This window comes from Aquirufa sp. ROCK-SH2 (genome assembly GCF_054558315.1).
The window spans coordinates 185147-242817 of the sequence record NZ_JBPXKB010000002.1; the positions used below are offsets into that span (position 1 = coordinate 185147).

The following is a 57671-nucleotide window of genomic DNA, read 5'->3' on the forward strand; positions in this document are numbered from 1 at the left end:
GATTCAGATAACGACGGTATCCCAGATGCAGTAGAAAAAGGAACGGGTACAACACCATTAGATACGGATGGAGACGGAATTCCAGATTATAGAGATACGGATTCTGATAACGATGGTATCCTAGATTCAGTAGAAAAAGGAACGGGAACTACACCATTAGATACGGATGGAGATGGTACGCCAGACTTCCAAGATACAGATTCAGATAACGACGGTATTCCAGATTCAGTAGAAAAAGGAACAGGAACTACTCCGTTGGATACGGATGGAGATGGTACGCCAGACTTCCAAGATACAGATTCAGATAACGACGGTATCCCAGATGCAGTAGAAAAAGGAACGGGTACAACACCATTAGATACGGATGGAGACGGAATTCCAGATTATAGAGATACGGATTCTGATAACGATGGTATCCTAGATTCGGTTGAAAAAGGAACGGGAACTACACCATTAGATACGGATGGAGATGGTACGCCAGACTTCCAAGATACGGATTCGGATGGAGATGGCGTATTAGATAACGTAGACCAATGCGTGACAATAGCAGGTCCAGCTAGCAACAATGGTTGTCCAGCAGACTTCGATGGAGACGGAATTGACGACGTGATTGATTTAGACGATGACAATGATGGAATTTTGGATACCGTAGAAGCGGCTGCTTGTACTCCAACTGATCCAAACTGTGATACGGATGGAGATGGTATTCCAAATCGTTTAGATAGTGATTCAGATGGAGATGGAATTTCAGACGTAACAGAGGCAGGTGGCACTGATACAAATGGTGATGGTAAGGTAGATGGAGGAGTAGACGCCAATGGAGTACCTCTATCAACCAACGGTGGATTAACACCTCCAAACACAGATGGAACAGGTGCGGCTAATCCGTATGATGTAGATTCAGACGGAGACGGCATTCCAGATTCAATCGAAAAAGGAACTGGAACAACGCCAGTAGATACGGATGGAGATGGTACACCCGATTATTTGGATACGGATTCAGATGGCGATGGTATTCCAGATTCAGTAGAAAAAGGTACTGGAACAACCCCAGTAGACACAGATGGAGACGGTACGCCAGATTATTTGGATACAGATTCAGACAACGATGGTATCCTAGATTCAGTAGAAAAAGGAACGGGAACTACACCATTAGATACGGATGGTGATGGTATTCCAGATTACAGAGATACAGATTCAGATAACGATGGTATTCCAGATTCAGTAGAAAAAGGAACGGGAACTACACCATTAGATACGGATGGTGATGGTATTCCAGATTACAGAGATACGGATTCAGATGGAGATGGTATTCCAGATTCGGTTGAAAAAGGAACAGGAACAACTCCATTAGATACAGATGGTGATGGTATTCCAGATTACCGAGATACGGATTCAGATAACGATGGTATCCCAGATGCAGTAGAAAAAGGAACGGGTACTACGCCATTGGATACAGATGGTGATGGTATTCCAGATTACCGAGATACGGATTCAGATGGTGACGGTATTTTAGATAGCGTTGAAAAAGGAACAGGTACAACTCCTGCCGATACAGACGGAGACGGAATTCCAGATTACCGTGATTTAGATTCAGACGGCGACGGTGTAACAGATGCACAAGAAGTGATAGATGGAACAAGTTCAGTAGATCCATGTGCCTTTGTAAGTACGCATCAAACCCTTACGCCAAGTGCGGCATGGTCTTCTGCAGATTGCGACGGTGACGGACAAAGCAATGCAACGGAAATCACAAATGGAACAGATCCATTAGTGAAATGTTCAAATACGATTTCGTTCCCTACGCCAACCATTACAAGTTCAGGATCTAGTGTTTGTGCAGGATCAGCTGTAACTTTAACGGCAAGTACAGCTAGTTCTTATACTTGGTACAAAGGAGGCGTTTTGATTCCTGGTGCTACCGCACAGACGTTAGTAACGTATGATGCAGGATCTTACAGCTTAAAAGTGAAAAATGCTTTGGGTTGTGAAAGTACCTTAAGTGCTTCAGAAGTGGTAGCAGTATCTTCTCCTCCAACAGCATCAATTGCACAAGGAGCGTTATTAGCCATGGGAAGCTCTTGTAATGGAACACCAATTAAGTTGGAAGTTTCTAGCAATGCAGTTTCAGGAGCTACGTACCAATGGTACAAAGATGGTGTTATTCTTACAGGTGAAACCAATGCCATTTATAATGCAACGTCGGCAGGTTCTTACACGGTAAAAGTGAATAATGGAGTTTGTACGACAGAGTCGGCAGTAACTAAAATTTTACCTCCGGCTAGTGCGTCAACCACATTGGCACCAACGGTATGTGCTGGAGAGATTATAACGATTTCAGCAGATCCAACAGGATATACAAATCCTACTTATCAGTGGGAAATGAATACAGGTTCAGGATGGGTAAATGTTCCTTCTAACGGAACCAGCGTAAATTATGATGCAGCGGTATCGGGTCAATATAGAGTGAACATTACCTCAAGTAGTGTAACTTCTACTTCTTGTCCTATCGATATTACCATTAACGCGTTGCCAACCGTAACATTGGCAGTTGCACCTTCGGCATCCGTTTGTGCAGGAACACCAAGTACAATTACGGCAACGCCAGTAGGAGCTTCACCATTTACATATAAGTGGAGAACAGGTGGAGTTGAAATGAGCACGCAAACAGCAAGTAGCTTCTCAACAAGTACATCAGGAACGTTTGATGTAAAAGTGACAGATACTAATGGTTGTTCAGCAATCAGTTCACAATCGACCATTACGGTAAATGTAATACCTGCTCAAGTGGCGGCATCTATTACGCAACCAACTTGTACTACGAATACAGGAACAATAACGGTGACTAGTCCTCAGGAAACAGGTATGACTTACAGCATTGATGGTGTAAACTATACAAATACAAGTGGAATTTTCACGGGTGTGGCGCCTGGTACCTACAGTGTAACGGCGAAAAATGCGTCAGGTTGTATTAGTACGGCTACCAGTGTAACGGTATCTCCAGTACCAACCGCTCCTGCAATGCCTGGAACAATTACTGGAAATACTCATCCAAACATAGCATCTACTAGCAATTACGCTATAAGTGCGGTATCTGGTGCGGTGTCTTATATTTGGACATTGCCAAGTACTTGGACGGGATCATCAGTAACAACAAGCATAAATGCAGTTGTGGGAACGGTTTCAGGCAATGTAAGTGTTCAGTCAGTAGGTGCTAATGGTTGTGTTTCTTCACCAAAAACTTTAGCAATCATTGTGGAAATGCCACAAATTGACCCTGACTTTAACAATGGATTAATTAATAAACCAATTGCAGGAAGCTTAGCTACCAATGATGAGATTGTAGGTGGTGCTACTTATGGATCACCAGTAGCTACAGGAACTAATCCTACAGGAGCTACTTTCACAGTGAATTCTGATGGAACGTATAGCTTCACAGCTACTCAATCAGGAGTTTACACTTATAATGTACCAGTTTGCCCAGCGGGCCAAACGACGGGTTGCCCATTGAGTCCAGTAAGCTTCACTGTGGTAGATCCATTAGCTTCTAATGTGGCACCTGCGGTAAATCCAGACATTTCAACAGTGAAAGATGGTAGCAGTGTAACTACGAATGTAATGGCGAATGACATTTGTGAGAATCCAAACTGCAGCTTGTCGAATCCAACCATTGCGACACAGCCAGCACATGGAACAGTAACAGTGAATTCGGATGGAACATTGACGTATACACCAACACCAGGTTACGTAGGAACAGATGTCTTAACATATCAAGTTTGTGATAACTCAGTGAATCCAGCAGTTTGTAAAACAGCATCAGTCACTTATACTGTGGAGCCAACGAATGCATCTCCGACAACGACAGCTGCAGATGATGCAGTAAGAACGGCAGGAAATTTCCCTGCAACAGGAAATGTATTGAGTAACGATGGAACAACGAATCCATCAGCGGTATTAACTGTAACTTCACAAACTACAACGATTCCAAACAAAGGAACGATTGTGATGAATGCAGATGGTACATATACATTCACACCATTGGCAGGATTTACAGGAACATTGGATATTCCATATACAGTTTGCGACAATGCAACACCTGCAAACTGCTCATCTGCAAGCTTGCACGTGGTGGTAGAGCCAGCAGCGCCGGTGATTCAACCAGACTTTAATGCAGGATTAATCAACTCGCCAATTGCGGGAAGGCTTGCATCAAATGATGTGATTGTAGGTGATGGAACATATGGAAGTCCGGTTGCATTAGGAAGTAATCCAACAGGTGCAACAATGACTGTGAACGCTAATGGAACGTACAACTTCCAAGCTACACAACCAGGTGTTTATACCTACAATGTACCAGTTTGTCCATCGGGTCAAACAACAAATTGTCCATTGAGTCCAATTACGATTACAGTAACCGATCCTTATGAGACAAACGTAGCACCTACGGTTAATCCAGATGCTGCTATAGTGAAATCAGGATCAAGTGTAACTACGAATGTATTGGCCAATGATATTTGTCAAAATGATAATTGCAACTTAAATCCTTCTTCGGTAGCAGTAACGGTTAATCCAGCACATGGAACGGTTACAGTGAATTCGGATGGAACCTTGACATACACACCAACACCAGGTTACGTAGGAACGGATGTATTAACTTATAAAGTATGTGATGATGCAACCCCAACGCCTAATTGCAAAACAGCTACGGTCACTTATACAGTAGACCCAGCCAATGCACCAGCGCGTACGGTGGCAGCAGACGACTTTATTACGACGAGTAATATGTATCCTGCTTATGGTAATGTATTAACCAACGATGTGAATTCAGGAGGCTTGCCATTAACAGTGACTAGCGCAGCTTCAGTACCTGCTAATATTGGTACTTTGGTAATGAATGCTGATGGAAGTTATACTTTCACTCCTGCGGTAGGATTTACGGGTTCTTATGATGCAGTTTATACCGTTTGTGACAATGCTACACCTGCACATTGTGTTAATGCAACGCTTCACTTAGTGGTAGAGCCAGCACCAAACTTTGTGTCAGATATCAATGCAACGAACATCAGTGTTCCGGTTTCTGGTGACGTGTCTACCAATGATAATTCGACAGGAACTATATATGGAACTCCAGTGGCAGCGAGTACGAATCCTTCAGGAGGAACCATTACAATGAACTCAGATGGTACGTATGATTTTGAGGCAGCTACTCCAGGTAAATACGTATTTGATGTGCCAAATTGCTTACCGGGTCAAACATCAGGATGTGCAACGACGCAATTAGTCATTACAGTGAAAGATCCTAATTCATTGACGATACCTCCTGTTGTGAATCCAGATGTAGCAACAGTTAAATTAGGAGCGGATGTAACAACCAATATTTTGGCTAATGATAAGTGTTCAAACCAAGGATGTAGTTTGGATCCTACAAGTGTGTCGATTGTGGTAGAACCATCTCACGGTACGATAGTAGTGAATTCAGATGGAACCTTGACCTATACCCCAGAACCAGGATTTGTAGGAACAGATGAGGTTACATATCGAGTTTGTGATAATTCTAATCCAGCACTTTGTTCATCTGCCACAGTTACTTATACTGTACTTGCATCAGACGCATTAACTACTACAGCACCAGCTGATGATTATGCTTCAACCAAAGGAAATGCGCAGGTAACGGGTAATGTATTAGACAATGATGGAAGTACAAATCCAAATGCAGTCTCTAGGGTAACAGCAAATGGAAGCATTCCTTCTACTACTGGAACTTTAGTAATTAATCCAGATGGAACTTATACTTTCACTCCAGCGAATGGTTTTGTAGGTTCAGTAGATGTACCTTATACGGTTTGTGATAATGAAACTCCTGCGAATTGTGCGGATGCAACTTTACATATCGTTGTAGATCCAGCCCCAACCGCTACCAATGATGTCATCAGCGAAGCGACTAACGGGGTATTTACGGCAAATATTTTAGCCAACGATCAAATTCAACCGGGAACAGGAATCAGCATCACTCGCCAATCAGGCGCGGGAGCTGGAACAGCCCAAGGAACGGTGACGTTTGATGCATTGACAGGAGCAATTAATTATGTTCCTTCAGTATTGGATGGTAATTCAGTAACGATCGGCTACACGGTTTGTGATAATAATTACACACCATCACAATGTGCAATAGCTACTGTAACAATCACAGTTTGTGACCCAGCGAATCCAGCAATGGATTGTGATGGAGACGGAGTTACCAATGGCCAAGAAGTATTGGACAATACTGATCCAGCGGATTCTTGCTCAATGAAGGCTACTAGTCAAACCCTGACGCCAAACAGTCTTTGGATGGCTGCAGATTGCGACGGAGATGGCGTAACAAATGGCAAAGAAAAATTGGATGGAACAGATCCAGTTGATCCTTGCTCATTGGTAGTCGCTAGTCAAACATTGACTCCAAGCATTGCATGGTTAGCAGCTGATTGCGATGGTGACGGAACCCCTAATAATACAGACTCAGATCCATTGAATTTCTGCGTAGGAGGTTCAGGTACTATACCTACTCCAGGCACCGCTGCTTATGAGGCTTATGCGGCAGCAGATTGTGATAACGATGGTATTCCAAACATGATGGAATGTTTCGGAGCGATTGGAAATTGCCAAGACTTTGATGGAGACGGTGTTCCAAACTACATGGATACGGATTCAGATGGTGATGGTATTACAGATGCTGTTGAGAAGAACATCGATACAGATAAGGATGGTGATGCGAATTATTTAGACTTAGATTCTGACAATGATGGTATATCGGATAAGTGCGAGGGCATCACAGATACAGACAGCGATGGTATTCCAAATTACTTGGATTTAGATTCAGATAATGATGGCATCTTAGATGCTTGGGAGGCGGTACCAGTTTATGCTTGGCATAATGATGCGAATTTTGATGGAACCTTGACTGAATTGGCAGATGCCAATAATAATGGATGGGCTGACATGGCTGAAGCTCGCACAACAGATGTTTGCGGAGCTGATACAGACGGAGATGGTATCCCAGATCGTTTAGATACGGATTCAGATAATGACTGTATTCCAGACTCTATTGAGTTTACTTCAGACCCTGATAAGGATAATCGCCCAAGTTACCGTGATACGGACGCAGACGGAGATGGTATCCCAGATAACATTGAAGCAGGATCGAACTGTGCTAAACCAGTAGATACGGACGGAGATGGTATCCCAGATTACTTGGATTTAGATTCAGATAATGATGGCATCCCTGACAGCGTAGAGAAAGGACCTAATGGGGCAAGCCCATTAGATACGGACGGAGACGGCACGCCAGACTTTAGAGATTTGGATTCTGACAATGATGGTATCCTAGATTCAGTAGAAAAAGGACCTAATGGGGCAAGCCCATTAGATACAGATGGCGACGGAATCCCAGATTACAGAGATTTAGATTCAGACGGAGATGGTATCTCTGACAAAGTTGAAGCAGGCGCAAACCCAGCGGTTCCAGTAGACACTGACAAAGACGGTATCCCAGATTACTTGGATGTAGATTCAGATAATGACGGTATCCCAGATTCAGTGGAGAAAGGACCAAATGGTGCAACACCTGTAGATACGGATAATGATGGTATTCCGGATTATTTGGATGTAGATTCAGACAATGATGGTATTCCAGATTCGGTAGAGGCGGGAGCCAATGGAGCAAGCCCATTGGATACGGATGGTGATGGTATTCCAGATTATAGAGATTTAGATTCTGATAATGACGGTATTCCAGACAGCGTAGAAAAAGGACCAAATGGGGCAAGTCCATTGGATACAGACGGCGATGGTATTCCAGATTACAGGGATACAGATTCAGATAATGATGGTATCCTAGATAAGCTAGAATCAGGAGCTAATCCAGCTAATCCAGTAGATACGGATGGAGATGGTATTCCAGATTACTTGGATTTAGATTCAGATAATGACGGTATTCCGGATTCAGTAGAAGTAGGAGCTAACCCAGCAAGTCCGGTAGACACGGATGGAGACGGTATTCCAGACTTTAGAGATTTGGATTCTGATAATGATGGTATTCCAGATGCAATAGAGGCAGGTAAGAATCCATTGACTCCATTGGATACAGATGGTGATGGTATTCCAGACTTTAGAGATTTGGATTCAGATGGAGACGGAATGTTGGATGCTAAAGAAGCAGGTCCAGATCCACTTCATCCAATCGACTCGGATAAAGATGGTATTCCTAACTTCCAGGATGCAGATTCAGACAATGATGGTATTCCAGATATCATAGAAATTGGTGGAGATCCAAATAAACCAAAAGATACAGATGGAGATGGAATCCCAGATTACTTGGATTTAGATGCTGACAATGACGGTATTCCAGATTCAGTAGAGAAAGGACCTAATGGGGCAAGCCCATTAGATACGGACGGAGATGGTATCCCAGATTACTTGGATTTAGATTCAGATAATGACGGTATCCCAGATGCAGTGGAAGTTGGTAAGAATCCAGCAGTTCCTGTAGACACAGACGGCGACGGTATCCCTGATTACAGAGATTTGGATTCGGACAACGATGGCGTCCCAGATGCGGTGGAAGCGGGTAAAAACCCAGCCAAGCCAGTAGATTCAGATGGAGATGGTATTCCAGATTACCAAGACATTGACTCGGATAACGACGGTATCCCTGACAAAGTGGAGGCAGGTAAGAGCCCAGCGGTTCCAGTAGATACGGATAAAGATGGTACACCAGATTACTTGGATTTAGATTCAGATAATGACGGTATCCCAGACAGCGTAGAGAAAGGACCTAATGGGGCAACACCAATCGACACAGACGGAGATGGTATTCCAGATTACTTGGATTTAGATTCGGATAACGATGGCATCCCAGATGCGGTGGAAGCAGGTAAAAACCCAGCTAAGCCAGTAGATACGGATGGAGACGGTATTCCAGATTACAGAGATTTAGATTCGGATAACGACGGTATTCCAGACAAGGTTGAAGCAGGCGCTAATCCAGCGGTTCCAGTTGATACGGATAAGGATGGCATTCCAGATTACCAAGACTTGGATTCGGATAACGACGGTATCTCAGATAAGGTTGAGAAAGGTGCGGATGGCAACAATCCAGTGGATACGGATAAGGATGGCATTCCTGATTACAGAGATCTAGATTCAGACAACGATGGATTCAGTGATGCTATGGAGAAGGGTGCTGATGGTAATAATCCGATTGATACAGACAAGGACGGTATTCCAGATTATAGAGATGTTGATTCGGATAACGACGGCTTAGCCGATAAGTTAGAGGATGACTTGAACTTTGGTGCCATAGAAGACTGTGATAAGGATGGTATTCCGAACAGATTGGATACAGATACTTGTGAGACCTTTATTGCTCAGGGTATTTCACCAAACGGTGATGGTATCAATGATGTGTTGATCATACCAGGAATCATGGGCACGAAGAATCGAATTACGATTTACAACAGATGGGGTAACATTGTATTTGAGACGGAGAACTACCAAAATAACTGGGGTGGAGAAACCAACAAGGCCTACGAGTTACTGGCTGAAGATGGTAAGTTACCAGATGGAACGTACTACTACATCGTTGACTTCTACGGAGCAAAACCAACAGTTGGAACATATGTATTCGTTAATCGCACAGTGAAATAAACATAGCCTTTAGGACAAAGTAAGTGGCCTTAAAACGCCACTTATTTAAATCCTACAGAATTAGAAAGAAGTTTTAAATCATATCATTATGGATCAGTTAATAAAAACATTGAGAGTAGAAAAGGCGAGTACCAGGAATTGGGGTCATTTGACCCCAATCTCCCTTGTTGCTTTGTTCATGCTATTTTTAATGAGTACACAAGTAAAGGCTCAGATCGAGACGATGTACAGTTTGTATCGATTTAATCCACAGGTATTAACTCCTGTTCAAGCAGGAAGTACACCGAACTCGGAAATGATCTTGATGTATCGTAACCAATGGGTAGGTATTGAGGGAGCGCCAAGAAACTTAGGTTTATCGGGTAATTTCAAGTGGGGCCAAAAGAAGGGAATCGGTATTGGTGCTTTGGTAGATGAAGCAGGGCCAGTCCGTTCTACTATTTTATCGGCGGACTTTGCTTACCATGCAAAGTTAAATGAAAATTGGAATTTGGATGGAGGAATTCGCATGGGGATGGCTAATATTGCCTTGAATCTTTCTAATATTAGATTGGTGAATGCCAATGATAATTTATTTGCAGGAGATCGTAGTACGGGCATTCAACCGAATCTTGGCTGGGGTTTACGTTTGGCGAAACATGATGATGGATTTTTTGTGAGTGTTTCTCAACCAAGGGTTTTAAAGTATGACTTTGGAACTTATTCAGGTGCATTTAGAGACGTGGCTTATTACTATGCAATGGCAGGAACCAAGATTGGATTAGGCGGAAAGGTAGAAACCCCCAACGGCTTACGTTCAAGAGTAACTTTATACCCAAGTTTATTGGTTCGATTAGCGGCAGACGTACCTTTGTCTTATGATTTGAACTTGACAGCGAATTTAAAAGGTAAATTAGATGTTGGTTTAAGCTACCGAAGAGAAGATTCTTATGGACTACGTTTAGGCGTTCAGGCGACCAAGAAGATCTATTTAGGCTATGTATTTGAACTTCCTATTTCAGAGATCAGAAAGGCTAGTTCACAAACCCATGAAATGGCGATTCGCTTCTTTATTTTTGATAAGAAGAAAGAGGAGAAGAAAGACGAATTAAAGATTGAGGAGAGCGAAATGAAGCAGAAGGATTTTGGTCCTTATGAAAAGAAAGAGCAGGCGGAGCCACTTAAGCAAGAAATTAAGCAAGAAGTGAATCAACCTACTCAACAGATCAAACAAGAAGTAAAACAACTTCCTGAAACCACTCAAAAGAGTGATTTGGTAGAAAAGCAAATCGTTGAGCAAACCAAACCGAAAACGGTAGCTGAAGATGTAAAGAAGCCGGTGGCTGAGACTCTTGAAGCCAAACCAGCTGAAGCTGAAGAGGAATACGAATACGTAACAGTAACCAAGACTAGGGTTGTCAGAACACGTCCTAAAGTAACGAACAAGACGATAACTTCTACGGTAAAAACGCAAGGAGCAAGCAAGCAAGTGGCTACAAGCGCTGTTAAAACAAACACACAAACAAAAACAAGCACTGCAACAGTAGTGAATAAATCAGCGGCGAATGCAGCTAAACCAGCGGTGAAGAAAAAACCAGTGGTTAAAGCAAAACCTAAACCAGCTTCCCCGTCAACTGAGTCAGTATCGAAGCCGGTGGCTGAGGCTCTCGAAGCCAAGCCTGTTGACCCTAATGCACCAAAAGTTACTAAAAAGCGTATTTCCAACAACGTAACAGAAACAATCGTTGAGAAGAAAGGCGGTTCAGAAACACAAGTAGGTATAGACGGAAGTGCGAAAGTCACTAAGCGCAAGCGCAAAGACGGCACAGAAGAAACGGTTTACACCACGACCGAGGTGGTGAGGAAGAAGAAGGAGAAATAGAGGTAAAAGGTAAGAGGTAAGAGGTAAGAGGTAAGAGGGTTTTTCTCTTCTCTTTCCTCTCTTCTCTTTCCTCTCTTCTCATTTATTTCTTCAAAAACGTCAATAAATCATAAATTTCAATGCCATGGTAGCTATTTCCGGTATATGGATCTAGGGTGATGACGGTTTTTCGGTAATTGTCTGAAATTTTAAGAAGGTTATTGAATTCTCGGTGGATGGTGTTGGGATCATGGATTCTTAGGGCAACTTGGAGATACCATTTTTCCCCATTTTTGGTAGCTACAAAATCTATTTCGTGTTGATTCATTACCCCGACTTGCACCTCATATTGTAGGAAAATCAATTGATTATAAACGGCATTCTCCACAATTTTGCCAAGATCTTCTATTCGGTAGCCCCAAATGGCATTTCTAATACCCAAATTTTCAAAATAATATTTGTCACCTACTTCAAATATTCGCTTTCCAACTAGGTCATATCTTCTCACTTGATGGATCAAAAAGGCATTGCACAAATGATGGATATATATTTGTACTTGATTGGGTGGGATATTCGTTTTTTGTGATTTAAGGAAATCGCTAATTTTTTTAATGGAAAAAATACTGCCTATGTTATTGGCCATAAAATGCACCAATTGTTCCAAAAATGGCACATTTCGGATGGCAAAACGGTTGATGATATCTCGGTAAACGATGCTATTATAGATGTTTTTTAAATATTCAAACACGATGGCATCATCTTTGGGTAAATGCTTCAAATAGGGCAATCCTCCGTATTTTAAATACATGTCTAGGGCAGTCGCGTCGGCTTTTAGCGAATGAAATTCCAAGAATTCGATAAAGGATAAGCTATGAACAGTTATTTCTATATATCTTCCACTTAGGTGTCCCGCAATATCTGAGGCAAGCATATTGGCATTACTTCCTGTACAATAGATATCCAAGGATTCGTCTAACAACAGGGAGCGTAATGCTAAATGGAAATCGGTAATTTCTTGGATTTCATCAATGAAAACATACGTTTTAGCCTCCTTGGCTTTGCTTTTTTGAACATACAGATTCAATTCCTCTGCATTGGAAATCGCTTGAAAGGCAAGATCCTCTTTGTTGATGTAAATGATGCAAGCAGCTGGATTTTTATCTAAAATCTTCGCTATGATTTGAAACAATAAATAACTTTTTCCAACTCTTCGTTGACCCGTTAAGACCTTGATAATGGACTTATCCATAAACGGCACTATCCGATTTATATATTCTGGCCTGGCTGTTATTTGTGTTGGGAAAGCGCTCATTGTTGTAGATATGTCTATAATTTATTGCAAATATAGTGAAAGTTGTCGATATAAATTAAGAATGAAGAATTAAGAATGTAGAATTCTACATTCTTAATTCTTCATTCTACATTCCTCTTTTCATATAAAAACTCGGATTTACCCCCACGTATTTTTTAAAAGCAGCGTAGAAAGTAGAGCGATTTTTGAAGCCACTTTGGTAGATGTAGGTTTCTAAGGTATATTGATCTAATTGTTTGTAATGCGTCAAGAAATAGTGAATCTTGAGTCGATTGATGTATTCTGTAAAGGAAATTCCGTAGAATTTTTTGATTTGAACCGATAATTTTTGTGGAGGAATGTCTACCATTTTGGAAAGTGAAATCAGGTCGCAATTTTCACTGATATAGCATTTAGATTCTACTATACTATCTGTCAGGTGTTTGGCAAGGTCATTCTTTTCAAATTCTGGTAGCAAATTCGGAAAAATTTCTTCTAAATTTGGAAGGCTTTCCACATCATCTTTTTCAGGTGGAAAAATACAACCATCCATGTTTTCTTTCACATTGGGAGTGGTAATGAAATACGAAAACAAAAGTATCGCCACCACACATTTCGCAATTTGCGAAGGTGGGTTAAAGGTATGATTCATGAATAAATTCAAGTATTGATACAATTGTAATCCGAAATAAAGAAAAATCACTAAACTGATTAATTTCAGCCAAAGCAGCGTTTGTTGATTAAAATACACAAAGCTTTTTCCATAGATTTTTTGAGCAAAATAGACCAAGCCTAAGGAAATGGTGCTGTAGCTTAAACCTACTGCAATAGAAACGGGTTGCAGAATGGCAGGTGGTATCATACCCGCTTTTCGCATCAAAAGAAATTCGTTGTGTCGGTAATAATTATCAAGAATCAAGGTCTTTTCTGCATCGCTCAATAGTAAATCTGGCATAATGCCGATGATTACCGCAATCGGGAAAACAAAGTGCAAAGCATCTCTCCAGCGGATTTCCTTTTGAGGAAAAAGCATTCCACGGACATAGAAAAACAAGAATATAGGTAAGAAAGCCCGTATGATATTGGAAGAACGGAACAAAAATAGCATTTGATAAATATGCTTGGAAGTAAGTCCGTAAATGTAAAATTCCATGTACACCACACCGAACACCACACCAATCAGCCAATAATTTTTCGGATATCGATTAAATTGAATCAGTAAGTATAAGATAAATAAAAAGCCAATGCCACTGGTTAGAAACGACAAATAAGGCACGTAATCGTACATATGAATAATTTAGAGACACATTGTTAATAAACAAAAATAACAAAAATGGACAAAAGCTATAATTTTTTAGACAAAAATAATTTTAACTATTTTCTCCTCCGTGCCCCTTTAGAAAATAGAAGAGAGGAAAGAGAAGAGAGAAAAAATGTTGAATCATTCTAACTGACTTAAATCTAACCCCAGAAAAAAGTCTCTTATAAATTCTACATTCTCAATTCTACATTCTACATTTTCTCTCTTCTCTCTTCACTTTTCTCTCTTCTCTCTTCTCTCTTCTATTTTCTATTTCAGTGACTTGTTTATTAAAAATCTTCTTCGTAACTTCGCATCCCCATTTAAAAGGCTTATTAAAGATGATCGTATCTGGCCTCGTGGGATTGTTTCACTTAAATACATAAAAAATGTACGCAATCGTAGAAATTGCCGGGCAGCAATTTAAAGTAGAAAAAGACCGTACCGTTTATACCCACCGTTTGGCGGGAGCGGAAGGCGCTGCACTGGTATTCGACAAGGTTTTACTTGTTGACAAAGACGGAGATGTGACCGTAGGAGCCCCAACAGTTGAGGGAGCTAAAATCACAGGTAAAATTGTTGCTCACGTTCGTGGAGAAAAAGTTTTAGTTTTCAAAAAGAAGCGTAGAAAGACTTACCAAAAAATGAATGGTCACCGTCAAGACTTAACAAAAGTGTTGATCGAATCAATTTCTTTAAAATAATTGTCAAATACTCGCACATAGCGTATAAATTAACATAACATGGCACACAAAAAAGGAGCCGGATCATCGAAAAACGGTCGTGAGTCGCATAGTAAGCGATTAGGCGTTAAGTTATTTGGAGGACAGGCTGTTATCGCAGGAAATATCATTGTACGTCAACGTGGAACTGCTCATAATCCAGGAGAAAACGTTGGTTTAGGAAAAGATCACACATTATTCGCTTTAGCTGATGGTGTAGTGGCTTTCAAAAAAGGATTCAAAGGACGTTCATTCGTTCACGTTTTACCAGCTGTTGCTGCTGCTCCGGTAGCTGCTGCACCTGTGGAGAAAAAAGCACCAGCTAAGAAAGCTGCTGCTCCAGCTGTTGAAGCTGCACCAGCTGTAGAGGCTGCTGCTGAGGCTCCAGCTCCAAAAGCAAAGAAAGCTCCAGCGAAAAAAGCTGCTGCTGACTCAGCTGAGTAATTACGAAGCATATTTTAACACAAAGGCACGGAGGATTTTTTCTTCGTGCCTTTCTGTTTTTTGGAAGAGAGAAAAGAGGAGAGAGAAAAGAGGAGAGAGAAGAGAGAAAAGAGAGAAAAGAGAAGAGAGAAAAGAGGAGAGAGAAAATAAGAAAAATGACTAATGAACTAAAAGTTCATTTCATAGTACACACTCGGCACAGCCGAGCGCGTTCTACATTTCCTCTTTTCTCTCTCCTCTTTTCACTCTTGCCTCTTACCTCTTACCTCTTACCTCTCCCTAGTCCTTCGCAAAAATTGCCTCCAAGGCAGATGCGCCAGAGATAACTACTTTGCCTTCTGGGACGGTTTTAATCGCTCTCACACCCACAATCTCCGAATTGGAAGCCAATACCTCTACTGGAACTTGTTCCATCTCTCCATTCGATTTCTCCACATAAATGAATCCGCCTTTACCTACACGCGCAAAACCCGCCTGCGGAATCGTTAACATCTTTAAATTATTGACCAAAATCTTCGCGTTCACAAATTGTCCTATCGTGAATTTCGCCTCCTCACTCTCTGAATTAAAATGTCCATGCACCGACGTCGTTCTACTTTCTAAATCCACTTGCTTTCCAATTAAAAATACCTTCCCCACAGAACTATTTCCCTCCGCCTCTATCTTTATCGGTTGTCCCATTTTTAAATTCATCAAATCTTTCTCAAATACTTTTAACTCCACATGTTTGTGGTTCACCCCAACCATCGTTGCGATCACATCCGTTGGATTGATATATTTCCCAATTGATATATTAACCACCTGAATAAAACCTTCAATGGGCGATTTCACCTTAATGATAGAACTAATAGCTCCTCCCGCTAAGGCTTTCATATCGCAACCCAATAGCTCTAATTTCAAAGCCAAGCCTTTTTGCTGTGCTTGTAAATTACCCAAATCTGCTTCCGCTTGTTGTAATTTCTTTTTAGAACCCACTTCTTCATTGCTTAAAACTTGTTGCCTCGATTTTTCACCACTCAACAGGGCCAACTGACTACTTGCTTGTAAATAATCTTGCTGCATTTGAATGTAGTCCAAACTGGCTACTGTAGCTAAAATTTCTCCTTTTGCAACTTTTTTACCGGGTAATAATTCTGTTGTCGATTTGATATATCCACTAATGGGTAAAGAAATGGATGCCAATGAAATAGGAGGGACATCCACCAATCCATTGCAGGAAACCTCCTGGGGTAATTCCTTTTCTTCTAATTTTCCAAAGGTAATTCCCGCGTTTTGCTTTTGCTCTGCAGTTAATTTAATCACAGTGGCCACTTCTGCCTGTGTTTCTTCTGCTTTCTTTTCACAAGAAAAGCCTATTCCTACGAATAATAAAGAAAAAATGATGTTGATATATTGCTTATTCATTGCCTAAAATAGTTTCGATTTGTATAATGCTTTGGTTGTATGCCAAAACTTCTTGTAAATATTGTTCTCTAATCTGCCAAGCCTGCTGCGTATTTTGCAACATCTCCACATATTCGATTTCCCCTTGTTGGTAACTTTTTAAAGCCGTTTTTTCCAACCAATTGGCCTGCTCCAAAGCACTGCTTTGATAGTATTCCAAAGATTTTTTCAATTTGTCAAATTGCTCTAATTGCGTTTGTAGATCGGTGTTAAATTGCAATTTTTGTTGTTCTAACTGACTTTGAGCCACCATTTCTTGTTTTTCAGCACTAGCAATTTTTGCCTTTTGTGCCTGCCTAAAAATAGGAATACTTAAGCCCGCCTGCACAAAATTTTGCCCACTAAAATTCTCAATACTTTGTGTCGTTAATCCCACACGAATATCGGGTTTCAACTTCTCGCGCTCCACTTGTGTCAATAATTTCCCATGATCTATTTGCTCCATTAAGAGGGCTAAATAAGGGTTTTTCGACAAATCTTGATTGCTTAAAGAAAGATCCATCTGAATTTTCGATTGAGTTTGAATACGAAATTCCCCCTCTCGGTTAATCCAATAAGCCAAATTTCGATAATTGCTTTTGATGTCCGATTCCAGCGATTTTCTTTTTTGCTGAAATTCTTTCAACCTGGCCTCCGCTGCTACATATTCCAATTTATTGGTTTCTCCCTGACTAAATTTTAATTTCGCCGCGCGAGTCATTTGGGAGTAAATACTATCCTGCTTTTTCAAATAATCCAAATGCTGGTGTTGTACCAATAGCCCATAATAATAGAATTTCACACTTGAAATCACTAAATTTTGAACAATCTTTAATCGCTTTTCTGTCAAATTTTTCTGCGATCGCAAGGCATTGACTTGTGCTTTTAATTGACTAGGCCATGGAATACTTTGTGCCGCAATGACCGTATAATCTCGACTAAAATACGTTTGTGTTTTTCCGTATTGAAAATCGAAAGAGGCCTTCGGAAGTTCTTTTCCTGAGGCAATCAAGGCCTCCGAAGCATCAATTTCTAAATTGCCTGTTTTAATCAAGGCATTTTTTGCCATCGCCTCTTTGATGCAATCTTGTAAATTCAAGGTTGGATTTCCAGTTTGACCAATACTCATAAACGAAGCAAAAAGGCCCAAAATCAATACGCCAACAAATGGTTTCATTTTTAATTTATTTTCTCGTCTTGTCATCACCAAAGAGTAAACAACAGGGATCACAATCAAGGTTAAAAATGTGGCTGTAATTAAACCTCCGATAACGACAGTTGCCAATGGCCTTTGTACCTCTGCTCCCGGAGAATGACTCAAGGCCATTGGAAGGAATCCCAAAGATGCCACCGATGCGGTCATAATCACAGGTCTAAAACGGAATTCCAATCCTTTCTTTAATCGCTCTGCAACATTTAATCCTTCTTCTGCCAATTGTTTGAAAAAGGACAATAATACAATTCCATTCAGCACAGCCACACCAAACAAAGCAATAAATCCAATACCCGCCGAAACGGAGAAAGGCATATCTCTTAACCAAAGAGCCCAAATTCCGCCAATGGCTGAAAGTGGAATGGCCAAATAAATAATGGCGGCTTCAATGATGGAATTGAATGTGAAAAATAACAAAGCAAAAATGAGCAATAAAGCGATTGGAACGACTAATGCCAAACGGTCTTTAGCAGCAATTAGATTTTCAAAAGTCCCACCATAAGTGACATAATAACCAGCAGGTAAAGTCACCTTATTTTTCATTACTTTTTGAATATCAGCCACCACACTCTCCACGTCTCTATTTCGCACATTGATACCAATCGTAATTCTTCGATGGGTATTGTCCCTCGCAATTTCTACAGGAGCATTTTGGAAGTCAACACTAGCCACTTCCTGCAAAGGAATTTGTCCGCCATTGGGCAAACTAACATACAATTCACGAATATTTTGAATGTCTTTTCTGAAAGTAGAATCTAGTCGAATCACCAAGTCGAATCGTTTTTCTCCTTCCATCACAATTCCTGCCGTTTCGCCTGCAAAAGTCATTTTGACCAATTGATTAATGTCCTGAATATTTAAACCATATTGAGCCATTTTTGCCCGATTATAATTCACGACCAGTTGTGGAATACCATCAATTTGTTGCACTTTGATATCTCCTACACCTTCAATATTTCGGATGTGTCGAGCAGCCTCTGTTGCGTGTTCAAATAATTCTTCCAAATCTTCTCCAAAAATCTTGATGGCAATATCTGATTTTACCCCAGCAATCAATTCATTGAACCTCATTTGAATGGGTTGCGTAAATTCAAAATTGACTTCTGGAAAAACATTCAAAGCAAGGTCCATTTTTTCCTCCAATTCATCCATCGTTTCCGCTTGGGTCCATTCGCTTGGCTCATTCAATTGAATAATTAAATCGCAAGAATTTATACCCATGGGATCGGTGGGGATTTCAGAAGCACCAATTCTAGAAACAATTTGTTTGATTTCTTTGGGGAATTTTTTCATCAATAATTTTTGTGCCTCTGTATTCACTTTGATACTTTGAGAAAGTGAAGCATTGGTTGGCAAAATTGTTTCTACGGCAAAATCTCCTTCGTTTAGCTCTGGAATAAATTCACCTCCCAAAGTAGTAAATAGCCAAATGCTAACGGTTAAAAGTGCAGCAGAAGCCGCAACTACGATGGACCGGTGATCCAATGCCCAATCAGCCATTTTCTTGTAACCCCCGTATAAGAAGTTCATGATTCGGTCTGCCCAAGTAATTGAATGATCTATTTTTTTGCTCAAAAACAAAGCCGACATCATCGGTACGTATGTCAAGGATAAAATCAAGGCACCAAAAATGGCAAAGCTGACCGTTTCAGCCATAGGTCTAAACATTTTACCTTCAATGCCACCCAATGCCATGATTGGCAAGTAAACAATCAAGATAATGATTACCCCAAAAGCGGCCGATTTAAAAATCGCTTTGGCAGAAATCGACACCTCTTCGTCCATGGCATGTTGAGAAAGGACTTCTCCTTTTCGATGACTATGGAGTCGATGAATGATGGATTCCACAATGATGACGGCACCATCTACGATCAAACCAAAATCGATGGCTCCTAAACTCATCAAGTTGGCAGAAACGCCAAACACATGCATCATTGCAAAGGCAAAGAGCAAGCAAAGTGGAATCATGGATGCTACAATAAGTCCAGCGCGGAAATTTCCCAATAAAAGCACCAAGATAAACACCACAATTAGAGCTCCTTCAATTAGGTTTTTTTGAACAGTAGAAATGGACTTTCCAATCAACACGCTTCTGTCTAAATAAGGCTCAATGGTGATACCTTGCGGCAAAGTTTTTTGGATGATTTCCATTTGCACCTTAACGTCTTTCACTACTTGATTGGCATTGGCGCCTTTCAAAAGGAGCATCACGGCTCCTACGGCTTCACCCTCGCCATTTCTGGCCATGGCACCATAACGAATGGCTTTGCCAAATTGGACTTTCGCCACATTTTTTACCAAAACAGGAATGTTATTTTGTCCTTTTTGAGAAACAACAATGTTTTCAATATCCTCTATAGAGCCAATCATACCTTCCGAACGGATAAAATAGGCATCGGATCCCTTTTCAATGTAACTACCACCTGAATTGGAATTATTGGCTTCCAAGGCTTTGAAAACCTCGCTAAGGGTTACATTCATGGAACGAAGGTGCTCTGGGTTTATAGCAACTTCATATTGTTTTAAATCGCCACCAAAGGAACTTACCTCCACAACCCCAGGAATACCCAATAATTGACGCTTGATGATCCAATCTTGGTAGGTTCTTAAATCTGCCAAAGAATATTGATTTTTGAAATCAGGATCAACGGTTAGAGTATATTGAAAAAATTCCCCTAAACCGGTTGTAATAGGTGCCATTTCTGGAATTCCCGCACCTTTTAATAAATAAGGTTCCGCAGCTTTGAGCTTCTCTGCTACTTGTTGTCGGGTTATTTCGGTGGCGATGCCATCTTCAAAAACCACGGTAATAATGGATAATCCCATTCTTGAGATGGAACGAATTCCTTTGACATTGGGAATGGTTCGAAGGGAAATTTCCAAAGGATAAGTGACAAATTTCTCTACCTCTGACGCCGCTAAAGCGGGCGATTGTGTAATTACTTGAACTTGATTGGAAGTAATATCCGGTAGGGCATCAATGGGTAATTTACTAAGCGAGTAGCCTCCCCAAACGATTAAACCTATAACCATTAAACCCACAATTAATTTATTGCGGATACTGAAATTTATAATTGAATTGATCATATTTTTTTAATTAGCATGTAACAAAACGGAGTTTTGTATACGCTCGCGGAGGCGCGATGATGATGCTAACTAAAGAGAAATGGTATAAATTTTTCCAGGAATGCTGGTATTTTCTTGAAATAAATAAAAGTGCAGGAACCACAAAAAACAAATAAAAGGCTGGCAATACATAGCCAATGGCGCCACTTAGGTCTAAACTTGGCAAATTAGGATGTTGTGTGGTTTTGGGATGCTTCGAGTCGGCCGCATAATGTAACCACAGAAAATCAATGAAATTGAAGTTTTTAGGCGATTGTTTTTTATGTACCAAATAGTGTTTTAGAAGTTCATTTGCTTTAAAAGACTGCTCCATCCCAACTTTGGGAATTAGACTTCCGAAGAAGAATAAGAGGAACAATATGATAGCTAAATAAGTTTTCACGCTGTAAATGTAAGAAAAATTGGAAATTTTAATAGATATTTATGCTCTGATTTTAAAATCATATTGAAACAAGAGCCTAATAATCAGTCAATCGCTTAAGTGATTCTATTAAATATGGATGAAATTAACCTTTTATGGCATCAATTAACCGATTCTGAAACAATCATTCGTTCCGGGCTTTTGGTCATTACTTTAATTGTCTTTGCCGAAAACGGTTTGTTCTTCGCTTTTTTTCTTCCTGGCGATTATTTATTGTTCCTTACAGGGGTTTTTGGAGGAACGGGCGTTTTGAAAGAACCATTGTCCACCTTACTGATGAGCATTTTTATGGCAGCCGTTTTAGGCTCCTTACTCGGGTATTTAATCGGTAGGTATTTTGGAAAATCGGTGGAAAAAAGGCCCGATAGCTTGCTGTTTAAACGCAAGCACCTAGATTCAACAAGAGAATTTTTTGAGAAGTTTGGTTTCATGGCTTTGGTGATTAGTCGCTTTTTGCCCGTAGTCAGAACTTTTGCACCTATTTTAGCAGGTATTAGCCGAATGTCATGGTTAAGCTATATTTTCTTGAACTTGGTAGGGGCATTTCTCTGGGTAGGAATTTTGGTAACAAGTGGTTATTATTTAGGGCATCAATTTCCTTGGATCATTAATTACGTACAATATATTATCATTTTCTTTTTAGCGATAACAACGTTTACCGTGATAAAAGGCTATTTAAAATTCAAAAAATGATTGAGCAATTTGGCTATATAGGTGCTTTTTTATTGGCTGGAGTTTTCTTCATGGCTTTTGTTTTGTTTCTCGCAAAATGGATTCGCCCGAATCGCCCCAATGTAGAAAAATTAAGTACGTATGAATCAGGAGAAGCGCCTGTTGGTAATGCCAATGTTCGATTTAATCCCCGATTTTATGTGATTGCCTTATTGTTTGTTCTTTTTGAAATCGAATTAATCTTTCTTTTTCCTTGGGCAGTGGTTTTTAAGGACAAAGAATTACTTCAAGCAAGCCCCTCTTGGACTTCCTATGCTCTCGTAGAAATGTTAATTTTTGTTGGAATTTTATCCCTTGGTCTTGCTTTCGCTTGGGTCAAAGGCTATTTAAACTGGGAAAAACCTGAAATCAAATCAGAAGAATTCAATTCGCCGATACCTGGGAAGGCGTATGAGGAAATAGGTAAGAGGTAAGAGGTAAGAGGTAAAAGGTAAGAGGTAAGAGGTAAAGGTAGGGGATAATAGTTAGATTTTGAGCTTCAATTTATTGATTATTGTTACTAGTATCTTCCTTATTTCAATCCCAATATTTTTTAGATTCTGAAATTCCTGCTCTTCAATGATTTTTTCTAATTGTAGTAAATCTAACCAAAATATAGTTTCATTCAATTCTTTTAAAGAGATACTTAATTAGTGTATATAATCTTTATTAGACTCAGCAAAGTAACCTTCTTGTAGGTTAGCACCAATACTTGTACCACTTCTTAAAATTTGATTTGAAATGATAAACTCTTTTTTATTATCAAGCTTTTTAGATAATCGATAAATATCTCTTGCAAACTGAAGAGCCTTGTTTTGTACATTTTGATTTTTCATAAAACAAATTTCATTAATAGAAATTTATTCACAAAACATAAATAATTGATTATCAGTTAATTGATTGTAATTATCAGTATGCAATATACCTCCTACCTCTTACCTCTTACCTCTTACCTCTTACCTCACCAATTTATTATTAAAACTTATCCCAAACACAATTTCATGTGATCCGTAATTACCAGCAAAGGAACTATTGGGATGGAAATCGTAGGAATAAGATAATTGGGTGGTTTGACTAAATTGTACGCCGAATAAAGCAGAAATGGCCTCTTTGTGGCGGTAAGATGCGCCGATCCAAAATTGATCATCAAAACTAGCCTTTACGTTGGCCTCCAGCATAACATTGGAAAAATTGGTTGATTTGATTAATACAGATGGACTTATTTTTAAACTTTCATTGATTCGTTTGGTGATTCCTGCTTGTAATTGATAGCTAGGACTTGTATCGCCAAACCATGAAACCGTATCTGCTTTGGCTTGTTTGACCAAACGCTCATAATTCACGCTTTGCATGATTAATTGATTGGCAGATAATCCGATGTAGGCAGTTCTATTGTAGTATAAAAAACCGATGTTGATTAAAGGATGACCTCCAGTTAGCTTTCCCTCTGAGATAAGTCGATTATCTCCAGGATCATGCGCATCAAAATTTCCTACATTGAAATCCAAAATACGCTGATGAACTCCAACAGAAGTTCCTACGGCTAATTTTCTTTCTCCGCCAAGCGGTAAATGATAGGCATAAGTAAGTGCGAAAGAATAATCGAAAAGGGGACCAAATTGATCCGACATTATCTGGACTCCTAGTCCTTGATGAAAAGGAGGTTTTTCTTCTTTTTTACGAATAGCCGTTGGAGTAAAATTTCGTCGTATGGTTTTAGAGATATAGGGAGTTGGCCCTTCTGAAGTTCTGTCTGATTTATCAATCGATAAATTACCAGTGATGTAAAATGTTTTGGAAGGAACACCTAAGCCAAGCCATTGTTGTCTGAAACCTGATTTGATGTCAATATAATCTTCATAACCTGCGAAAGCTGGGTTATAAAGATACTTGTTCATCATAAATTGCGTAAACTGCGGAGATTGTTGACCAAAAAACGTAAAAGGTACTATTAGTAGTAAAACTATCCTGAAATATTTCATTTGCTGATGAACGAACCTAATTATTCCTTAAATATATTTAAATTCGTTTGAACTTTAAGAAAAATTATCAGGTTTTTAATGATTAAAGCATTGGTAATCCAAAAATATGCAACACAAAAGCTATCCTTTAGAACAACTAAATTCATTTTCTGGTTTATTATTAGACTATTTATCGGGTAAAGAGGAGTTGAAAAATCTATATGGTTATTCTCCTCATTTGCAGTCTTTTGAACATCAAATACAATCCAAATCTGATTTTTCTTTATCCAAAAGAGAAACCTTGGTCAAGGTTTTGAAGAAACAATATGCAGAGCAGGCTGATTCAAAGAATATTGATCAATTACTCGATGCTAAAACCTTTACTGTAACCACAGGGCACCAATTGAATTTATTCACGGGGCCTTTATACGTTATTTATAAAATTGTGTCAACCATCAATTTGGCTAAAAAATTAAAGCAACAATTTCCCGATTATCATTTTGTGCCCGTCTATTGGATGGCAACAGAAGACCACGATTGGGATGAAATCAACCATTTTTACTGCTTTGGCAAAAAATACACCTTTGAAACCCATCAAAAAGGACCAGTAGGCCAATTTACCTTGGAAGAAATGCCCGCTTTTTTGGCTTCTTTTCCAGAGAAAGTGGAATTGTTTCAAAATGCTTATTTAAACGGTAAAACCTTAACAGATGCCGTACGAACGTACATGCACGCACTTTTTCCAAATGAACATTTGATTTGCATCGATGGAGATGACGCTGATTTAAAACGGGCATTTATACCTGTCATGGAAGCGGATTTATTCCAATTCAAACATTTGGATTTGGTCAATGAAAAAAATCAGGATTTAGAAAAATTAGGATATAAACCTCAAATTCATGCGAGGGAAATTAATTTTTTCTATTTAGAAAAAGGATTTAGGGAGCGAATTGAATGCCATGAAGGGAAATATCAAGTGGTTCATTCTTCCATTGAATGGACAAAGGAGGAGTTGCAAAAAGAGATAAACGCACATCCTGAAAAATTTAGTCCCAATGTAGTTTTACGCCCTTTGTACCAAGAGACCATTTTGCCCAATTTAGCCTATTTGGGAGGTGGAGCAGAAGTGGCGTATTGGTTGCAATTAAAAGGCATTTTTGATGCGCATCAGGTTCCTTATCCTATTTTATTGCCTCGAAATTTTGCCTTGGTTTTAAGCCCTCAACAACAACAAAGAATTCAAAAGTTAGATTTCCCGATACAAGATTTATTCTTGGATGATATCACTTTGAAAAAGAAATTTGTCGAAGACCATTCCGATAAAATTTTAGATTTTAATGAGGAGCAAAGTTTAATTGATCCAATCATTCAACAAATTTTATTGAAAATAGGGGCGGTTGACAAAACCTTGGAAGCCTCTGTTTTGGCAGAAAAACATAAGTGGGTGACGGGATTGGAAAATTTGGAAAAGCGCATGAAAAAAGCGGAAGAACGAAACCAGGAAATTCATGTTCAACAGCTTTTAACACTTAAATCCAAGCTTTTCCCAGAAGGCCATTGGCAAGAAAGACATGATAATTTCTTGAATTTCTACCTAAATTATCCTCATTTCATCCAAGATTTATTGGATATTTTTGATCCTTTGAATTTTGAACTTTACGTGCTAGAACTAGCTTAAACACCATGCCACAAAAATTAAGTCCTAAAGAATTTCTCGAAGCCGCAAAGACCTTCCCGATTTTAGATGTCAGGTCTCCAGGCGAATTTGAAAGGGCGCACATTCCTGGGGCAATTTCCTTTCCCATTTTTTCCAACGACGAACGCGCGGCCGTAGGAACTTGCTATAAAAATGAGGGAAAAGATAAAGCTGTTGAGTTAGGCTTGAGTTTCGTGGGACCTAACTTAGCCAAATGGGTAAAACAGGCAAAAAAATTAGCCGTAGATGGCACCGTACTGGTTCATTGTTGGAGAGGAGGCATGCGAAGTGGAAGCATGGCATGGTTGTTTGAAACCGCGGGCTTGAAAGTCCACATTTTAGTAGGTGGTTACAAGGCCTATCGTCAAACAGTCTTAGAAAAATTCGAAGAGAAATTACCTTTAATGGTCTTAGGTGGCAAAACAGGAAGTGGTAAGACGGAAATGTTGCTGGCCATGAAGGAAAGAGGTTTTCAAGTCATAGATTTGGAAGGAATCGCACACCATAGAGGTTCCGCTTTTGGTCATTTGGGCCTAGAGGAACAACCTAGTAGCGAACATTTCGAAAATTTAGTGCATCATGAATTACTCCAATATGATCTTTCAAAAGCCATTTGGGTGGAAGACGAAAGTAGGCACATTGGTAAAGTATTTATGAATTTTCATTTTTATGAACAATTGAGAAATGCGCCTTTATTGTTTGTGGATATAGACGCCCAATATAGATTACCTTATTTGGTGGAAGTTTATGCGCAATATCCCAAAGAACAATTAGAGAAGGCTTTGGGAAAAATTAAAAAACGACTAGGTGGCCAACATTTTCAGAATGCCTTGGAAAAATTGGAGCAAGGAGATTTTCATGAAGTGGCGGCAATCACCTTAAACTATTACGATAAAGCTTATTTGCATGGTTTAGTTCAAAGAGATGAAAAAATGATTCATCAAATAGTCGTAGAAACATTAGACACAAATTCGCAAATTGAAGCCATTTTAACACATCCTTTGTTTAAATTTACCTTTTAAATCACATCCAATGGAGTCGAATCTTTTTCTACAACAGATTTTTGCGAAGCATCAAAGCACGAAATCTTTTCCTGCAACTTCAGATATAAAGAAGCTTTTTACTAAAATTCTTTTGACACTTTTTCCAGAGCAAACCCAAAGGCATTTTACGCAATTGGATGAATTGACCTTGGTTTGGGAAAGCATAGAAAATGGATTGGAGAGCCTTTTGCATTCCATGAAATCTGAGTTGACAGATACGCCCAACCAGATTGCCAAAAGATATATGTCGAGGATTCCAGGCATCTACGAGTTATTATTAACAGATGTAGAAGCGATGGTCAATGGAGATCCTGCAGCAACAACAGATTACGAAGTAATTCGAACATATCCAGGATTTTATGCCATGGTTTTTTATCGATTGGCGCATGGATTACAAGAAGAAAATGTACCATTGATTCCCAGAATTTTAACGGAATATGCGCATTCAAAAACGGGTATCGACATTCATCCTGGAGCTAAAATTGGGAAATATTTTTTCATGGACCATGGAACAGGAATTGTGATTGGTGAAACATGTGTGATTGGTGAAAGAGTGAAAATTTACCAAGGTGTAACTTTGGGGGCACTGTCGGTAGATAAAAGCATGGCTTCTACCAAAAGACACCCTACCATTGAAAATGGGGTGGTGATTTATTCAGGAGCCACTATTTTAGGAGGAGAAACGGTAGTGGGAGAAAATTCCATTATTGGAGGAAACGTGTGGTTGACCAAAAGCGTTAAAGCAAATACGAAATTGTACTTTCAAGCAAATACCAAAGAAATTATCGACTAAGATGAATCAATTATTAGACCTTGTTGGGAATACCCCATTGGTGGAAATAAAGAAAATGAATGCCAATCCCAAGGTAAGGATTTTTGGCAAATTGGAAGGGAATAATCCAGGTGGGTCTGTGAAAGATCGTGCTGCTAAAAGCATGATTGAAGGGGCTATTTCACGTGGAGAAATTAAGGCAGGGACTAAATTGGTGGAGGCTACTTCTGGAAATACGGGAATTGCTTTGGCCATGATTGCACGCTTGTATAATTTGGAAATAGAATTGGCCATGCCAGCTAATTCCACTCGCGAGCGAGTATTGACGATGGAGGCATTTGGAGCAAAGGTTATTTTAACCGAAACCATCGAGTCGGCTAGGGATTATGCCGTGGACAAAGCATCAAAAGGCGATTATATCTTGTTGAATCAGTTTGAGAATCCAGATAATTATTTGGCACATTATAAAACTACAGGTCCAGAAATTTTTCGTGATACGGACGGACAAGTAACGCATTTTGTGAGTTCCATGGGTACAACGGGAACCATTATGGGGACGTCCATGTATTTAAAAGAGCAGAATCCATCCATTCAAATTGTGGGTTGCCAACCAACAGAAGGTTCAAAAATTCCAGGAATTAGAAGATGGCCAGAAGAATATCGCCCTAAAATTTACCAACCTGAACGGGTAGATCGAATCATGGATATTTCGGAAGAGGAGGCTACGGAAACCACCAGGCAATTAGCAAAAATTGAAGGAATATTTGGAGGAATGAGCAGCGGAGGCGCCGTAGCAGCAAGTTTGCGCTTAGCCCAAGAGCTTGAAAGTGGATTAATTGTTTGTATTATTTGCGATCGAGGTGATAGGTATTTGTCTAGTGGGCTTTTTGGATAGGGAAGAGAGAAGAGAGAAGAGAGGAAACGGGAAAAGAGAAGAGAGGAAAGAGAAAAGAGGAAAGAGAAAATAGAAAAATCTTAATGGATTCTTAATGACTTAATGTTTAAAAGAAAAGAAGTAAGTTGATACAAACCAAATTTTCATACAAGTCCAATGTAAATTATAAGTTTTCTGTTAGTGATTGTTATTTTCTTTTTTTAAGGGGTAATGCGTCCCCTTACCCCCTGCAATTTACGAGTTATAAAGTTCAGTTAATTGATAAAATTGGAAACTACAAATTCTTAGTGTCTCTGTGATTTTTTTTAACATTAAGGGATTAAGAAAAGAGAAGAGAGAAAACGTGTTGAACTAAAAGTTCAATTCATAGTACACACTCGGCACAGCCGAGCGCGTTTCCTCTTTTCCCGTTTCCTCTCTTCTCTTTCCTCTCTTCTAAATCACAAAAGCACCCCCATTAACTTATACGTAGTAGCTGGAAGAAAGCGGATTTTTTGGTAACCATCGATGGAATAAGTTTCTACTCGGCCATCAATGATGTTCATATTGAGCTTTTTGGAAGTCTCAAACAAAAAATTCGATTGAGACATGATTATTTCGACTTGTAAAGGTTTGCCGACGGCATCTAAATGCATTTTGAAGGTTTTGACAGGGACTTTTTCCCCAATTTTGGCAGAATACCAAATTAGACCATCTTCCGAAAGATTATCGTAACTCAGTAGATAAGCAGGTTTGTTCAAATCGGCTTCCATGAACACGGCCCATTCTTTCTGCCAATCCATGGTTTTAAATACCTTTTCTTCTTTTTTATCTTGTAAAAAAATGGTTTTTTGTACCATTTTTGGATGTGCTTCTAATTCTTTAATGGCACTATTTAGAAATTTCTCCCAGTGATAATAGGTATTATTATTCCCATTGGATTCAGGTGCGCTACAGGAAATTTGACCCAATGTACACACGAAAACAAGAAATGCTAGGCAATTTAATTTCATCTGTGCAAAGGTAGGTATTTTTCTAATTTTCATGTTTTAAATAAATACTTTATATTTGTTAACACTGTTTATTAAATTGTCATTGTTAATATATTGCCATGGGAATTCAGGAAAGAAAGGAAAAACAAAAACAAGAAATTCGGAAAGCTATTTTAGACGCTTCTATTAAGTTGTTTAAAGAAGAAGGCTTCGATAATGTTTCCATCCGGAAAATTGCTGAAATTATTCAATATAGCCCAACAACTATTTATCTGTATTTTAAAGACAAAAAAGAAATTTTGTACGAGCTCTGTGAGCAAGGTTTTGACATGATTAACACCTTTGCCGATACTCTGAGTGATATTTCTGATCCTTTGGAACGATTAAAAAAAATGGGCGAGTTTTATCTCTTATTTGGATCAAATTTCCCTGAATATTATGATTTGATGCTGATTCAGCAAGCTCCCATGATTCATCATGCGGATCTAAAATTACAAGATTGGCCTGGAGCGAATAAAATATTTACGCACCTGACTAATTTGGTGCAAGAGTGCATTGACCAACATAAAATTCCTCCAGGAGATGCCGAATTAATCTCTATCACTCTTTGGAGTAGTTTGCATGGATTAATTTCCTTGAATATTCGAATGCGTCTTGAAAAGTTGGTTCCCAAAGAATCCATCCCAAGCATGATGCTTAAGTCCTTGGATTGGCTAATAGAAGGTTTAATTACTAATCATGTAAATATCAAAAATTCATGAAACCGCTAAAATGTATTTTTCTCTTTTTATTGCTGTGCAGCTTCATCGCTAATGAGGTTTTTGGACAAGAAGCCATTTTAGATCGATATGTCCAAGAGGCTTTTCAAAATAATTTAGTCATTCAGCAAAAAAATATTTCGGTGGATAAAGCCATGATTTCTTTGAAATCGGCAAGGACTTTGTATTTCCCGAATCTTGCTTTTCAAAGCTCTTATCAAACGGGTGAAGGAGGAAGGAGCATTTCCATTCCAGTCAATGAAATTGTTGCCCCCATTTATGCTACGCTGAATCGGATTTCAACTATCCCTCCTGTGCTTATGTCATCTGGAGAATCTAAGAATTATGAAGCCTATTTTTTGCCGAAAAATTTCTACGATGCGAAATTAATCGCAAGTATGCCTCTTTATAACAAAGAAATTTCCATCAATAAACAGATTCAACAGGAACAATTTGAATTGCAGAAAAATGATTTATCAAGTTATAAAAGAGAATTAATCGCCCAAGTAAAATCTGCCTATTTCAATTATTTAACCTCCATTGGTGCCATCAAAATTTACAAGAGCGCCTTAATCCGTTCCATTGAAACCAAAAAAATCACGGAAAAATTAATTGCCAATGGCAAAGGTTTACCCGCACATTTAATTCGTAGTGAAAGTGAAGTGTATTCGATTCAATCGATGTTGGCTGAAGCGGAAAAACAATCGGCTTTAGCTAAAATGTATTTTAATTTTTTACTGAATGTCGATTTAAATCGGGACATTCAAGAGAATCCCAATTCGGAGGAATTAGAAAAATTTGCCAAAAAAATACTTTCCTCTGAAGCATTGATTGAACAGCGAGAGGAATTGAAGTTGTTGAAAGGAATGGAATCGATTAACCGTAATGCCCTGAAATTGAGCCAAAGTGTTTGGCTTCCCAAAGTGAATGGATTCCTTAATCTAGGTTCGCAATCTACGAATTGGGATGTAAATCAAAAATCTGCGTATTATTTTTTAGGACTTCAATTGGATCTTCCAATTTATCAAGGCAAGCGAAATTTGATGAAAATTTCTTCTTCTCAATTGGATATCAAATTGGCCCAAAACAAATTAGAACAAGTCAGTCAGCAAATGAACCTCGCCGCTGAATCAGCTAAAATGACCTTGCAAAGTGATGTGGTGAAATTAAATTCAGCTGAAAAACAATTGGAATCAGCTTCCAGCTATTTCAATTTAATCCAAAAAGGTTTTTCGGAAGGGGTTAATTCCTATTTAGAAACGATTGAGGCTCGATCTCAATTTTTAATAGCACAAACGCAAGTCAATAATGCCCGACTAAAAGTATTGTTGTCTGCAACCAATTACGAGCGTGAAATCGCAGCATATCCAATGAATTAATACAGGTAACCATGAAAAATTATACCATCTTTTTATCTTTTTTATTACTGATTTTGTGCCAGTTTTCATGCTCGAAATCAAGTAAGGAAAACGCAGAAACAGCAATTGAGGAGATCATTCCAGTGACTGTTATGCCCCTAAAAGCATCTTTAGACCATGCTATTCTTCCCACTTCCGGTCAGTTTTCTACAGAAGATGAAACGTTTTTGGGATTCAAAATTGGTGGAATTGTGCAACATATTTTTGTCAAAGAAGGAGATGCTGTCAAAACGGGACAATTATTGGCGACCTTAAATTTGACGGAAATCAAATCCCAAGTGCAACAAGCACAAATTGGTTTGGAAAAAGCCAAAAGAGATTTTATGCGTGCTGGGAATTTGTATCGCGATAGTGTGGCTACTTTGGAACAATTCCAAAATGCAAAATCGGCTTTTGAGGTGGCACAACAACAGTTCAATCAACTGAACTTTAACCGTGATTTTGCCGAAATTCGAGCGAATCAATCTGGATTTGTGTTAAGAAAATTGGCCAATGATGGACAGGTGGTAGGCCCTGGAACGCCTATTTTGCAAGTCAATGGCGCCAACAATGCTAATTGGATTTTGAAAGTGGCTCTGAGTGATCGCGATTGGGCGAATGTGCAAGTGGGGGATGATGCCAACATTCTAGTCGAGTCGTTTTCCAAGCAAACTTTTCCTGGAAAAGTGGTAAAAAAATCAGAAGGTGTCGATCCAATCACAGGAACCCTTTGGGTAAATATTTCAGCCAATCAAATTCCACGGAAGCATTTAGCCAGTGGTTTATTTGGAAAAGCTAGCATTCAATTAAGATCGAATCAGACTTCTTGGAAAATCCCTTACGACGCCATCATGGACGGAAATGAGGAAGAAGGCTATGTTTTTATTAGCAATGATCAAAAAATCGCACAAAAGGTGAAAGTCAAGTTGGGTAAATTAGAAAATGGCCAAGTGAATATAGTTTCAGGACTAGAAAATGCACAGTACCTAATTACTTCTGGAAACGCATATTTGGACGATCAATCGCCCATCAAAATAATTCCACCACAATCGAAATAAGAAGATGAAAATTTCCAATTATGCGGTAAAAAATTATCAATTTACGTTGATCATTTTCTTGATGGTGATTGTCGTTGGAATAACCACCATTTTAAGTATGCCTCGGGAAGAAGACCCGAACATGAATACCCCGCAATTTCCCATTATTGTCGTTTTTCCGGGGACTAGTCCCGAAGACATGGAGGATTTAATCGTGGATCCCATTGAAAAGAAAATCAATAGCCTGGAGGATATTAAGAAAATCAATACCCGAATCAGCGATGGCCTAGCGGTCTTTGAGGTACAATATAAATTCGGTGTAAATGTAGAGGATAAGTATTCGGAATTGGTTCGTGAAATTAATAGTCTGCGAGCGCAATTACCGAAGGAAATTGTTCGTTTGGAAGTGAATAAAGTTTCACCCTCCAGTGTGAATGTATTGCAAATGGCTTTGGTTTCTAATAATGCCTCTAGGAAGCAATTGAAGGAGGCCGCAGAACGATTGCAAGACGATTTAGAGAAGATTCGAACATTGAAAAATGTAGAAATCTTTGGATTACCCAAGGAATTGATAAAAATCGATTTGAATTTGGAAAAAATGGCCCAAATTCAAGTGACACCCGACCGTGTTTTACAGTCCATTCAAAGTGAATTAGCGAATATTCCTGCCGGAAGTATTGTTGAAAATAATCGCTCTTATAACATCAAAACCAGTGGGAATTATCAAAATATTGATGAAGTTAAAAACACAGTCGTTTTTAGCTACGCCGGGAAAAATGTGTTATTAAAAGATGTCGCGCATGTGTATTTTGATTACGATCAAGATAAACACATTACTCGACTAAATGGGAATCGATGTATTTTAGTGGCTGCCGCGCAAAAACCGGGTGAAAATATCACCAAAACGCAGAAAAATTATTTGCCAGTTATTGAACAATTTAAAAAGACCCTTCCCAAAAACATCGATTTAATTGTCAATTTTGACCAAGCAGACAATGTAAATAATCGCTTAGGAGGCCTATTTACTGATTTTTTAATTGCCATATTATTGGTGGCTATTACACTCTTACCATTGGGTTATCGGGCTGCTTTGGTCGTGATGATTTCTATTCCGCTTTCTTTATCCATTGGGATTGTGCTCTTGAATTTGATGGGATATAGTTTGAATCAATTGAGCATTGTGGGTTTTGTGGTGGCTTTGGGCCTTTTGGTAGATGACAGCATCGTGGTGGTAGAAAATATTGAGCGTTGGATTCGGGAGGGTTATTCTAGGTTAGACGCTACGCTCAAGGCGACAGAGCAAATTGGCATGGCTGTTTTGGGTTGTACTGTTACGTTAGTCATTGCATTTATGCCATTGGTATTTCTTCCAGAAACCTCGGGAGAATTCATACGTTGCCTTCCAGTGGCCGTTATTTCATCCATCATTGCTTCCATGTTGGTGTCTTTAACGATTGTTCCTTTTTTATCGAGTCGCTTTTTGAAAAAACACGATGGTCATGAAGATGGAAATTTCTTTTTACGCATGCTCAAAAAACTGATTTCTGGGACCTATTCCAAACTATTGGATGTTGCGATTGAGAAACCTTGGATCACCCTTTTTGTCGCTTTGGGAATTTTCATCGCTTCGCTTCAACTCATTCCAGTCATTGGATTTAGCCTTTTTCCCGCCTCAGAAAAACCTCAATTTTTGGTCAATATTTATGCTCCTCCACAATCTAGTTTGGCCTTTACAGATTCCATTACTAAAAAAGTGGAACGTGAGTTGAAACATATTTCAGAGGTCGAATTTGTTACTTCCAACGTAGGAAAAGGTAATCCAAGAATTTATTACAATGCCATTCCTCTCAATGAGCGCACGGATTATGCGGGCTTGTTTGTTCAGTTAAAGAAAAGCACTTCCGTCAATCGGAAATTGGAAATTATTGAGCAATTAAGAAAGGCTTGGCAAGTGTACCCGAATGCCAAAGTGGAAGTTAAAAACTTTGAGCAAGGCCCTCCAATGGTGGCTCCCGTTGAAGTACGAATGATTGGAAGAAACATTGATACTCTTCGAATTTTAGCTTTGCAAGTAGAAAAAATGCTTCAAAATACCCCAGGGAGCATTTATGTGAACAACCCATTAAAAAATCTAAAGTCGGACATAAAAGTTGAAATCGACAAAGAAAAAGCAAGTATGCTGGGCATTCCAACGGTGTCCATCGACCGAATGGTGCGTTTGGTGGTGGCTGGCATTGAAATGGGCACTTTTTCAGATTCCGATGGCAATGATTTTGATATTTTGGTGTCAAAACCCAATTCAAATCAAGCTAGCTTAAAGGTATTTGATCATTTATTTGTCAACAATGTCCAAGGAACAGCCATCCCGCTCTCGCAAGTCGCAGAGCTTAAATTAGAGCAGTCGCCGGTAAGCATTAACCATTTTAATACGTCCAGAATGGTTTCTTTGAGTTCATTTGTGAAAAAGGGTTATTTGAATGATGAAGTAATCAAAGAGGTACAATCTAAGTTGGCAAAGATGAAACTGCCGCAAGGCTATACTTACATGATGGGTGGCGAAGTGGAAAGTAGAAACGATTCATTTGGGGGCTTTGGTAATATCATTATTGTGACTGTTTTTATTTTTATTGCCGTGTTGATTTTGGAATTTAAAACCTTTAAAAGCACTATCATTGTCTTGTCTGTCATACCATTGGGTATTGTAGGGGCCGTGTTAGCCTTATTGTTCACAGGAAACTCCTTGTCTTTTGTGGCCACGGTGGGCATGATTGCTTTGGCAGGAATAGAGGTAAAAAATACCATTTTATTGGTGGATTTCACCAATCAATTAAGGGAGGAAGGTAAAAGCCTGGAGGAGGCGATTCGAGAGGCTGGGGAGGTTAGATTTTTACCGATTATTTTAACTACTTTGACGGCCATTGGAGGTTTAATTCCCATTGCTATTTCCACGAATCCTTTGATTTCTCCTTTGGCGATTGTTATGATTGGTGGTTTAATAAGCTCTACCTTACTTTCAAGAATTGTTACACCCGTTGTTTATAAATTAATACCACCTAAAATTTAAAAAGATGAAGTCACTAGAAAAACAATTGGCTGAAATAGAAGTCTTAATGGAAAAATCAAGTGCCAAAAATCCTTTGGTTTCAGAGGCAGATGTTGCTTGGCATTTAGAGCATAGTCTTTTGGTGATTAATCAAGTGATTTCCAGTCTAAAACATTCTAATGCAAAATTTTATCAACCCACTTTTTCCATTGTAAAATGGTTGGTCATCGTATGGGGGATTATTCCCAAAGGTAAGGCAAAAGCCCCGCAAGCGGTTAGTCCAAAAGAAGGTTCAGGTAAAGATAAAATCATTCAAGAATTGGCCCTCGCGCTGGAAAATGTCGAAGATTTAAAATCGATTCCAGTGAATAAATATTTTGAGCATCCTTTATTTGGCCACATCAATACGAAATTAACTCCCCGGTTTTTAGCGATTCATACGCATCATCATTTGAAAATTGTTAAGGCGATTAACGGAAGGACTTGAGATGCATGATGGATTAGGTAATAATGCGAATTAAGAGTCAAAATATCTGATTTTCATTTCTCTAATTACCGCTTTTGGCTTCGGCTTCGCTCAGCCAACGCTATTTCTTCTTTTTCAAACTTATAAATGAACTTTTGGTTAATCCCAACGAAAGATTTGAACGTAGCGGTAGGCGGAGCTTTGACAATGCGCAAGGGCGATGTGCGTCAGGGTCAAAGAAAATAGCCGAGAGCAAAGTGAAAATCGGTCAGCCGACAGGCTGATTCGTCTTGGATTAACTTGCAATAAAAAAGTTTTTTGTTTCTTTTTTCAAAAAAAGAAATACCATAGAAAAAGAATTAGCCAGAAAATTGCATTGTTGGCAAGAAAAAAGATAATTAAATTTGATTTAGCCACAATTATTGGAAAGGATCCGGAATTTTAGTTTTTAACCCTTAATTCGCATTAATAGGTAAAAGGTAATAGGTAAGAGAGAAAAGACAAAACCTCCTTTCCTCTTACCTATTACCTCTTACCTCAAAAAAAGATATTTTCACTTTAGATTTTACATTCTTAAAGAAAAATACTACTTTTGTATCCCTTTTAAAAGAAGGAACAAAACCAATTAATAAGTAGAAATAATTTAAAGATTTAATACACGTGACTAAGGCAGATGTAATTGCTGAGATTTCCAGCAAAACAGGGATTGAGAAAAAAGACGTTTCTGAAACTTTGGAGCAGTTTTTTGAAGTAGTAAAAGAAAATTTATCCAATCAAGAAAATATTTATATTCGTGGCTTTGGGAGTTTTATTAATAAAAAAAGAGCTAAAAAAATAGCTCGTAATATTTCTCAAAACACAGCAATTACCATTGATGAGCACTATGTACCAAGCTTTAAGCCTGCCAAAGTGTTCGTAGAACAAGTAAAAACTAGCACTGACCCTGCCAAATAATAGCATTTCTATTATTAAAAAGGTCCAAAAAGATGAAAAAATCCCTTGCGATACTTTTAATCATTGGCCTAGGATTAATTGCTCTTATGTTTCAATTGCCCAAAGGAAACGTAAGTACTAAACAAAACGCCGTGGCTGGCGGTGCCAATCGAGACGCGAATGGCGCAACAGATAAAGTGGAAACTGCTACATCTGAAGAGACTCATGCTACTCCTTTGAGTGAAAAACAACAAAAGGAAATTAGCAATTGGAAGATGAAATTGGCAGCTGCCAATACAGAACAAAGCCAAGTAAAGGCCTTAGATCAATTGATCAAAACCTTTACAGATGCCTCTCGTATTGATAGCGCGGCCTTTTATGCAGAGCAATTTTCTTCCAAATATGGGACGCTTCCTAATATTTTGAAAACCGCTCAACTTTATTTTGAAGCTCAAACCTATTCCATCGACGCAAAAAAAGGCGCTCGATTAGGTGAAAAGGCTAGAACTAATTATGAAAAAGCATTATCGCTTGATCCGAATAACTTATTAGTTAAGACGAATATGGCGATGACTTATGTAGATACACCTACTCCCATGAAAGGCATTACGCTTTTAAGAGAGGTGATTGAACAAGAACCGACCTTCGTGCCAGCCTTGTTTAATTTAGGTTTGTTATCTATTAAATCGAATCAATTTGGCAAAGGTCAAGAACGATTCACACAGATATTGAAGCTGGAACCGAACAATTTTAAAGCTGCGTTAAATCTTGGCTTTTGTTTGGCACAGTTAGATAAAAAAGTAGAGGCAGAGAAAATTCTTAATCGAGTCCTAAAGGATTCAAAAGATCAAGAAGAGCAGAAGGCCGCTAAAGAATTGCTTGCAGAAATGCAAAAACATTGAGGTTGAAAATCAATCCTCGTAATTTATTTCAAACATTAAACGCTAAAAGGTATGCCTTGCGGAAAAAAAAGAAAACGTCATAAGATTTCAACTCACAAAAGAAAAAAACGTTTACGTAAAAATCGTCATAAGAAGAAATAGTTCATATAATTACTGATTCTTCGTGGATTTGTAATTGGTAACCCAAGAACAGGCATTTTATCAAATAAATGGCCTGTTTTTGGTGTTTAAATTCGTGCGTAATTTAGCTATTAGGGCTGTTAGCCCGTGAACATTCTTCTCGTCAACGTATTGTGAGTAATGAATTAATTATTAATTCTACCCCCAAGGGTGATAGAATTGCCCTTTTGCATGACAAAAGGATTGTAGAATATCATATTGAGCAGTCTGAACCTCAATTTTCCGTTGGAGATATTTACCTGGGAACAGTAAAAAAACTTGTTTCCGGTTTAAATGCTGCATTTATTGATATAGGATATGATAAAGATGCATTTTTGCATTATCATGATCTTGGCCCCAATTTGAATACCCTTCATAAATTCACTCGTGATGTCCTGAATAAAAAAGGAAAAACCATCAAGATTGAAAACTATAAAATTGAAGAGGAAATCGACAAATTAGGGAAAATTGATAAAGTCTTAACTCGGAATCAACCCGTACTTGTCCAAGTGGTTAAAGAACCTATTTCTACCAAAGGACCTCGTTTATCTTGTGATATTTCCATCGCAGGAAGATTTTTAGTGCTCGTGCCATTTGCGAATGGAGTGAATATTTCAAAGAAAATCACTTCCAAAGCAGAAAGATCTCGTTTACTAAAATTGATGTCTTCCATCAAGCCAAAGAATTTTGGAGTCATAGTTCGCACCGTTGCGGAAGGTAAAGCCGTAGAGGAAATGGAGCGCGACTTGTATGATTCTATTGCTAAATGGGAGGAAGGAATTAAAAAATTAGTCGAAGCAAAACCTACCGATCGTATCATTGGCGAAATGAGTCGTGCTACTTCCATGTTGCGTGATTTGTTGAATAAGGATTTTGACAATGTCATTGTGGATAGTCCTGACTTGTACAATGAAGCCAAAAGTTATGTTCATACTGTTGCTCCTGAAAAGGAAAAGATTGTAAAGCTTCATTCTGGGAAAACAAAATTATTTGAACAATTGGGTATCGAAAAGCAATTAAAAATGCTTTTCGGTCGTTCTGTATCTTTACCAGGTGGAGGCTATTTAATTGTTGAACACACCGAAGCATTGCACGTGATTGATGTGAATTCTGGGAATAAATCCAATTCGGAAGAAGACCAAGAAGCCACGGCATTAAGTGTCAATAGAGAGGCCGCAAAAGAGATTGCTCGCCAATTGAGATTGCGTGATATGGGTGGAATCATTGTTATTGATTTCATCGACATGAAAAAACCTGATAATCGTAAATTGATTCAGGACATCATGCGCGATGAAATGAAAACAGATCGCTCCAAATTCACGATTCTGCCTTTGACGAAATTCGGTTTAATGCAAATAACTCGCCAAAGAGTAAGGCCAGAAATGAATGTGGCAACACATGAGGTTTGTCCTAGTTGCGGCGGAACAGGAACTATTACAGCAAGTATTGCTGTTTCTGAAATTATCGCTCAACATGTCGATCACTTGGTGACCAAACAAAACGAGAAGAAATTGACTATTTTAGTTCATCCATTTTTAAGTGCTTATTTTACCAAAGGTTTTCCTTCGATTCGAATGAAATGGTTTATGACATACAAAACGTGGATTAATATCATGGAAGATTCCTCTCTAGGCATAACGGATTTCAAATTCCTGAATAAAAATGGAGAAGATATTGAATTATCATCTTAAAAATTTGCTTCTAGTTTTCTGTTTTCTTCCATTACCCTTCATCTCTGAAGGGCAATGGTGGAAGAGAACAGAAGAAGCCGAAAAAGAGCGTTCTAAAGGAATGCTTTTACTCACTGCAGAGGTGCAAATTGAAGCTACCAATGCCATCAATATGATGTATAATTTTAAATTCCCTGAAGCTGAAAGGGAATTTAATTATTTAAAAGTCAAATACCCCACACATCCTCTTCCCGATTTTCTTTTAGGCCTGATTCAATGGTGGAAGATTGTTCCCAATCCTGCCAATGAAATCTATGATGACCGTTTGGTGGAATACATGGATGCTAGCATTGAAAAAGCAGAGAAAATTTGGGATGATACCGAAAACCCGGAAGCGGCTTTTTTCCTAGCAGCTGCTTATGGCTTTAAAGGTCGACTACATGCGGAAAGAAAGCATTGGACAAGGGCAACGCTTGCAGCTAAGAATGCCTTAAAATACCTAGAATACTCAAGAAATTTCGCCGATTTTAGTCCCGAATTAATGTTTGGAGATGGTTTGTACAATTATTATTACCATTTCATCAAACAAAATTTCCCTTTACTTCGTCCTGTTCTTTGGCTTTTTCCAAAAGCGAACAAAGACCAAGGGATTAAACAATTGGAACAAGTTAGTTATCAAGCATTCTACACTCGGACGGAGGCAAGGTATTTCTTACTGCAAATTTATGCCATGGAAAATATGACTGATAAGTCGTATGAACTTGCCAAATACACCCACGAAAATTTTCCGGATAACCCATTTTTTGAGCGCTATCATGCCCGTTCAGCGTATATGTCAGGAAAGTTGGATGAAGCCATACCCATTTGTAAAAGTATTCTTTCCAAAATTGAGCAACATCAACCTGGATATGAAGCGGTTTCGGGCCGTTATGCAAGTTATATATTGGGCTACTATCAGTTATATATCTTCAAAAACTCCGAAGAAGGGAAGAAATATTTTAACCAATGTATTCAGTTTAGTGAACAATCGGGCACAAAGGATTCTGGGTATTATTGGGCCGCGCTTTTAGGCATTGCACGAATTGCTTATCAAGAAAATGATTTTGATAAGGCAGTTGATTTATGCAAAGAAATATTAGACAAAGCAGAGAAAAAATCGAGTCAACATACAGAAGCTAAGAAATTACTTTCCGAGGCAAAAAAAGCTCGCAGAAAGAAAAAATAAGAAATGATGCATACTGAGATTATTAAAAAATATTTTCCATCGATTAGTCAAGAGCAAATTGAGCAATTCGAAAAGCTTGTGCCACTTTATCATGAATGGAATGAAAAAATCAATGTAATCTCTCGAAAAGATATTGATAACTTGATGCTTCATCATGTATTGCATTCCTTGGCCATTGCGAAGTTTATTACTTTCAAAGATGGAACGGAGATTTTAGATGTGGGAACAGGTGGTGGATTTCCCGGCATTCCTTTGGCTATTTTATTTCCCAATTGTCAATTTACCTTGATTGATAGCATTGGCAAGAAAATCAAAGTAGTGGAGGGTGTGGCGGAATCTTTGGGTTTAAAAAATGTGAAAGCGGTGCATGGAAGAGCGGAAGATATTGATCAAGATTTTGAATTCATTGTCAGTAGAGCGGTTACGCGTTTAACCCCTTTTTATTATTGGGTGAAGAAAAAGGTTAGTCCCAATCATTTTCACACGCTGCGCAATGGTTTACTATGTTTGAAAGGAGGAGATTTAGACGAAGAATTGGCTGAATTTGGAAAGAAATATAAATTACACGAACTATATGAGGTCTTTGACGAAGAATTTTTTGAAACCAAAAAGCTTGTATACGTTCCGATGTAATTTTATTTGTTAAATTTAAAAAATATATTGATCCTTTGAGCCCATTTATTTCTGTTGCCCTTTGTACCTATAATGGTGAAAAATTTCTAGAACAACAATTGACTAGCATTCTTAACCAAACAATGATGGTGAGTGAAGTGGTCGTTTTTGATGATGGATCAAAGGATGCAAGTTTGGAAATCCTTCAAAATTTCAAAGCATCAGCGCCTTTTCCTGTATTGATTCATCAAAATTCAGAAAACTTAGGAAGTAGCAAAAATTTTGAAAATTGTATTTCAACTTGCCAAGGAGAATTTATATTTCTTTGTGATCAAGATGATATTTGGGACAGGCATAAAGTGGAAAAGCAAATCGCTTATTTGAATGAACATCCAGATCAAGATGCTGTTTTTTCCAATGCGATTATGATTAATCAATTGGGTGTTCCCACAGGGAAAACATCTTTTGAACAAATTGAATTTACGCATGAAGCACAGCAACATTGGGTTTCAGGAAATTCGTTTGATATTTTATTGAGAGGGTACGTCGTTACGGGTGCGACATTGGCTATTCGGTCAAAGATTATTCCAGAAGTTTTTCCAATTCCAGCGATAATCAATGAATTAATTCATGACGGCTGGATGGCGCTTTGGCTTGCCATAAATAATCGAATCGGTTTTTTGAAAGATGCGCTTGTTTTTTACAGAGAACATGAACAACAACAAGTAGGGTTAAAAAGCAACGGCAAAGTTGTTACTATTTGGGATCGCTTGACGAGAAATAGAGCCTCAAAGTTAGAGAAGATCACCAAGAAATATGCAGATAGCGAGGCCCTTCTGAATTATTTATCCCAAAAAGAGAATATTCCATCTGAAATTATTCGAAAATTGTCATTAAGAGTCGAGCATTATGGAATGAGATCCACTTTACCTAAGAATAGGCTAAAAAGATTTTTGCCTGTTTTAATGGCGGGAGTCAAAGGAAATTATAAATTGCAAGACGGAGGGAAATGGTGGCACCCCATTTTAGGAGACCTCCTTGAATAAAATGGAACGGAAAGTCGCAATTGTTATTCCTGTTTATCAATCGGAACTAAATTCCAATGAAGCTCTTTCATTGAAGCAATGCATCAAAATTTTGGGGCATTATCCCATTATTTTTGTTGGGCCTGATAATTTTCAAACGGATTACATCGACAGTACGCCCAATTCATCGTTTATAGGCTTCCCTGCTGCCTATTTTGAAAGCACTAAAACGTATAATCATTTATTGATTAATGTCGAGTTTTATGAGCGATTTCGGGCGTTTGAATATATCTTGATTTATCAATTAGATGCTTTTGTTTTTAGGGATGAATTGAAAGAATGGTGCGCGAAAGGTTTTGATTATATCGGGAGCCCTAAATTGAGAAGAAAACATTGGGAAAATAATGAAACCATTAATTGGCCTGTAGTAGATCCTGTATTATTTAATGGGGGTTTTTCCTTGCGAAAAATTCAGCCCATCATCCGATTTTTGAAGTGGTATCATTTGTTGTATAATCAATGGCCTGCCAACGAAGATACTCTGTTTTCCGTTTATCATAGACGCTCATTTCCATTGCGATTCATGCTCAAATTACCAACTTGGAAACAAGCGCTAGCTTTTGGTTTTGAGAAGAATCCAAAATTGGCATATCAACTAAATAATAATCAATTACCATTTGGCTGCCATGCTTGGGAAAAATATAATCCCAGTTTTTGGAAGAAAATAATGGTAAATCTATAATCCCCGAAATTACTTTTGAGTAGAAAAGGGAAACCTCTATAACTCTATAAATTAAAATAAGCTTTCATTATTGGGACATTTCTTCTTGAAATTCCTATCGCAATGTCATCATGTAGGATGATTGATTTGTTCGATTTTAATTCGACAGCTTTAATGTATGTCGTATTTATTAAATAGGATTTAGAAGGACGAATAAATGGAAAGTTTTTTAATAAATTCTCAAAATACTTTAAAGTCCTACAAGAAAGTCTTTTGCTCCCGTCATCAAAATGCACAATGGAATAATTACCTTCTCCTTCAATGAATTTGATTGTTTCAGGATTTACAAATATCGTACCTAGTTTTAGCGACTTCTTCTCGGATTCTTTGCTTGTGTTTTTACTTGTCGACATAGGTTTTGATTTTGATAGATTCAAAGCTAAATTTCTTGTTGATTTATACGTAATTAAATTAGGTTATTTACGTGAAAAACATATTATTCCCTTTTTTTTGCGTTTTGGAACTAGGCTTGATGTATGACGTATAATGTATGACGTATGATGTAGAAAGGAAGTTCAACATAACAGATAGATAAAAAAGAAAGAATTAATACATTTGTGGACATTAAAATGAAAAAAATGGAAAAGAGAATTTTTGGTAAAACACAGTGGGAAATAAGTGAAATTGGATATGGTATGTGGGGCTTGGCAGGATGGACAGGTTCAGATCAGGATGATGTAAGTAAATCCTTGGAATTGTCTGTTGAATTAGGATGTAATTTTTTTGATACTGCTTGGGGATATGGAGCAGGTTTGAGTGAGCAAATTTTAGGCGATTTATTAAAAAGACATTCGTCAAAAAAATTATATGCTGCTACCAAAATCCCACCCAAAAATTTTATTTGGCCATCAAAATCTCATTTTAAATTAGAAGATTGTTTTCCTGCCGCACACATTATTGAATACACTGAGAAAAGTTTAAAAAATCTTGGTGTGGAGCAAATTGATTTGCAGCAATTTCACGTTTGGGAAGATGCTTGGGCAGACAATGACGAATGCAAAAAAGCCATTGAAAAATTAACACAAGAAGGGAAAGTAGCACATTGGGGAATATCGGTTAATCGCTGGGAACCCAATAATTGCTTGAATTCATTAAAAACAAATCTGTTTTCTTCTGTTCAAGTTATCTACAATATTTTTGATCAAAATCCAGAAGACCAATTGATTCCTTTGTGCAAGGAATTAAACGTGGGTGTCATTGCTCGTGTACCTTTTGACGAAGGTAGTTTAACGGGTTTGCTAACCAAAGAAACTGTTTTCCCTGCAGACGATTGGCGTTCCACCTATTTTGTGCCTGAGAATTTAAATTCGAGTGTTGACCATGCTGATGCGCTTAAACCTTTAGTGCCTTCTACCATGGATATGCCTGAAATGGCTCTTCGTTTTATCTTGTCGAATCCAAACATTGGAACGATTATCCCAGGAATGCGTAAAATCAAGCATGTTCAAAGCAATATTGCAGCTTCAGATGGCAAAGGTTTAGAAAAATCTTTATTAGAAAAACTAAAACAACATCGTTGGGAAAGACAGCCGACGGAATGGTCGCAGTAGGGATGATGTATGAGGTAAGAGGTAAAAGGTAAGAGGTAATAGTTTTTTTCACAGTATTTCCGGAAGCAGCCTTTTCGAATTTATAAGCAAATTTTACCCGCTATTTTTTTCTTACACACTTTATAGGAAGTGTCCTGTCTAGCGAGAAAACCTCTTACCTCTTACCTCTTACCTTTTACCTCTTACCTCTTACCTCTTACCTCATTACATTCTCTTCCTAAAATCATTTCTCGAAAAAAACTTCTCGATCAAGACATATAACAAGATAAATAAATACCTGCTACCCATTTCCTTGATTTTCAAATTGGATTCGCCAGCTTTACGGTTTCTCCATGAATTGGGTAAAACTTCATAGCTATATCCACGGATGATTGCCTTGAGAGGTAGTTCAATGGTTAAGTTGAAATGTGGGGCTAAAAAGGGTTTAATTCCTTCTATTGTATGCTTTCTGTACATTTTAAAAGCATTGGTAGAGTCGTTGTAGTTTATTCCAACTGTAACTTTGATGATGAAATTAGCAATTCGATTGATGATTAATTTGTGTTTGGGATAATCATACACTTTTCCTCCTTTGATGAATCTCGACCCAAAAACACAATCCAAATTTTTGGCTACCATCAAACGATAATACGCCACTAAATCTGCAGGATCATCGGATAAATCGGCCATCACGACCGCCACCATGTCCCCTTGAAATCTTTCTAAACCATATCTTACTGCATATCCAAAACCATTAGGCCCATGATTGGTATAAATAGTTAAAGTCGGAATACTTGTTGATTTTAACTCCTCCAAAATAGCCAAGGTATTATCTTTGGAGTTGTCGTTTACGACAACAATTTCATGTTCGATATTTTCCTTAACTAATTTATCATACAGCGTACTCAAGGTTTCAATAATGGAACCTTCTTCGTTGTAGGCAGGAATTACAATACTTAACTTTTCCATTTTATGCTAAGATTGGTTGTAAGAAAGTTTGTTCTGTCTCAATCCAATCAAACACTTCCTGTAATAATTGTTTTGTTCCAATTTTAGGTTGCCAAGAACTGATGGCATTAATTTTGGTATTATCTGTTATGAAGACAGGGATATCTCCAGGTCGATTGACACTATCGGAGGATATTTCAATCTTATTTCCGGTAATTTCCTCACATAAGGCCGTTAATTCTGCCAAAGAAACAGAATTTGTTAGTCCACCACCTACATTGAAAATTTGGTTATGTACCTGATCTACATGATTAATTTCCCACAAAATACATTCAAAAAGATCTTTGATATGAATCACGTCTCTCGATTGTTGGCCTAATCCTCCAAAACCTATGTAACTTAAATTTTTCTTCCAAAAATGCCTTGCCATCCACAAAACAATCACACCTTGGTCAATTTTCCCCATTTGAAAAGGGCCACTGATTACTCCACAGCGATTGATGATGGTTGGTATTTCAAAATTATGGGCAAATTCCTTAATGATATATTCTGAGGAAAGTTTCGTTGCACCGTACAATGAACGTAATCCTTCCAATGGGAAATTTTCTGCAATTCCTTTTTTTGAAATCCCTGCAATTTGTTGATCATTCGAAAAATCAAATCGTTGAGAAGAATGCTCTAATGGGACGTTCAATAATTGATCATAAGGATAAACTCGACTCGTCGATAAAAAGACAAATTTCGCTTGATGTCTTTTGGCAAAATATAGGGTATTGATGGTCCCATTTAAATTGGTATCAATCAAATTCTCTAACTCACCCGGAACAGTTCCTGCTAAAACAGAAGGTTCTGCGGCAGCATCGATGACTAAATCCACTTTTGGAATGCGGTCAAAATCCGATTTATTTCTAACATCTCCATGTACGAAATGTATTCCAAAGGATACAATTTTTCGCATGTTCAATTCAGACCCTCTTCTTGAAAGATTGTCCAAACAAAAGATTTCCGATTCATTTAAATAAGATTTAAACAGAATAGCTAGATTAGATCCAACAAAACCGCAGCCTCCAGTTATTAGTATTTTCATTATTTTTTTGCTTCCATGTAGCGGTTATAAATATCAGTAAACACATCTTCCAAGGACTTGGTGATGTCCCAATTGGGATAATGTGCTTTCATTTTTCTCAAGTCACTGTAATAGCAAATATGATCTCCAATTCGATTGGTTTCATCGTATTTGTATTTCATTGGGATTCCACTGATTTTTGAGATTAAATCAAATGCCTCTAAAATAGAAACGGAATTATCTTTTCCCCCACCTATATTATACACTTCTCCAACTCTTGGCGCATTGATAAATTCTTCAATGAATCTTGCCACATCTAGCGAGTGGATATTGTCTCTAACTTGTTTTCCTTTGTAGCCAAAAACAGTATACTCTTTTTGTTCCAAATTACATTTGATCAAATAGCTCAAAAATCCATGTAATTCTACTCCCGCATGATTAGGGCCCGTTAAACAACCTCCTCTTAAACATGCAGTAGGCATGTTGAAATACCTTCCATATTCTTGTACAGAAATATCTGCGGATACTTTAGATGCTCCAAAAAGGGAATGTTTAGATTGATCTATGCTGAAACTTTCGGCAATTCCATGCTCATAAGTAGCATCATCATAATCGAAACGCGTTTCCAATTCCTTCATTTTGATAAAATTGGGGGCATCTCCGTACACTTTATTGGTAGATAAATGTACAAATGGTATGCTGGTGCTATATCTTCTTGTTGATTCTAATAAATTGAATGTTCCTACAGCATTGGTATCGAAGTCTTCAAATGGGATAGAAGCAGCCCTATCGTGACTAGGTTGTGCGGCAGTATGAACAATCGCATCGGGTTGAATGCTTGGAATTAAATCCAACACACTTTGTCTATCACGAATGTCAATCTGATGATGTTGGTAAGTATCGCCAAATTTAGCCAATCGGTCTTGGTTGGACGAATTGTCACCATGTAAACCAAAAAAAACAGCTCTTTGATTGTTATCTACACCATGAACTGTCCACCCTTTTTCAAGAAAGTATTCGCTAACCTCTGAACCTATTAATCCTAGTGATCCTGTTACAATTAATTTTTTAGGCATTATATTGAGAATTAAAATACAAATATAGTATTTAAAGGATTTTTTATGAAATTAACTTATCCTGTGGTAATGGATTTTTGATTAATATTTCTCAATTTTGAAGGGCTTAGTGCCTGTTTTAATCCAGTTTCTGAGCGCATCAAACGCCTTTTCACTTTGCTGAGGAGTGAATGCACAATGGGCCTGTCCATCTGTATATTTCACTGAAAAATATGTTGTTTTATTTTGTTGAATAACCATATTTTCAAAGTTTGTAACCGCATAGTTAGGAGGTATCAATTGGTCATATATGGTATGAAGCAATAAGACAGGTTTGTTTATATTTCCTGTTCGATCATATTTGCTAAAAAGTAAATCTGGACTCTTCGTTGCAGCCAATCTTTCAGCAAGTTGATTAACTTTTTCATTGTCTGGAAAACCTGTGTACAATGTTTGCGTATTATCAAACGGATTCCCTTGTGCTTTCAATGCCACATCTCTCAACACATTTAAATTGAAAAACAAGGCCGCCGGCAAATCCTTTAATTTTAAATCAAATCTATTAGCAAAAGCTTTTGCTAATAAAGAATCTTTAGTCATTATTGCTTGACTAATTTCTTGCATTCTAGCTCCAGCTTGTTGAAATGAAACAAATTGAATGTTACTTTTTGGGTCAAAAATTTCTTTTAAACTGGGGACGATTCCGGGAAATAAACCATTGAAGGTGGCATACATATCAAATTCCTTTCTCGTTTGTAAATAGGGGCGAGATGCTAATGGACACATCGGTAAACCTCCATCATAATATTGCCCAAAATTTTCCATGATAGCCAAGGTAATCCCTCCGCCCATGGACTGTCCTACCATAAAAGTGGAATCGGGTTGGCCATATTTTTCAATGAATTTCTTACGCAATTCTTCTGTGGCATCTACTGCTTCAGGTAGTGCCCAGCCTTGAATCGGATAATCTGAGGCAGCTAATGCAAAGCCTTTGTCCAAAATAAATTGCATTTTTTTCTCCAGCCCTGCATTGGCACTTGCGGCTGGGCTACCCATAAACTGATAGCCATGCGCAAACATGACTAATTTTTTATTCCAATTTTTCGGGATAAATACTTGATATCCTCCTCCTTTCAAAGGACCTAAATCGATTTTGTCTTGTGAAAAACCTGCGAAAGCCAAGACTCCCCAAAGGAATAAAAGGAAGATTTTGTTCATTTATTTGAATTTATTTTGAACCAAACTGATTAATTTTTTTAAGCCTTGTCTGCTCAAAATATAATAAATATCAGTGAAAAAACGAACAATATCTGGATAGAATAAGTGTTCGTTAATGACATACAAATGTTTAAATGTTCTGGTTAATCTTGGTCGATAGCCATTATAAGTCATTTTTTCTAATTTCCCAGTTCGCATGTTTTTCAATGTCATACGCATTAGTAATTCCCCTGAAATGGTATTGGAACCCATAGGAGAATAATACAGGCAATCTTTGAAAAAATAGTGTGTGACTTGCGAATAGCGAGTGCTTCCTTCTTTTAACACAGGACTGCCACCATGAATGATGTTCGAAGACCAAATTAAAACATCTCCCTTTTTGGCAAGAAATACTTGTTTTTCATAGCTAGAGTTATCCATTAATTCACCTATGAAATTTTCGTATTCTGGATAGTTGTCATAACTATTGTCCAATAATTCCTCCCTAAAGTGGTTAAAGTTATATTCAGGCATCCTATGGGATCCTGGATAGTAAAATAATGGTCCATTTTCTTCAGTGATATCCTCCAAGGCAATCCATACTCCTGCCATAAATCGTGCAGGAAGTGAACTAAAATGTATGGTGTCAGAATGCGCTTTTTGTTGAGAACCTCTTAAGAAATTAAGCGTTTGAAAAGGGACAACTTCCCTTCCATACAACATTTCCAAGGTTTCTAACACGCTTGGTTTAATGGATAGATTGGTAACTGGTTGGGAATAATTCCATAAATCTTGACATCTGTTTTTATCTCGATCATGACTATATTTAAATTCAGGATTAAATCCTTTGGAATGCATTTCTTCAATAACAGCATCTAATTCCTCTTCCTTGAATTGATTTTTAATGACAACGAAACCATTTTTATGATAATCACGAGCTAGTTGTTCATTCTCCTTTGATAAATTTTTTGTTTGTATAATTTTTTCAAAAAAGGGGGATTCAACCCAAGGGATATTCATTTTCATAAATATGGATTTTTTTATACTACAATTTCTTGTTTTTTTTAATTAATCAAAAATTTCAATCTAGAGAATTTATTTAGTCGTTTAAATTTTTTTATGTCGTGTTTTACATTTTCTACTTGATCAGATTTTAATATAATAAACTTCTTTATATTATTAATTGGACGAAAATAGTTAATTATGTGATGAACTAATTTTAAAAATTTTAAGGAAAGTGTTTTCATATTTCATCTTCTTAAACGTCAAATGTTATGAATGTCAATGGGAAAGTAATTTTAATAACAGGGGCAGGCAGCGGAATGGGCCGTGAAATGGCCATTCAATTGATTCAACGCGGTTCGAAAGTAGCAGGTTTGGATATTCATTTACCCCAGCTCTTGGAAACACAACAACTTTGTCAAGTTGGCGATGATCAGTTTCTACCTTTGGAATGCAATATCGCCGACTATGAAAAAGTGCAAACTTTGCCAGATTTGATCATTCAACATTTTGGTCAAATTGATGGCATCATGAATAACGCAGGCATCATTCAGCCATTTGTAAAAGTAAATGATTTGAGCATGGAGCAAATCAAGCGTGTCATCGACGTCAACCTTTACGGCTGTTTGAATGTTACGAAAGTGTTTTTGCCTCATTTATTGCTTCGGCCAGAAGCACATATTGTGAATACATCCAGCATGGGCGGATTTTTACCCGTTCCTGGACAAAGTATTTATGGCGCCACTAAGGCGGCAGTCAAATTATTTACCGAAGCTTTGTATGCTGAATTAAAGGAAAGCAATGTTCGAGTAACTGTCGTTTTTCCTGGAGCAATTGCCACCAATATCACGACTAATTCAGGCATTGATATGCCCAAAAGCGACCAGAGTTCAGGAATGACTTCTTTAGCAGCTGATAAAGCCGCCACCATTATTTTGGATGCCATGGAGCAAAACAAATACCGCGTCTTAGTAGGCTCTGATGCTAAATTTTTAGATATTTTAACTCGAATTGCTCCTGAATTTGCTACCAATTTTATCCGTAAGAAAATGAAAGCACTTTTGAGGTAAGAGGTAATAGGTAAAAGGTAAGAGGTAATAGGTAAGAGGTAATAGGTAAAAGGTAAGAGGTAAAAGGTAATAGGTAAGAGGTAAAAGGTAATAGGTTTTCTCTTTTCTCTTTTCTCTCTCCTCTTTTCTCTCTTCCTTAATCCTTATCCCCCAAAGGATAGTTGTTTTTCTTCACTTTATTAATTTCAATTTTCGCTTAAAATTTTTGAAATGAAAACCCTAAAACAAATTTTTTCTGCCAGCATACTGATGTTGTTGGCCCATTCCATTTTTGCACAAGATAAATTTACAGCTGGTTTTGTGACTCCCCCGAATGCGGCAAAACCTAGAGTTTGGTGGCATTGGATGAATGGAAATATCTCTAAGGAAGGAATTCAAAAGGATTTGGAATGGATGTCGAAAACAGGAATTGGTGGTTTTCAGAATTTTGATGCATCGTTGATGACTCCCGTAATGGTGAAAGAGAAACTTTCTTTTATGACGACGCCGTGGAAAGATGCTTTCAAATTTACTACTCAATTAGCCAAGCAAAAAGGCTTAGAAATGGCTATTGCAGGTTCTCCTGGTTGGTCAGTAACAGGTGGGCCTTGGGTGAAACCAGGCGATGCCATGAAAAAATATGTTTGGACAGAAACCATAGTGGATGGAGGTAAATTGATTTCAACGAACATACAGCACCCCTCTTCTGCTACTGGCCCTATGCAAAATGTGAAAATCGAAGCGGGAGGTTTTGGTGCATTTGAACAAAATAAAGCTAAAGATCCGGAGTTTTACCAAGATATCGCCGTGATGGCCTATCCAATTAGTAGCAATGAATTGTCGATGCAGGAGTTAAAGCCTCAATTGACAACGTCTGGAGGCAATTTTTCTTTGGATAAATTATCAGATGGCGATTTAGAAAACTTCGATTATTTGGAGCCTAAAAAGCCAGGGGATGAAACCTATATTCAATATGAATTTGCTCAACCAACCAAAATATATGGCTTAACTTTTGCCAATGAAGGATATGGTGAATTGGCTGTTTTTAGAGGAGCCGGAAATAATCGATTTGTGCAATACAGTGAAGATGGTGTCAATTTCAAAGAATTAATCAAAGTGCCGGGATTGATCACTTCGCAAAATACCTTGACTTTCGCGCCTTTGATGATGAAAAAAATCCGATTGGTTTACATCACTCAACCGCCTGCTCCAGCTGGAATAGAGGCGATGTTTGGTGCCAAGCCAGATCCCAATCCCAAAGGGACAAAAGTTTCAGAATTTGTCGTTCATACTGCTCCTAAAGTTAATTTGTTTGAAGCAAAGGCGGGTTTTGTGCCTTGGAAAGAAAATCTAAGCGAAACAATTCCAACAGAATTAGGCGCGCCTTCTCAACAAGTGATAGACATCACTTCGATGATGCAAGCCGATGGGCATTTGCAATGGAATGCGCCAGCTGGTAAATGGGCCATCTTACGCTTTGGTTATTCATTGACGGGCAAGAAAAATCACCCTGCATCTCCAGAGGCAACAGGTTTAGAAGTGGATAAATTGGATCGAGATGCGGTGACTCGTTATTTGGAAAATTATTTAGATCAGTACAAAGATGCTACGGGAGGCTTAATGGGTAGCGAAGGTCTAACACACATGGTTTTGGATAGTTACGAAGCTGGGCACATGAACTGGACGCCAAGCATGATGGACGAGTTTAAGTCACGTCGTGGGTATGATTTAAAACCTTTTATGCCTGTTTTAGCTGGTAGAATTGTCAATTCCGCAGCCGAAAGCGAAAAATTCCTTTGGGATTTCCGTAAAACCATTGGTGAAATGATTGTAGAAAATCATTATGAATTGATTGGTGAATTATTAGCCAAAAGAGGAATGAAGCGTTATACAGAATCACATGAAAATGGCCGAATTTATTTAGCAGATGGAATGGATGTGAAAAGATTTGCGGATGTACCGATGTCTGCCATGTGGCAACCAGGCGCGTTGGCTGCTGGAAAAGACGAAGAAATTAGAAGTAGAGCAGACATTCGTGAGTCGGCCTCTGTAGCTCATATTTATGGCCAAAACATTGTTGCTGGGGAATCTATGACAACAGTTGGTAATTCTTTTAGCCCGCATCCAGGATCCCTAAAACGTACGGCGGATATGGAAATGGCTTCGGGTTTGAATCGATTTGTGATTCATACCTCTGTTCATCAACCTTTGGATAACTTATATCCTGGATTTTCTTTAGGACCTTTTGGTCAATGGTTTACGCGCCAAGAAACGTGGGCTGATCAAGCGAAAATTTGGGCTGAATATTTAGGTAGAAGTTCTTATTTATTGCAATCGGGTAAAAACGTAGCGGATGTATTGTATTTCTATGGTGAAAATACCAACATTACTTCCCAATTTACCAATGCCCTCCCAGCGGTACCTGCTGGTTATGAGTTTGATTTTGTTAATGCCAATGCTTTAAAAAATGCGATTTCTGTTGAAGACAAAATTTTAGTTAGCAAAGGGGGTACTAAATATGCTGTGTTAGCCTTGGATGAGTCGGCTCAAAAAATGACATTAGGGACTTTAAAGCGTGTTCTTGAATTGGCCAAAGAAGGAGCCATCATTACAGGTTTTGTGCCTTTAGGAAGTCCAACTTTGGGTGATAACACTAAGGAATTTGCTTCTACGATTGAAGCATTAAAAGCACTACCTAATGTACATTTTGGTAAAGATTTGAAATCGGTTTTAGCGGCAACAAATGTGCCAGAGGATATCCAAATTTCGAATCAAAAAGCAGAAATATTATTTCAACATAGGAAGGTTGACGGGAAAGATATCTATTGGTTAAACAGTCGTTCAGCGGATGATAATTCGGCAAAAATTTCTTTCCGAGTTAGAGGAAAAGTTCCAAGTTTTTATGATCCTCAAACAGGAAAAATTTCGAAAATCTCGTATGAAATTAAGGGAGGCAGAACTGAAATAGACTTGAAATTTTCTCCTTGGGATGCTCAATTCATTGTGTTTGACGGTATTTCTACGACCAATAAGTTGATGGTTCCTGATGCTAAATTAGCCGATTCAAAACGCTTGGAAGGTCCATGGACGGTGAAATTTCAAAAAGACAGAAGTGCTCCGGATGAAATTAAAATGGATCAATTGATTTCTTTGAATAAAAGCGATTTGGAAGGGGTTAAATATTTTTCTGGTGCAGCTACTTATGTGAATCGAATTGATTTAATGAGTATAGCTAGAGGAGAAAAAATTGAATTGGATTTGGGTGATGTGAAAAATTTAGCCGAAATCTCCATCAATGGGAACCTTGTGGCAACTTTATGGAAAAAACCTTTTAAAGTAGATATTACAGACGCTTTGAAAATGGGGAAAAATACGCTGGAAATTAAAGTGGTCAATTCCTGGGTAAATCGTTTGGTGGGAGATGCTCAACCGAATGCCAAGAAAATCACTTTTACAACCATGCCATTTTTTCAAGCGGGTTCACCGACAGAAGAATCAGGTTTATTAGGGCCTGTTCTTGTGAATCGTTTAAAATAAAATCTTATATTTCGGACAATTATTTAAAACCTATTTAAAATGTCTGAATCGAATTCAAAATTTACCTTGACCGAAGACTGGACTGTCGTAGTCTTCGGTTTTTTACTTATCGCACTTGCGCTTTTTGGCATCAAAGTCCCGAGTCCCGCTTTTGGGTGGAAAGACAGCACTGAACTTTTTGAAAAAGTATTGATTGTCGAAAACTTCACTAAAATAGCCACAGTATTCTGTTACGTATATGGTGTAGCGATTTTAGCCACCAAAGCATTGGGTAAAAGTGTGCTTGCGACGATCAAGGGATTTCCTATTGTTTATGTCTTAACCTGTTTAGCATTGATTTTAGCCGGAAATGCTTTCCTGAAAAATTGGAACTTGGAAGCGGTGATTTTCAGTCTTTCTATCGGTTTGATTTTAAGTAATTTCTTTTCACTTCCAAAATGGTTGACTGACTCGCTTTCAACGGAATTATTCGTTAAAATTGGATTAGTCATTTTAGGCTCTAGCGTCATATTTGGGGATATTTTAAAAGCAGGGTCTTTGGGCTTGGTGCAGGCATTAATTGTGGTAGTATCTGTTTGGTATTTTGCCTTTTGGGTAGCTAAAAAAATGGGGATTGACGAAGAAATGGCGATTATGATATCCAGTGCTGTTTCTATTTGCGGTGTTTCAGCAGCGATTGCCACATCAGGCGCTATCAAGGGAGATTCAAAAAAACTATCTTATGTGATTTCCATCGTGTTAATTACAGCCATTCCAATGATTATCTTTTTGCCATTTATTGCTCAGGCATTGGGACTTTCTCAAGAAGTTACAGGCGCTTGGTTAGGTGGAACCATAGATACCACGGGGGCCGTAATTGCTTCAGGAAGTTTGGTTGGAGAGAAAGCCTTAGAAATTTCAACGATCGTGAAGTTTTCACAAAATGTCTTATTGGGTTTAGCGGCTTTCGCCATTTCGATTTATTGGACGTATACCAAAAATCAATCAGCGGAAGTAAAAGAAGCAAAACCGACAGTTGGAGTCATTTGGGAGCGTTTCCCAAAATTTGTGATTGGCTTTATTGCGGCCTCCCTTGTATTTTCTTTTTTGGTAAGTCCTGAAAAAATTGAATCTGTCAAAGGAAGTTTGAAGGCGCTTCAAGGACTTTGGTTTGCATTAGCATTCACGAGCATTGGATTGGAAACCAAATTTGCTGATTTATTCAATAAAGAGGGCAAAAAGCCATTGTATGCTTTTTTAATTGCGCAATTGTTCAATGTATTTGTTACACTTTTGATTGCGTATATTTTGTTTTAAATCGCGCACCACTCGCGCTCGGCTGCGCCGAGTGCGGACTATGAATAGAACTTGTAGTTCTTTATTAAACCTTTTACTCGCGCTCAGTTGTACTGAGTGCGGACTATGACTAGAACTTGTAGTTCTTTATTAAACCTTTTACTCGCGCTCAGTTGTACTGAGTGCGGACTATTATCAGAACTTGTAGTTCTTCATTTAAGCCTCCAATGAAACATTTTTTACTTTTATTCGTATTGTTTATTTCTTTTACAGCCCTCGCCCAAAAAGACTCCCTTTTTGTTAGCGAAGAAATTGATTTAGGGCCCATAAAAGGAACATTAACTAGCCCTTTGAAGTCGAATAAAAAATTAAACTTGGTTATTTTGATAGCAGGCTCTGGCCCAACGGATCGAGATGGGAATAATCCCATGATGAAAAATAATTCTTTAAAAATGTTGGCGGAGGCATTGGCATCCAATGGAATTGCCGTTTTACGCTACGATAAGCGATTGATTGCTCAAAGTCAGGTGCCTGATTTGAAAGAAGCTGATTTACGTTTTGATACATATATCAACGATGCTTCAGATTGGGTGAAAAAAATGAAGGCAGAAAAGAAATTTGCCAAAATAATCATTGCGGGTCACAGCGAAGGGTCATTGATTGGTATGATTGCTGCCCAAAATACGGATGCTTTTGTTTCTATTGCAGGTGCGGGGGATCCCGCAGATCAAATTCTGAAAAAACAATTGAGTACTCAACCTAAAATGGTACAAGATTTATGTTTTCCAATCATTGATAGTTTAAAAGCAGGGAAATTGGTTTCCAATGTTTCACCAATGCTAAATTCGCTTTTCCGAGCGAGTGTTCAACCTTACTTGGTTTCTTGGTTTAAGTACAATCCAGCAACAGAAATAACGAAATTAACCATTCCGACTTTGATCATTCAAGGAACGAATGACCTCCAAATTACTGCAGATGATGCCAATGTTTTGTACAAAAATGCAAAATTTGGTCAATTGCTAATGATCGAGAATATGAATCATGTGCTAAAAATTGTTTCAGGAGATCGAGCAGCGAATATGCAGGCTTATAGTAATCCCATTCTACCACTTTCAGAGAAATTGGTAGACGGAATAGTTCAATTCGTGAAAAAACAATGATGAACTAAATGGAATGGAAACAATTTTTTGAGGGCTTATTTTCTCTGGAAACATTCTCAGAATTGCATCCATTGTTTGTACATTTTCCCATTGGACTCCTATTGCTCCTTGGATTTTTTTCACTTTTACCAAAATCCAAGAGGGAAAGATTAGAGCCTTCCTTCGATTATCTACTAAAAGCAGGGGTGTTTTTTTCTTTGCTTTCTTGTGTTTCAGGATATTTATTGGCCAATTTGGAAGAAATGAAATCTTCCTTGGTTCAACAACATCAGTGGTTTGGAATCTCTACAACTTTGATTTATTTGGCGATTATTTTCATCAAAAAATACCGTA

Annotated in this window: 40 protein-coding genes and 2 pseudogenes (1 of these 42 cut by a window edge); 28 read left to right on the forward strand and 14 right to left on the reverse strand. The window is 38.2% G+C overall.

All coding sequences use genetic code 11. The features are described 5' to 3' along the window. Together V7S79_RS04755 and V7S79_RS04760 are read left to right on the forward strand one after the other, a co-directional pair. Window positions 1-9684 (forward strand): Ig-like domain-containing protein (locus tag V7S79_RS04755; RefSeq protein ID WP_459489414.1); only part of this gene is annotated, 9684 nt, incomplete at its 5' end. A gap of 88 nt (window positions 9685-9772) precedes the next feature. Further along, window positions 9773-11545: a PorP/SprF family type IX secretion system membrane protein gene (locus tag V7S79_RS04760; protein WP_459489415.1), complete on the forward strand. Its 1773-nt coding sequence runs from the start codon at window positions 9773-9775 to the stop codon at window positions 11543-11545. 82 nt (window positions 11546-11627) lie between these two features. Here V7S79_RS04760 and V7S79_RS04765 read toward each other — a convergent pair whose 3' ends face one another. Then, window positions 11628-12773, reverse strand: coding sequence for an ATP-binding protein (locus V7S79_RS04765; protein WP_459489416.1), 1146 nt, complete (start codon window positions 12771-12773; stop codon window positions 11628-11630). A gap of 169 nt (window positions 12774-12942) precedes the next feature. Further along, window positions 12943-14103 carry a helix-turn-helix domain-containing protein gene (locus V7S79_RS04770; protein ID WP_459489417.1) on the reverse strand — a complete coding sequence of 387 codons (1161 nt, stop codon included), beginning with the start codon at window positions 14101-14103 and terminating at the stop codon, window positions 12943-12945. 401 nt (window positions 14104-14504) lie between these two features. Here V7S79_RS04770 and rplU point away from each other — a divergent pair, with 401 nt between their 5' ends. Next, on the forward strand, window positions 14505-14819 hold the full coding sequence (rplU, locus tag V7S79_RS04775; RefSeq protein ID WP_459489418.1) for a 50S ribosomal protein L21: 315 nt from the start codon (window positions 14505-14507) through the stop codon (window positions 14817-14819). 39 nt (window positions 14820-14858) lie between these two features. Continuing rightward, window positions 14859-15116: pseudogene (gene rpmA, locus V7S79_RS04780) on the forward strand (50S ribosomal protein L27); the annotation flags it as partial. Between the two features lie 444 nt (window positions 15117-15560). On the opposite strand, the gene V7S79_RS04785 reads toward rpmA, so the two are convergent. From V7S79_RS04785 to V7S79_RS04795, 3 genes are read right to left on the reverse strand one after another with little or no spacing between them, the layout of a single operon-like run. Beyond that, on the reverse strand, window positions 15561-16685 hold the full coding sequence (locus V7S79_RS04785) for an efflux RND transporter periplasmic adaptor subunit (protein WP_459489419.1): 1125 nt from the start codon (window positions 16683-16685) through the stop codon (window positions 15561-15563). Beyond that, a complete protein-coding gene (locus tag V7S79_RS04790; RefSeq protein WP_459489420.1) occupies window positions 16678-21003 on the reverse strand; it encodes a CusA/CzcA family heavy metal efflux RND transporter in 4326 nt (1441 codons plus the stop codon). Before V7S79_RS04790 ends, V7S79_RS04785 begins: the two co-directional genes overlap by 8 nt. A 10-nt stretch (window positions 21004-21013) precedes the next feature. Next, complete coding sequence (locus V7S79_RS04795) at window positions 21014-21424, reverse strand: hypothetical protein (RefSeq protein WP_459489421.1); 411 nt, start codon at window positions 21422-21424, stop codon at window positions 21014-21016. A 114-nt stretch (window positions 21425-21538) separates the two neighbouring features. Here V7S79_RS04795 and V7S79_RS04800 point away from each other — a divergent pair, with 114 nt between their 5' ends. Together V7S79_RS04800 and V7S79_RS04805 are read left to right on the forward strand one after the other, a co-directional pair. Then, on the forward strand, window positions 21539-22156 hold the full coding sequence (locus tag V7S79_RS04800; RefSeq protein WP_459489422.1) for a DedA family protein: 618 nt from the start codon (window positions 21539-21541) through the stop codon (window positions 22154-22156). Next, window positions 22153-22608 carry an NADH-quinone oxidoreductase subunit A gene (locus V7S79_RS04805; protein WP_459489423.1) on the forward strand — a complete coding sequence of 152 codons (456 nt, stop codon included), beginning with the start codon at window positions 22153-22155 and terminating at the stop codon, window positions 22606-22608. Before V7S79_RS04800 ends, V7S79_RS04805 begins: the two co-directional genes overlap by 4 nt. A 51-nt stretch (window positions 22609-22659) precedes the next feature. Here the strand turns inward: V7S79_RS04805 and V7S79_RS04810 are convergent. Beyond that, a pseudogene (locus V7S79_RS04810) lies at window positions 22660-23010 on the reverse strand (four helix bundle protein). A gap of 120 nt (window positions 23011-23130) precedes the next feature. Beyond that, window positions 23131-24156, reverse strand: coding sequence for a PorP/SprF family type IX secretion system membrane protein (locus V7S79_RS04815; protein WP_459489424.1), 1026 nt, complete (start codon window positions 24154-24156; stop codon window positions 23131-23133). Window positions 24157-24262: 106 nt separating this feature from the next. Here V7S79_RS04815 and bshC point away from each other — a divergent pair, with 106 nt between their 5' ends. From bshC to cysM, 4 genes are read left to right on the forward strand one after another with little or no spacing between them, the layout of a single operon-like run. After that, window positions 24263-25813, forward strand: a complete 1551-nt coding sequence (bshC, locus tag V7S79_RS04820) for a bacillithiol biosynthesis cysteine-adding enzyme BshC (RefSeq protein WP_459489425.1) — start codon at window positions 24263-24265, stop codon at window positions 25811-25813. Between the two features lie 5 nt (window positions 25814-25818). Further along, entirely contained in the window at window positions 25819-26853 is a 1035-nt protein-coding gene (mnmH, locus tag V7S79_RS04825; protein ID WP_459489426.1) for a tRNA 2-selenouridine(34) synthase MnmH, read from the forward strand. Between the two features lie 10 nt (window positions 26854-26863). Beyond that, complete coding sequence (locus V7S79_RS04830) at window positions 26864-27667, forward strand: serine O-acetyltransferase (RefSeq protein WP_459489427.1); 804 nt, start codon at window positions 26864-26866, stop codon at window positions 27665-27667. A gap of 1 nt (window position 27668) precedes the next feature. After that, window positions 27669-28541, forward strand: a complete 873-nt coding sequence (cysM, locus tag V7S79_RS04835) for a cysteine synthase CysM (RefSeq protein WP_459489428.1) — start codon at window positions 27669-27671, stop codon at window positions 28539-28541. A gap of 440 nt (window positions 28542-28981) precedes the next feature. Here the strand turns inward: cysM and V7S79_RS04840 are convergent, their stop codons facing one another. Next, window positions 28982-29566: a hypothetical protein gene (locus V7S79_RS04840; RefSeq protein ID WP_459489429.1), complete on the reverse strand. Its 585-nt coding sequence runs from the start codon at window positions 29564-29566 to the stop codon at window positions 28982-28984. Window positions 29567-29631: 65 nt separating this feature from the next. On the opposite strand from V7S79_RS04840, the gene V7S79_RS04845 reads away from it, so the two are divergent. The 12 genes from V7S79_RS04845 to V7S79_RS04900 all read left to right on the forward strand — a co-directional run bounded on the left by V7S79_RS04845 (window position 29632) and on the right by V7S79_RS04900 (window position 43481). Continuing rightward, window positions 29632-30273, forward strand: a complete 642-nt coding sequence (locus V7S79_RS04845; protein ID WP_459489430.1) for a TetR/AcrR family transcriptional regulator — start codon at window positions 29632-29634, stop codon at window positions 30271-30273. Then, the gene (locus V7S79_RS04850) at window positions 30270-31649 is read left to right on the forward strand and encodes a TolC family protein (protein ID WP_459489431.1); all 1380 of its coding nucleotides are present in this window, start codon (window positions 30270-30272) and stop codon (window positions 31647-31649) included. The genes V7S79_RS04845 and V7S79_RS04850 overlap by 4 nt, the downstream gene beginning before the upstream one ends. Window positions 31650-31660: 11 nt before the next feature. Then, entirely contained in the window at window positions 31661-32725 is a 1065-nt protein-coding gene (locus tag V7S79_RS04855; RefSeq protein WP_459489432.1) for an efflux RND transporter periplasmic adaptor subunit, read from the forward strand. Window positions 32726-32729: 4 nt separating this feature from the next. Further along, window positions 32730-35768 (forward strand): efflux RND transporter permease subunit, encoded by a 3039-nt coding sequence (locus V7S79_RS04860; RefSeq protein ID WP_459489433.1) that lies wholly within the window; start codon window positions 32730-32732, stop codon window positions 35766-35768. A gap of 4 nt (window positions 35769-35772) precedes the next feature. Further along, window positions 35773-36234 carry a DUF1569 domain-containing protein gene (locus V7S79_RS04865; RefSeq protein WP_459489434.1) on the forward strand — a complete coding sequence of 154 codons (462 nt, stop codon included), beginning with the start codon at window positions 35773-35775 and terminating at the stop codon, window positions 36232-36234. Window positions 36235-36873: 639 nt separating this feature from the next. Next, window positions 36874-37167: an HU family DNA-binding protein gene (locus V7S79_RS04870; protein WP_459489435.1), complete on the forward strand. Its 294-nt coding sequence runs from the start codon at window positions 36874-36876 to the stop codon at window positions 37165-37167. A 32-nt stretch (window positions 37168-37199) separates the two neighbouring features. Beyond that, window positions 37200-38048 (forward strand): tetratricopeptide repeat protein, encoded by an 849-nt coding sequence (locus tag V7S79_RS04875; RefSeq protein ID WP_459489436.1) that lies wholly within the window; start codon window positions 37200-37202, stop codon window positions 38046-38048. Window positions 38049-38341: 293 nt separating this feature from the next. Next, a complete protein-coding gene (locus tag V7S79_RS04880; protein ID WP_459489437.1) occupies window positions 38342-39898 on the forward strand; it encodes an Rne/Rng family ribonuclease in 1557 nt (518 codons plus the stop codon). Continuing rightward, complete coding sequence (locus tag V7S79_RS04885; RefSeq protein ID WP_459489438.1) at window positions 39870-41102, forward strand: tetratricopeptide repeat protein; 1233 nt, start codon at window positions 39870-39872, stop codon at window positions 41100-41102. The genes V7S79_RS04880 and V7S79_RS04885 overlap by 29 nt, the downstream gene beginning before the upstream one ends. 6 nt (window positions 41103-41108) lie before the next feature. Beyond that, window positions 41109-41735 (forward strand): 16S rRNA (guanine(527)-N(7))-methyltransferase RsmG, encoded by a 627-nt coding sequence (gene rsmG, locus V7S79_RS04890; protein ID WP_459489881.1) that lies wholly within the window; start codon window positions 41109-41111, stop codon window positions 41733-41735. Between the two features lie 35 nt (window positions 41736-41770). Further along, window positions 41771-42760 carry a glycosyltransferase family 2 protein gene (locus V7S79_RS04895; RefSeq protein WP_459489439.1) on the forward strand — a complete coding sequence of 330 codons (990 nt, stop codon included), beginning with the start codon at window positions 41771-41773 and terminating at the stop codon, window positions 42758-42760. A 1-nt stretch (window position 42761) separates the two neighbouring features. After that, entirely contained in the window at window positions 42762-43481 is a 720-nt protein-coding gene (locus V7S79_RS04900; protein WP_459489440.1) for a DUF5672 family protein, read from the forward strand. A 44-nt stretch (window positions 43482-43525) separates the two neighbouring features. On the opposite strand, the gene V7S79_RS04905 is transcribed toward V7S79_RS04900, so the two are convergent. After that, window positions 43526-43873, reverse strand: coding sequence for a LytR/AlgR family response regulator transcription factor (locus tag V7S79_RS04905; RefSeq protein ID WP_459489441.1), 348 nt, complete (start codon window positions 43871-43873; stop codon window positions 43526-43528). A gap of 225 nt (window positions 43874-44098) precedes the next feature. On the opposite strand from V7S79_RS04905, the gene V7S79_RS04910 reads away from it, so the two are divergent. After that, window positions 44099-45070, forward strand: coding sequence for an aldo/keto reductase (locus V7S79_RS04910; RefSeq protein WP_459489442.1), 972 nt, complete (start codon window positions 44099-44101; stop codon window positions 45068-45070). A 204-nt stretch (window positions 45071-45274) separates the two neighbouring features. Here the strand turns inward: V7S79_RS04910 and V7S79_RS04915 are convergent, their stop codons facing one another. The 5 genes from V7S79_RS04915 to V7S79_RS04935 all read right to left on the reverse strand — a co-directional run bounded on the left by V7S79_RS04915 (window position 45275) and on the right by V7S79_RS04935 (window position 50341). Beyond that, window positions 45275-46018: a glycosyltransferase family 2 protein gene (locus V7S79_RS04915; RefSeq protein ID WP_459489443.1), complete on the reverse strand. Its 744-nt coding sequence runs from the start codon at window positions 46016-46018 to the stop codon at window positions 45275-45277. Between the two features lies 1 nt (window position 46019). After that, the gene (locus tag V7S79_RS04920) at window positions 46020-47084 is read right to left on the reverse strand and encodes an NAD-dependent epimerase/dehydratase family protein (protein ID WP_459489444.1); all 1065 of its coding nucleotides are present in this window, start codon (window positions 47082-47084) and stop codon (window positions 46020-46022) included. Continuing rightward, window positions 47084-48139, reverse strand: coding sequence for an NAD-dependent epimerase/dehydratase family protein (locus V7S79_RS04925; RefSeq protein ID WP_459489445.1), 1056 nt, complete (start codon window positions 48137-48139; stop codon window positions 47084-47086). The genes V7S79_RS04920 and V7S79_RS04925 overlap by 1 nt, the downstream gene beginning before the upstream one ends. 81 nt (window positions 48140-48220) lie before the next feature. Then, window positions 48221-49336, reverse strand: coding sequence for a DUF6351 family protein (locus V7S79_RS04930; protein ID WP_459489446.1), 1116 nt, complete (start codon window positions 49334-49336; stop codon window positions 48221-48223). Continuing rightward, complete coding sequence (locus V7S79_RS04935) at window positions 49337-50341, reverse strand: phytanoyl-CoA dioxygenase family protein (protein WP_459489447.1); 1005 nt, start codon at window positions 50339-50341, stop codon at window positions 49337-49339. Window positions 50342-50589: 248 nt separating this feature from the next. Between V7S79_RS04935 and V7S79_RS04940 the strand changes: the two genes are divergently transcribed. The 5 genes from V7S79_RS04940 to V7S79_RS04960 form a co-directional block, all read left to right on the forward strand. Next, a complete protein-coding gene (locus V7S79_RS04940; protein ID WP_459489448.1) occupies window positions 50590-51387 on the forward strand; it encodes an SDR family NAD(P)-dependent oxidoreductase in 798 nt (265 codons plus the stop codon). Between the two features lie 210 nt (window positions 51388-51597). Continuing rightward, window positions 51598-54903, forward strand: coding sequence for a glycosyl hydrolase (locus tag V7S79_RS04945; protein ID WP_459489449.1), 3306 nt, complete (start codon window positions 51598-51600; stop codon window positions 54901-54903). 39 nt (window positions 54904-54942) lie between these two features. Next, window positions 54943-56199 (forward strand): YeiH family protein, encoded by a 1257-nt coding sequence (locus tag V7S79_RS04950; protein WP_459489450.1) that lies wholly within the window; start codon window positions 54943-54945, stop codon window positions 56197-56199. A gap of 206 nt (window positions 56200-56405) precedes the next feature. Beyond that, a complete protein-coding gene (locus V7S79_RS04955; protein ID WP_459489451.1) occupies window positions 56406-57338 on the forward strand; it encodes an alpha/beta hydrolase in 933 nt (310 codons plus the stop codon). An 8-nt stretch (window positions 57339-57346) separates the two neighbouring features. After that, a protein-coding gene (locus V7S79_RS04960; protein WP_459489452.1) for a hypothetical protein crosses the window boundary here: on the forward strand, window positions 57347-57671 show its 5' portion. It continues 734 nt past the right edge of the window; only the first 325 of its 1059 coding nucleotides appear in the window; its start codon is at window positions 57347-57349; its stop codon lies beyond the right edge, outside the window.

Coding starts and splice junctions, on each gene's coding strand:
- V7S79_RS04955 (WP_459489451.1), top strand. CDS start 56,406: ATGAAACATTTTTTACTTTTATTCGTATTGTTTATTTCTTTTACAGCC.
- V7S79_RS04935 (WP_459489447.1), bottom strand. CDS start 50,341: ATGAAAATGAATATCCCTTGGGTTGAATCCCCCTTTTTTGAAAAAATT.
- V7S79_RS04920 (WP_459489444.1), bottom strand. CDS start 47,084: ATGAAAATACTAATAACTGGAGGCTGCGGTTTTGTTGGATCTAATCTA.
- V7S79_RS04770 (WP_459489417.1), bottom strand. CDS start 14,103: ATGTACGATTACGTGCCTTATTTGTCGTTTCTAACCAGTGGCATTGGC.
- V7S79_RS04850 (WP_459489431.1), top strand. CDS start 30,270: ATGAAACCGCTAAAATGTATTTTTCTCTTTTTATTGCTGTGCAGCTTC.
- V7S79_RS04900 (WP_459489440.1), top strand. CDS start 42,762: ATGGAACGGAAAGTCGCAATTGTTATTCCTGTTTATCAATCGGAACTA.
- V7S79_RS04815 (WP_459489424.1), bottom strand. CDS start 24,156: ATGAAATATTTCAGGATAGTTTTACTACTAATAGTACCTTTTACGTTT.
- rsmG (WP_459489881.1), top strand. CDS start 41,109: ATGCATACTGAGATTATTAAAAAATATTTTCCATCGATTAGTCAAGAG.
- V7S79_RS04855 (WP_459489432.1), top strand. CDS start 31,661: ATGAAAAATTATACCATCTTTTTATCTTTTTTATTACTGATTTTGTGC.
- V7S79_RS04760 (WP_459489415.1), top strand. CDS start 9,773: ATGGATCAGTTAATAAAAACATTGAGAGTAGAAAAGGCGAGTACCAGG.
- bshC (WP_459489425.1), top strand. CDS start 24,263: ATGCAACACAAAAGCTATCCTTTAGAACAACTAAATTCATTTTCTGGT.
- V7S79_RS04805 (WP_459489423.1), top strand. CDS start 22,153: ATGATTGAGCAATTTGGCTATATAGGTGCTTTTTTATTGGCTGGAGTT.
- cysM (WP_459489428.1), top strand. CDS start 27,669: ATGAATCAATTATTAGACCTTGTTGGGAATACCCCATTGGTGGAAATA.
- V7S79_RS04915 (WP_459489443.1), bottom strand. CDS start 46,018: ATGGAAAAGTTAAGTATTGTAATTCCTGCCTACAACGAAGAAGGTTCC.
- rplU (WP_459489418.1), top strand. CDS start 14,505: ATGTACGCAATCGTAGAAATTGCCGGGCAGCAATTTAAAGTAGAAAAA.
- V7S79_RS04865 (WP_459489434.1), top strand. CDS start 35,773: ATGAAGTCACTAGAAAAACAATTGGCTGAAATAGAAGTCTTAATGGAA.
- V7S79_RS04945 (WP_459489449.1), top strand. CDS start 51,598: ATGAAAACCCTAAAACAAATTTTTTCTGCCAGCATACTGATGTTGTTG.
- V7S79_RS04785 (WP_459489419.1), bottom strand. CDS start 16,685: ATGAATAAGCAATATATCAACATCATTTTTTCTTTATTATTCGTAGGA.
- V7S79_RS04845 (WP_459489430.1), top strand. CDS start 29,632: ATGGGAATTCAGGAAAGAAAGGAAAAACAAAAACAAGAAATTCGGAAA.
- V7S79_RS04800 (WP_459489422.1), top strand. CDS start 21,539: ATGGATGAAATTAACCTTTTATGGCATCAATTAACCGATTCTGAAACA.
- V7S79_RS04765 (WP_459489416.1), bottom strand. CDS start 12,773: ATGGATAAGTCCATTATCAAGGTCTTAACGGGTCAACGAAGAGTTGGA.
- V7S79_RS04840 (WP_459489429.1), bottom strand. CDS start 29,566: ATGAAAATTAGAAAAATACCTACCTTTGCACAGATGAAATTAAATTGC.
- V7S79_RS04830 (WP_459489427.1), top strand. CDS start 26,864: ATGGAGTCGAATCTTTTTCTACAACAGATTTTTGCGAAGCATCAAAGC.
- V7S79_RS04790 (WP_459489420.1), bottom strand. CDS start 21,003: ATGATCAATTCAATTATAAATTTCAGTATCCGCAATAAATTAATTGTG.
- V7S79_RS04860 (WP_459489433.1), top strand. CDS start 32,730: ATGAAAATTTCCAATTATGCGGTAAAAAATTATCAATTTACGTTGATC.
- V7S79_RS04930 (WP_459489446.1), bottom strand. CDS start 49,336: ATGAACAAAATCTTCCTTTTATTCCTTTGGGGAGTCTTGGCTTTCGCA.
- V7S79_RS04905 (WP_459489441.1), bottom strand. CDS start 43,873: ATGTCGACAAGTAAAAACACAAGCAAAGAATCCGAGAAGAAGTCGCTA.
- V7S79_RS04875 (WP_459489436.1), top strand. CDS start 37,200: ATGAAAAAATCCCTTGCGATACTTTTAATCATTGGCCTAGGATTAATT.
- V7S79_RS04925 (WP_459489445.1), bottom strand. CDS start 48,139: ATGCCTAAAAAATTAATTGTAACAGGATCACTAGGATTAATAGGTTCA.
- V7S79_RS04885 (WP_459489438.1), top strand. CDS start 39,870: ATGGAGAAGATATTGAATTATCATCTTAAAAATTTGCTTCTAGTTTTC.
- V7S79_RS04910 (WP_459489442.1), top strand. CDS start 44,099: ATGGAAAAGAGAATTTTTGGTAAAACACAGTGGGAAATAAGTGAAATT.
- V7S79_RS04940 (WP_459489448.1), top strand. CDS start 50,590: ATGAATGTCAATGGGAAAGTAATTTTAATAACAGGGGCAGGCAGCGGA.
- mnmH (WP_459489426.1), top strand. CDS start 25,819: ATGCCACAAAAATTAAGTCCTAAAGAATTTCTCGAAGCCGCAAAGACC.
- V7S79_RS04950 (WP_459489450.1), top strand. CDS start 54,943: ATGTCTGAATCGAATTCAAAATTTACCTTGACCGAAGACTGGACTGTC.